This is a genomic window from Photorhabdus sp. RM71S (assembly GCF_042879355.1).
In the GTDB taxonomy this organism is placed as follows: Bacteria; Pseudomonadota; Gammaproteobacteria; order Enterobacterales; family Enterobacteriaceae; genus Photorhabdus; species Photorhabdus kayaii.
Genome location: NZ_JBHFKV010000022.1, coordinates 1 through 57,671, shown reverse-complemented (window position 1 = coordinate 57,671; position 57,671 = coordinate 1). Strand labels below are relative to the sequence as shown.

Genomic DNA, 57,671 nt, shown 5'->3' with positions numbered 1-57,671 from the left:
TTGGTATCGCCAGAGAATATACCTTTGCGTAAAGTAATATTAATCGACTGACGTTGGCCTGGCATTTTATAGTAATTACCGATGCCATCTTTATACTCTATTACATCATGGGAAATATCGAGTCCTGAAACGCTGGTAAAAGGGATTTGCTCATCACCAATCGACACAACAAATCGATAAACAGGAATGGGATAGTCAACAGCAATTTGTTCTGGAGTTATAGCCATGATTTTTTCCTTTGTTTATTATTTACATTTAAAATATTAATAAAGTGTTTTTACTTTGTTTTTATTAGTCATGAATTATGGGTATAGCTACCGCAACAACCTGAAATTAAAAGGTTATTATCCATGATAAATATTTGTTTAGTGATTTATTTAAATCACTTGTAGTTAAATAGTGAAATTATAGGTGATAAGGTATACATATAATTTTTATTTTATGAGTATCATTAATTAATAGGAAGCGCAAGATGAATTTATTAATGATGTTACATATCTACATATTTATATTGTTCTTGTAATTCATGAAGGGTAATTAATAGAGTTATTTTCTATTTATCTGGATTAACGACCTAATTATATATTTTTATCTGATCAACTTATGATCATTATGTGTATTTCGTTCTGTTATTTAAAAGATGAGGTTGGTATTATTTTGCTTTAATTGAGTATTTAATTCCCTATTTCTTTCTCAATAGATAGTTAGCAAAAATTCGCTGTCCATGTTTAAAAAGCCTGAGTCAATGAAAGGTATTTTTCCTTAGCAAAAGACAGTTTTGCATACCCCATTTTTACAAAAATGTGATCTGTGACAGGCTCGGTACAACAGTAAGTCTTAACAACAAATTAATTTAATATATAAAAAATATTTATTTATTGTTACTTGCAGCTAATTGACAGAATAAAATTCATTGATTTTTTAATAGGCTATATTATCAATTTTAATCGATATTCACGATTGAAATTAAAATATTTGATAGTTTTTGACGATCGTTTGTGTGATTTTTGAACGTTTTAAACAATTTTATTTTTAAAATTGTAACTCATAGAATTAATTTCAACACGAAACACTAAAATGTTTTAAATATTTTTATGTATGTTATTATTGCGTTAATATTTTATTTCATTTGGTGAGTATGTGAGTGGTAATGCGTCTCTTATTTTGATTTTGGAGTGATTAGCATGAACAAGAAAGTCAATGTACTGCGTAGCGCCAGGTGTCAATCGGGTTTTACGCTAATTGAAGCATTGGTTGTGATGATTGTTGGCATTGTGATATTGGCCGCAGCCGCAGCCGGGATTGGTAAGTTGTTTCGGGCTTCGGAAATTTCAACCGAATCGTCGAATATTACTCAGATGGCCGCAAATTTGAAGTCAATTAAAAATGGCGCCAAAGGCTATGACAGTTTGGATAACAAGATTGCCATTAATTACAAAGTCGTTCCCGCCAATATGACTCAGGATGGTAAGAGCGGGATTATTTTTAATAGTTGGAATGGCAAGGTAATCATTTCTCCGGGCGATGCCACCGCTCAGACCTTTAAGATTGAGTATCAAAATGTTCCTGATGAGGCTTGCCAGCAACTTTCGCTGAAATTGCGGGTTGCGGGTTGGTCGAAAATGACCGTGGGTGGTGGAAGTGGGAAAGGACAGCAATCTGGCATGGAAATTAAACCAGATTCGACTTTGGCGCAAATTGAATCAGCATGTAATGCCAATGATGCAAATACCGTGACGCTTGTTTCTGCCAGTTAGGGCATTGATTGTTTTGATGTGATATGTGGCTTGGCAGGCTTGGTGAAGGCTTCTCAAGCTGCATTTTTTGGCGAGGGAAGTAGCTGGTTTCGCTGGCTTTGGTTTTGTTGTTGTTTCCCTTATCCAATGCGGTTTGTTGTGTGCTGAATCTGCCGGGAGATCATCATGATGATAGGGTGGTTGCAATCTTCTACCGGATGTCTGGTCTTGGCGGCTGGGTTGCTAGGGTTGTGTGTCGGAAGTTTTCTTAATGTGGTGATCTATCGCCTGCCGATGATGATTTTCTCTGAGATCAATAATGAGGCTGCCGACTTTAATCTCTATTTTCCCCGTTCCCATTGTCCACGTTGCCGTCATGTGTTGGCGGCCCGCGATAACATTCCCCTGTTGAGCTATTTGTACCAGAAAGGGCTCTGTCGGTACTGTAACGGTACGATTTCTATACGCTATCCACTGGTTGAAGGCACGGTAGCGGTACTTTTTTCTTTACTGGCTTTGGCGTTGGGCTGGAGTTACGGGTTGTTAGGGTTATTGGTGCTGAGTTCGATGTTGATCGCACTGGCGATCATTGATTTCGAACATATGCTGCTGCCCGATCAACTGACGCTTTCGTTGCTGTGGCTAGGGTTGCTGTTCAATCTGCATTCTGCTGGATTTGTGGCATTACCTTTGGCCGTCAGTGGTGCGGTTTGTGGATATCTGTTTTTCAGGCTGGTGGCGTGGATTGCCCGGAGATGGGTCCAGCGTGATGCGTTGGGAATGGGAGATGCTAAATTTCTGGCGGCGCTTGGCGCCTGGTTGGGGGTGGAAGCGCTCCCATTCATGATTTTGCTTGCAGCAAGTTTCACACTAATAAGTTATCTGACGATTTGGCGACTATGCAGAATGAGAGCGGCGCCACAGATACCTTTCGGCCCAGGTCTGGCCGTGGCTGGATTTATTATGGCGCTTTTCAATAGGTAGTCAGGCATGAGTGAGCCGCAGTGTAGTTCCCTTGGGCGGGATCGCTTTTGGGGTAAATAGTTTATCGGATGGAGTAAATTTTCTTACTTATTATTAAGAAGGACTATTTATGCATGATGATGAGTCTGTATCTGGATTGATGATAAGCCGCCATGATGCAGGTTTCACTTTGCTGGAAGTGACTGTTGCACTGATAGTACTGGCATCAATGATGGTGGTTGGTGTGGTTTATCTAAACAGACAGAGTGACATGCTGGTGAACCAGGTAGTCGCCGGGCAGATCCAACATCTTGGTGATGCGGTGGTGGATTATGTTAATGACAATTACGTCGCTCTAAGTCGTGGACCCACTCCAGCACCAATTAATTGGGCAGAGGTAACCCCCTATTTACCGCCGGGGCTTGACCAGAATACGGTCAATCCGCTGGGTCAGAAATATGATGGCGTATTACGTGTTGTCATGCTGCCTAATGGCAAAAAACGTATTGATCCGTTGATTTATACCGTTCCGGTAGTGGCTAATGGAAAACAGCCAAATGTTGCTAAACATTCGATGAGGATTGCGCAATTGATTGGGGTTGGTGGCCTGTATCTGGATTACGGAAATCGGGATCATCGTAATCCGGCCACTTATTGGAATAGTTATGGTCAGGTCAATACGCCTGGATCTTTTGCTGGTTTTTTCAATGAACAACCCAAGGAAATTGGCCGTATTTTTTATGCTCCGTTCATGCGGGATGCGTCAATCTATGGCCCAGGGACATTGGCGGGCGACTTGCTTCATCGACAAAAAATAGGCGGGCATCCAGAGTGGAATAGGATGGAGACCAGCATCAATATGGGCGGTAATGGTCTTGAGCAGGTGGGTATGCTGTCGATGCAAGGCCCCGGCATGGTTAATGGTGTGAATAAGATCGCCTTTTCTTCCCGCTCTCAGGGAAAACCCTCCTATATTGAACAAAATAGCGACGGTGAAGTGGTTGTCAATCCAGAGCATGGCACGTTGTTTATTCTTGATGGTAATGCCAATCCCGGTAGTAAAGGTACTTTGGCTGCCGGTGATATTCATGCAGATAAGAACGTCGTTGTTGGCAATAATTTAGTGATAAACACTCAAACTGGAAATCTTGTCGGCGGCAAGTGCCCTGCGTTAGGTAACCTGTCCATGAGCAAGCAGGGGGAACTGCTGGTGTGTCAGGGAATTAATGTTGATAAGTCAGATTTGGAATGGAGAGATGCGAGTGGAAGCAGGCGGTTATTGGCAAATCAAACGGTAATCAGCAGTGGCTATTGGCTTGCATCGGGAATGTCGTCAGGGATAACAAGTAAGACAGGCACCTATTATGTTAGCGGTGGCGGTAAAGCAAACAGTCGGAGTCGGCCTTTTTTTAACAATTCAAATGCCCCTGTGTTAGTCACCGTCTCTACACCTCCGATTTCTAATAACTATCGTATGCGTTGCGTGTTGGCGGTGTATGAAGCGGATAAAAATGGCAACAGCCAGGAATCTGATTTGCCGCTTGTTTTTCAACGATCTGGGCTGGTGGATGATCCAGAAGCAAGTTCCAATGTAAATCTACAGAATACGAGAACTTGCATAGTGACATTCATTGCTGGGCCACATCGCAAATATAATATTGCCAGCGTGTTCCATTCTTCTAAAAACAGGTCCCATATTTTGAGAAGTCATAACTGATGAGCAACAACATCTTGTGTATCTGATGATTTGGCATTAACCAATCTAGAGTAATAGGAGAACATAAATGTGGCCATTAGCGATTGTTGGGATTGCCATCGTATTTATCATGCAACTGATTTTTGGTGAGTTGTTGTATGAAGTGCGTGTGCAGTCAGTGCGCGCCAAGACTGATGTAGCCGCGCTGTTTCGTAGCTATGCTTCAGCCGGTGTGCAATTGCTTAATAATCATTCCGTTGGCGTGATCAAGAGTCGCAAGATGCAGCAGGCATTGACCACTCTACATATGACGTGGGTGAATACCGATGCCTGGTGTGACAACGCTGCCAGTCAGTGTCTCTGGGGGGGATTTATTTCAGGGGCTCATGTCTATATTTTCCGCAAAAATAGCCTCTCCGGCGACAATGGGTTATTGCATGGCACTTTCGGTGAATTGCTTAAATGGAGTGCTGAACCCGATCAGATTGGTTTTAAGTATGGTTCCAGACTTATCGACGGTAGAGGAAAACGGGTAGAGAGTCTGCTTGCCAGACAATTACCGGATGATGTTCGGAAGTTTGTATCTGACGGAGCGCTGGTGGAAATATTGTAGTTGTTGTTTCGCAAGCGGGATTTCTTCGGGTCACTGGGCTTTGTTAATAGGTTGTTTGGCTTACTTTTTTTCTTTTTGGAAAGATCGATGAACAAAATAATCACATATGTTTTTACGGTACTTGTCTGTATGTCAAGTGTCGCCGTTTATGCAACACCGATGCGTACACCCGTTCCTGTGGCAGCGGTATGGACAGCAACTCCGGGACAAACTCTGCGTGATGTTACACAAGAGTGGGCTAGTAGGTCTGGCTACCAGGTGGTATGGGATGCTTCCTATGATTTCCCTATCCGAGCTAGTCTGCGTTTTAATGGCACCTTTATCCATGCGGTAAGCGAGCTGTTCGAAGCCTACGCGATGGCGAATCGGCCTTTCGTTGTCGATATTTATCAGGAACAGCGGCTTGTTCATGTACAGGCTCAGGGGTAATAACATGCATATCCAGTTTTTGACGTTTTCCAGATTGATATTGCTGCCCTATATAGTGACTGGCTTGGCAGGTTGTGCAGCAATCTCTAATGTTGATCGGCAGGCAGATGTTGAGATGGCAAATGCTACCAGTATTATTAAGGAGTTACGCAATACTGCCGCCATGACGGCGGTGCATGTTCACGAGCATGGTTATTGGGTATCAACCAAGGAGATTCCATCAAAGAAGGAGGGTGAAACTGTTTCTTGCATGTTGACTCTGGAGGAAGCTGAGCCGATGACGCTGAGTCAGTTTGCGGAAAAGATCAAGCGTATCTGTGGCGTGCCGGTGTTGATCAGTGCTGATGCACGGTTTGCAGTGTCTTCCAGTTCGGTATCGGATTTGGCATCGGAGGTGAAAGAAAATGGTCAGGAGGTTGTTGTTGCCAATTCGAACGCGCAGTCAGTATCTGAAGGCGGTGAGCCAGAAGAGATGAAAATAAACGTGAATTGGCATGGCTCCTTGGCAGGTTTGCTTGATTCGGCCATTTTGTCGTCAGGATTGCATTGGAAAGTACACAATGGAGCAGTGCATATTTTCAAAACAGAGACGCGAGTGTTTCAAATATATGCATTGCCGGGTACGGATGCATTATCTTCCAGCGTGACAGCGACGACCAATGCAACGTTCGGCGGTGGCTTAAATGGAAGCGATAGCGGTAACGGTAACAGCGGTAGTTCCCAAACTCTCGCGACTTCTTTGACCCGTTCGGTTATGGATGAGATCCAAAAAGCGGTGTCAAATATGCTAACGCCTGGTGAAGGTAAGTTAACTTTGTCTATGGCGACGGCATCATTGGTGGTAACTGACTCACCTGAGGTACTCGATAGAATTAAGGATTATATTGATCAGCAGAACAAATTATTGACAACGCAGGTGGTGCTTAATGTCAAGATCCTTAACCTGACGTTCGATAGGGCTGATCAGTATGGCGTTGATTGGTCACTGGCCTATAAAGACGCTCATATAGGCGTGGGTGGTGCGGGCAGTGGTGTTACTGAGGGGCGTGATATCAGTACTAATATTCATATTCTTAAGGGGCCATTTAGTGACAGTAATTTACTGATCAAGGCGTTATCGACCCAAGGCAAAGTCTCTATAGTGACTCAACCTTCTGTGACTACACTGAATTTGCAGGCGGTACCGATGCAGGTTGCAACGCAGACCGGTTATGTTTCATCAACTTCTAGTACCTCGACGCCACAAGTTGGCATTTCAGTAGGGATCGAGCCTGCGACAGTGACGACGGGTTTTAATATGTTGATGCTGCCTTATGCAATGGCCGACAAGCAAATATTGTTGCAGTACAACATTAGTTTGAGCGATTTAAAGAGGCTGGAGAAATTCGGCGAGAAAGAGACCGGTCAGGTGCAGTTGCCGACAATAGATTTACGCGCATTCAGTCAGAAGGTGAGACTACATTCAGGTGAAACTCTGGTGCTATCAGGGTTCGAGCAGCAGTCAGATGACAGTGATCGTAGTGGTTTGGGTAGCCCGGATAATCAATTCTTGGGTGGGAGCCGTCAGGGCAAAAGAAACCATAATGTGATCGTAGTCATGATTACTCCTATAGTGGTAGATTAAAAAATGACCCAGACTGAAACAGGCGCGGAGCGCACTATGCAAATCAAGCTATATGGTAAGACTTTGGTCGCAGGCATTATCTGGCGACCGCCTGTCACTGTGTTAACACGTTCTCACATACGTAAAAATGGGATTGCCGCAGGGTTTACCTTGGCTGTCCGACATCGTGTTGGACGAAGTATACAGGTCGGGTATGTACCAAAGGAAGCAGGAGTACCGGGGTGTTATTCATTGGCGGCCGTTCTGGCTAAAGCGGTGGATAAACCTAACTGGATAGGTGCGTTTCATTTGCCTGATGGACATTATGCATTGGTAGCGGTACATCGGGGCGCGATAATGGCTGGACGTGATTTGATCGGCACTCGTGAAGAAATCGAAGCGAAATTGCGTGATACGGTGCAGTTGGTCGAGGGCGCCAATGGGATGTGGAATGCGATTTATGCGCCGAAGGAGTTTGAATCGCCGTGGTTGGAGGTACCATTGGCGCAACTGTTACCGCAGTCCGCATTGAAAAAATCGGTTGGTCAGCTTGAGAGTTTAACCGGCGAAATGTCGAAGTACCAGATTAAGGTCTTTGCCATGACCGCAGGTACTGCGTTCTTATTAGCTGGTGGTTGGTGGATGTGGCACATCTATAAGCAGAATACAGAAATAAGGGTACCGGATTTATCCAATGAGGTGGTGGAAATTCCACCGCCGCATCCGTGGCTGGCACAGCCAACAATGGAATGGCAGTTTTCTGCATGGAATAAAGCTTTAGCCAAGGTTCCCTTATCGCTCGCGGGTTGGCAGATTGAAGTCATTATGCTGGATGCTAATGCGGTTTCTGTGAGTTATCAACGTCATGATGGGATGCCGATCAATATCTTCCAGGTTGCTGCTATTAATATTTTCCGGGCTGGCCCGGTGATTTCCAATGGTGGGGAGCAGGCACAGGTATTGATACCGTTTGAGCCGTCTCAGGATCATGATCAGGAAAACAATGACGATGTGTTGCAGTCGTCGGATCAGGCGCTGGTTGAGCTGATGTCTTATTTTCAGGCGCTAGGTTTGCCCCCTCCAACTTTGACTGAGGAAGCTTCCGTTTTACCGCCGCCTCCGCCCCCTTTGCCGGAAGGCGAAACACACGTGTGGGCCAATCCTGACTGGCAGACTTATAACTGGACACTGACTTCTCAATTAGCGCCAGATGCACTGTTTTCAGGTAAGCCGCTCCCCGGATTGAGAGTGACCAGTGCCAGAATTGTGTTATCTGATGGTTTTCCTGAGTGGAAGCTGAGTGGAGTTTTCTATGCAAAAAATTAGCCAGCTTATAATCAGTCTATTTGTGGTGTCGGTATTTTCCCCGACATATGCGCAAACATCACCTACTGAGTTACCGGCAGCTCAGGCGAAGCGCCATGTTGTACAGAAGCCTGCATTGCCAGCGGCAACGACTGACAGCGTTGCTGCGCAACTGGAAAAGTTACAGACGGATTTGATGTTACTTAAAGCTGAAACCGCAAGGGCAAATGCTCAGGCTGAATTCGATAAAATTTCCAGAATGGTGAATAAAAGAGATGCCGTTAATAATGGCCTGCCTTTGGTTAAGTCAATCTTCGGGCGCAATGGGGTTCTGACTGCTACGCTCCGGCTTCGTTCAGGCGGTATCATGGATGTGAAAGCAGGTGAACAGTTGCCGAATGGTTATAAAGTGGTCCGCATTGATACCGGGGTCGTGACTTTCTCCAAACAGGGACGATTTTATGAGGTAGGTCTTACTGCTACCAATGATGCATCGTTGCTGGATGGCCTTGACTTGATGGTTGCGCCGCCGCTGCCGTTAAGCCGTTAATGACTGATGGGTGAAGATATTTATGGAAATAACATGCTCCGATCTGTTGTGTATGGTCAGGCAGGGGGCAAAAGTTTTATCTGCCTTGAGCGGCGCACTTGAAATAGAGTTAGCTAACCGCAGTTTGATATGTCTTGTTGAGTTACCTCAGCAGAAGGGGCAATGCGTACTTGCCGTGTCTGCCTCCCATCGGCTTGATCCCCATGTGCTGGCCTATGAAGAGACGGTTAAAAGGCATGGTCTTATCTATCAGATTGTCACTTGTGGCATGGGGAGCATATTGGAGTTGTACCGTCTCAGTAAGAGCGAGAGCCATGGACTGGGAGGGACTGAATCGGATGTTCAGCGTTATATCATTCACTTAATCGGCGAAGCGACTGAGGAACGTGCGTCAGATTTGCATATCGTTGCTCGCCGTAATTATTGTGAAATCCGTTGCCGTATTAATGGTTATTTGCGGTCTATAGGACAACTGCGGCCAGAAGAAGGGTTACGATTATGCGCGACTATCTATCAAAGTATGTGTGACGTGGCAGAGCCAACTTTTAAACCGATGCAGGCGCAGCGCGCGCGAATGAAAGATGAGTTTCTGGCCGAATGCGGACTTTCCGGGGCGCGTATTAATACTCGTCCACTTGATCGTGGCATGTTGATGGTACTGCGATTGTTGTATGCGGACAGCCCCGGTACGGTGTGCACCTTAAGCGATCTCGGCTATTTGCCGGAACAGTGTCAGATACTGGAAGAGCTTATGGAGCATCGGGCCGGTGTGGTTCTTTTGTCTGGTGCGACCGGTAGCGGAAAGAGCACTACTTTGAAAGTGGTGATGCAGAAGATGATAGCTGAGCAAGCTGGCATCCATCTGCTCACGCTTGAAGATCCACCCGAATATGAAATTGAAGGCGCTAATCAATCCCCTATAACCGGAGATCGAGGTGATAGCATCATTGTCGAACAGGAATGGGCGATGGCAATTGCTGATGCAATGCGACTCGATCCTGATGTGATTATGGTCGGTGAGATACGCGACGCAGTGACTGCAAAGATGGCATTTCGTGCAGCAATGACCGGCCATCTTATTTGGACCACGATACATGCAAACGATGCTTTAGCGATCTTGCCCCGCTTGCAGGATGAGGCTGTGATGGAGTCGCTATTAATAGATTCGCGGCTGGTGATTGGTTTGGTTAGCCAGGCGCTGATTCAGGTGTTATGTCCTCATTGTAAAGTTCCCCTGCGAGGGCATGAGCAAGAAGTCTCCGGGCGTCTGTTGAAACGACTAAATCTTTATTGTCAGCCGGAGTCGGTTTATCTACAGGGGGAAGGTTGTGACCATTGCAAACAGTGCGGCACCTTGGGCCGAACAGTAGTCGCTGAAGTGATACGCACTTCCCCTGGCTTAATGCAAGCTTATCGAATGGGCCACCATCACGAAGCGACTCGATATTGGATCTCGGAGATGGCGGGATTAAGCAAGATCGACGCACTTATTCGCAAAATAAATGACGGAATAATCGATCCCCGTGCCGCAGAACGTGTGATGGGGCCGATTATTCCTGCTATCCATCAAATAGAGTGAAACGCTATGTCCATGACCGATTTTGTTGAAAGACTGAACTATCGATTAGCGAAGATCCAGTTTGGTAAGAAAGCGCGTATTCGTTTTTACGGGCATCTGATCATGATGCTGGAAAATCGTATCATGCTGATTGATGCATTACGTGAAATGTATAATATTGCCAGCAACGAAGGCCATAAACCCAACAATGGTTGTGCATTGGTATTGAGTAGTTGCTATGAATCTGTCAGTCAGGGCAGTACTTTGGCGGAGAGTTTACAGCGATGGATTGGTCCCAATGAAGTCGCGGTGATTGCTGCGGGTGAGCGCTCCGGTGACATACGTAGCGCTTTTATGGATGCGATCGCCATGATCGAGGCGGGCAGCAAGATCCGCAATGCTGTGATTGGTACATCTATTTATCCACTTATACTTATTGGGATGATATGTGTATTGCTGCATATTGTGGCAGGTAGTTTGGTGCCCAAACTGGCCGCTGTTTCTAAGCCGGAAACATGGGATGGGGCGGCTTATACCCTTTATTTGATGGGAACATTTGTCAACGATTATGGATTTTATTCGCTGATATTTTTGATGATATTGATCATTCTATTGTTGTTATCACTGTCTTTTTTGGGGGGGCGACTGCGAACGGTGCTTGACCGGTTTCCGCCGTGGTCACTGTACAGAACCATTCATGGCAGTATGTTCATACTGAATGTGTCGTTACTAATCCGTTCAGGGATGATGTTGCAATCGGCGCTGGAGTTGCTGTTGGAACAGGCGGGGTCCCGTTGGTTGTATGTGCGAATCGCGGCTACGCTCGAACATATTTCAATGGGGGCTGGTTTTGGTGAGGCATTGCGCGATACCGGTTACCGTTTCCCGGATGACGAGGCGATCAGTTATTTGAGGTTATTGTCACGATTGCAGGGTTTTGATCAATCAATGGCGAAGTTTGCACGGCACTGGTTGGATGAAACGATAGTTAAGGTTCAGATAGTGACGCGTGGATTTCTGTTGGCTTCAATTCTTATGATTGGTGGCATGTTGATGCTGGTGGTTACGGCGGTATCGGGCATTGAAAACGCTATTGAACAGTCGTTATCTATGCCATCTGTTTAGCGGTTCCAATAGGCAATACTTAATGTTGGGATTAACGATGAAAATCAGGCAGAACATTGAAGCTGGAATCAGTGAAATTCAAGGAACAGGCAGCGTATGTCGTGATAAAGTGTTGAATGAGCTGAGAAAAGCTTGCGGACCGATTATCCTCCGAGCGCTTGATGACAAAGACGTGGTGGAGATCATGATTAATCCTGATGGAAAACTGTGGATTGAATCGTATAACCAAGGCATGAGTGAAGCACAATCTGATTTTCCGGCAGAGGCGACAGAGCGGATTTTACTGATTTCGGTAGCACTGCAAAAATCGGATATTGGGACTGATATGGGCCTCATTGAAGGGGAATTTCCGTTGGGGAGTGCTCGTATTGCCGGTGTTTTGCCTCCGTTGGCAAATGCTCCGACTATTGCCATTCGTAAACACTCTCCGGTGGTATTATCGCTGTCTGATTACCGCAAAAGCGGCATTATTAAACCGATAGGCTTTACCGCCATGCGGTTGGTATCCGGGATAGCGAGCTATAAACGCAGTTTTGAACATCCCATTGAAGCAATTCGCGAAGCCGTGGTTATGCGTAAGAATATTCTAATCGTTGGGGGGACCGGCAGTGGGAAAACGACGCTGGCTAATACTATTTTGCACGAGATTAGCCTGCAATGCCCGCATGATCGTATCGTGGCGATTGAGGATACGATGGAATTACAGCTTAACAATGCTAACCGAGCGCTGTTACGCACCAGTAAGGATGTGGATATGCGTCGTTTGTTGCGGACTACGATGCGTTTGCGTCCAGATCGTATTGTAGTGGGGGAGATTCGCGGCGGTGAAGCTTATACTTTGCTCAAGAGCTGGAATTCCGGCCACCCTGGAGGGGTAACAACCATGCATGCTAATTCATCTGAAGAGGGGCTACAAAAACTGGCGCATTACATTTATGAAGATGAGACTGCACAGGGTTTTACTCCTGATACTATCGGTTGGATGATCGCCAAAAGTGTGAATTTGGTGGTGGTAATAGAAAAGATCGCAATGGAACCGGGAAGAATGGTGACAGAAATTTGTGAAGTTTCCGGGTTTATGAATGGTCGTTACAATATGAATGTTTTATGTTTACAGAGTAATGGGTATTGTGAATTCAAACCACGTATTTAAAGGTGTGATGTTATAAATAATTCTGGAAATGATGATGAGAATATAATAATGATAACAAATCTATTTATAATTAATTATTTTCTTCTATTAATTGAATATTTGTTATTTTTAAGATGATGATATTCTAGGTTAAATAATTAAATGCTGTTGAATATTGATGTTTGTGGCTAAGGATGATAATTGAATTTTAAGTGTAAAAATACTGTGAATTATGTACAGACTCTCAGAGAATTAAATGTAATGAAATGAAACTAATAAGGGTTTCTGTTTTATTGGTTAAAATAATTTACTTACATTTTATTGTATGATTTTAATTGTTTTTATTAATTGCTAATGAATTATCTAGATATTATAAATGACAGAATTAATAGGTTAAAAAACACATAATTCCCTTAATATTTTGTAGCCCGGATAATACAGAGTTAAGGCTATGTAAATTTGGCAAAAATCTGCCAAATAATCCGGGCATGGATTTTTATTATTTTTTTAGACAAAAATCTTACGGTCGATTCGATAGAAAATAATCGTATCTCCCTGATTAAGTCTTTATTTTTCAAAAAGAAATTCTCACCGGTTTACCAAAACCAGACTCTATTCTTGAGCCGACGCAATATTACCGCAAATTCTTTGCTAATCGTTCATTTAAATTATCTGGAGGTAAAGTGAAAGCCTCTTTATTGCGTACTACTAAGAGAATGTGTAGTACCTAATTTTATTTTTCCCTGGTGTTGCGCAGATTTTGTTATCGGGAATAGCACTCGCTTTATTGGCGGTAAAGTTTGTGCAACCCGAAGTACAGTTCGAAACAGTATTCGCTTGATCATTGAGCGATCGGCTGCATTTAGCGCGGCACGTAACGAAATCTCAACGGCCTCATTAGCATATGTCCGCATTTGTTGTTCATAATCTGAAATCGCCTTGATTAAGTTTTCATGACCAGATGCTACGCGAGTTAGCGTCTGTGTGAGTAAAAGTGCGTCTCGAAGCGCTATGTTTGCTCCCATTCCTACCATTGGCGTCATGTTGTGAATAGCGTCGCCAAGTAGAGTGACAGCACTGGAACGCCAGGGTAAGAGATGCTCCATACTGCGTAACGGAATCACAGAGATGTTTTCCATATCACTCTGCTTAATCAGGGTATGCAGGTTTGGATCCCATGAAGCAATATGGGAGCGGATCAGATTACACAGAGATTCAGCAGGAAAATCAGTAATCGCATTCGGATAGCTATTCGTTGCTGTTGCATAGGCCCACATGACAAAATCACCAATTTCTGTCGATGTGGCCTTTACTTGAGTATTGATCGGAGCACGCCATAGGGAGACAAACAACCCTCCAGGCCTTTTAGGCACGATATTGTTGGGTGATCCATCTAGCAAATATTGCGGCAATGAGGCAGCAAGAGCCGGGGTAAGGCGTACACGGCCAACGATGAGGGTGACACCAATATCAAGCCTTTTTATCGCGGGGAGGTACTGCTTGCGTACTTTTGAATTGCTTCCATCTGCACCAATAAGAACATCAACATCTTCGTGACTTCCATCAGTGAAAAAAAGCCTGACTTTACCGTTTTGCATGTGTTCATAACGCTCGAACGTTTTGTTCCATTGAACGGTATCTGAGAGCCCCTCGTTTAGTACTTCTATAAGTTCAGATCTGCTGATTGACATCCGATCTTCGGTAATGATCTGTCCATCCTCCTGATGAATATCTCTCTGAGCTGAGAGAAGAAGACGTAGATGTTCATCATAGAATCTTGTCTGTCCACCAACAGGCTTTGAAATCTTTTTAAAGGTTAGCCAGTTGGTTTCTGGGAGGCATTCCTGCATTGCTTGCTGGCCGAATGTATCGACGTAAATTCCATAACCGGGAAGTATGGATGATGTAGCAGAACCTCGTTCATAGACTTTCACTTTTATTCCGTTTTTGCGCAAGCCATGTGCCAGGCATGCTCCACCAATCCCTGAACCAATTATTCCAACGTTCATTTCTTTTTTCTCCATAAGTAGTACGATGTGATTCTGAAAGAATCATGGTGACTGTAGCTGGCCAGGACCATTTGATCACAGCCATCGGTTGTGTTACTGCTATAGTCTTAATAATAGTATACCGTACCGTTCGGTACCAATAAAAATTTAGGTTTTTTACATGACAAATACACCTAAAGCCCAAACAGATCACAAAAGAACCCGTTCGTACTCTAGAATTTCAGGAGAACGAGTTAACGAGCTGTTAAAGATTGCTGCTCAGGTATTTGCAGAACGGGGTTTTGATGGTGCCAGTATCAATGAGATGGCGAAACGTGCTAATGCTTCGAAGGGAACCTATTATAGTCGATTTCCTTCTAAAGAAGAGCTGTTAGTCGCTGTTGTTAAGCAGAGAATAGAAGAAGTTGAGGGCGGTCTGGACAAGACCATGAATCCCGAGCCAGATATTGGGAAAGCATTAACCATTTTTGCAGAGGAAATTTTCACGGTAATTCTTTCAGAAACAATGATTGCAAATTACCGGGTGGTCACTCTGGAGGCCCAACGTTTTCCGCAATTAGGTAAAATCTATTATGAAAAGGGTGTCAAAAAGATAGTAGATTTTCTTGTCGAATATCTGGTGCGAAAGATGAAGGAGGGAAAATTGAACATAGTAGACCCGAAAATCTCCGCAGAGGTGTTTATCGATGGCATCATTGGAACGCCAAGGCTTAAGGCTACTTTGGGCATTGGTTTACCTACTCCAGAGGAGCAATCTCAGCGAATTGCCATCGCTGTTCAGTCATTTCTCGCTGCATATGGTACTTCCTCATGTGATAGCACTTCTTCATCATGATAGTCGCGCTGTAGTAAACCAGATGTAGTAAATCAGAAATTATTGTTCAGAAATTATCATAGGAATAGCGTTGAATTAAGGGCCTGCCTGTTATCAGGTAGGTCTTTCTGCTGGATTAAGAAAGCGGTTTGAATGCCTTGGATATAGACGAAATGCTTTGGCGTCTTTTTGGCTTGGTTGGTGATGGCTTATTATATTCCCTTTGTAAGTAAATAGTTTACAATGTAAATAACTTGTTGTTTTTCTTTGATTAGAGTTTGAATTTGTCATAATTAAAATTAACTCATGAGAATGTTATGAAGGTGGGTATGTTGATATGGTAAAAAGAGCGATAAAGCCACTGTGTATTTCGGTTATTTGTAGCACATCGATAATAGCTGGATATGCTTTAGCTAATCATCAGAATAGGCTTATTGAAGGTGATATTCAAAATCTGCCAAAAATGCAGATTGAAAAGATATCTGAGACAACAACACCTGAACAAGTACAAATTCAAACTGCTACAATTTCAGAAACAGAACGCCGTGAGATGCTGCGAAGTTGGATACCAGCACAAATTAAGCCCGTTTTCTTTGATCGATTGGTTAGTTTGTACTCCTCTAACCAGATGCAACCTTTGTGGCAAGATAAACTCGCGGTTCAACGCTTTGAACAACAACTTTCAGAACTGGCTTTGGCTGGGTTTCAGCCGCAATTTGGTCAATGGCTGATTGAACTCAATGATGCTCAATTGAGTCAGATGGGACGTGATCTCATCTTATCGGATGCTATGCTAGGTTATTTACAATTTGTCTCAGATGTCGGCCATCAGGGCCAAAGCTGGCTCTATCGCACTATACCATACAAAATACCATACAAAATTGTATTACCTTCACCAGTCGTTATAGATCAGTGGCAGCAAGCTATTATCGGTCACAATGTGGCCGCTTATGTCGCAGCACTGGCACCACACCATCCTCAATATGAAAATATGCGCAAGGAGATGATGAAACAACTGGCTGATAGTAAACTGTGGCCACAGCTTTCTGACAAAAGTGCGCTAAAACCGGGACAGAGTAGCGCTGATGTCGCTGTGTTGAAGGAAATACTTATTCGTCTTGGTATGTTGAGCGAACTGACAACTCAATCAGATAATATCTATGATCCTGAACTGGTGACTGCGGTAAGAAATTTCCAGCATTGGCAAGGGTTGGTGCCGGATGGTGTAATCGGTAAACGCACAAGAGATTGGCTAAATACTTCGCCTCAAACCAGAGCAGGATTGATGGCGCTTAATATCCAGCGTTTACGTATTATCCCAGGATATGTGTCCACAGGAATTATGGTCAATATTCCCGATTATTCATTGCATTATTATCTTAATGATCAGGAAGTATTGGACTCGAAAGTGATCGTTGGTCGCCCAAGCCGTAAGACACCCATTATGAGTAGTGTGTTGAATAGTGTGGTGATTAATCCTCCCTGGAGTGTGCCAACTAGCCTGGCAAGAAAAGATATCGCACCACGGGCGGTTGATGATCCCGGATATTTTCAACGGCGAGGATACGTTATCTTTTCAAATTGGCGTGCTGATGCCAGTGTCATCGACCCTTACACTATTGATTGGAACGTGATTACGCCTGCTAACTTTCCTTATCGAATATGGCAAGCTCCGGGGCCGACTAATTCATTAGGCCGTTATAAATTTAATATGCCAAATTCTGATGCTATCTATTTGCATGATACGCCGAACCATAACCTGTTTAACAAAGACATTAGAGCGATCAGCTCTGGTTGTGTGCGGGTTAACAAGGCTTCAGAATTAGCAAGTATGTTATTGGAAGATGTAGGTTGGCATCAGAGTAAAGTGAATAATACCCTGAAACAGGGTAATACCGTTTATGTTAACATCCCACAGCGTATTCCAGTTTATTTGCATTATTTAACTGCTTGGGTAGATGAGCAGGGGGTACCTCAGTACCGTACCGATATTTATGACTACGACAATAGTGTGAGACAAGGTACCCAGTTTTTGTCAAAGTTGTTACCTTTACAAAACTAAATGCAACTAATTTTTGTTATTAATTGTCATAGTGACCAGTTGGCCTATTTTTTCTATAATTTGGGTAGATGTTTCTTCATGGATATAATCGATCATAATCGCCGCAAGTGGCTTAGTGTGGGAGCCGCTGCTTTAGGCTTGAGTTTGTTGCCGGGGCATACTTTTGCGACTCTGGCCACTCCACGCCCACGAATTTTACGTTTTGATAACTTACATACGGGTGAAACGATTAAAGCTGAATTTTTTGACGGTTATCGTTACAACAAAGAAGAGCTGGCCCGTTTGGATCATCTGTTTCGAGATTACCGTCAAAATAGAGTTAAGACTATTGATCCTAAATTATTTGATCAGATTTATTTGCTGCAAATGATGATAGGGATTAATAAGCCTGTACAACTCATTTCTGGTTACCGTTCACTGGTAACCAACAATCAGTTGCGCAAGCAAAGTAAAGGCGTGGCTAAACAGAGTTACCATACTCGCGGGCGGGCGATGGATTTTCATATTGAAGGTATTGAGCTTAGTCGTATCTGCAAGGCTGCTCTGAAAATGAAAGCGGGAGGGGTAGGATACTATCCACATAGTAATTTCGTTCATATTGATACAGGTCCCGTCAGGACGTGGTAATCTGGTGAGTAACTATTTTGTTTTGACTATGGAGTAAATGAAATAATGAAATACCAAATTATTCCTGTTACTGCTTTTATGCAGAATTGTACCCTTATTTGGAATGAAGAGAGTAAGGAAGCGGCAATTGTTGATCCGGGTGGTGAAGCAGAAAAACTGATCGCCGAGATAGAACGTCGTGGTCTGAAATTGACTCAGATTTTATTGACTCATGGTCATTTTGACCATGTTGGTGCAACAGCGGAGGTCGCTGAACATTTTAATGTGCCGGTCTACGGGCCACAGCAGGAAGATGCTTTCTGGATCGAAGGCTTGCAAGCTCAAAGCCGGATGTTTGGCATTGAAGAATGTCCATCATTTGAACCTGATCGCTGGTTAAATGAAGGTGATGAGCTGCGGGTGGGGGGCGTTGATTTATCTGTATTGCACTGTCCGGGACATACACCAGGGCATGTTGTGTTTGTGAATCATGTAGATAAGCTGATTTATATGGGAGATGTTCTATTTAAAGGAGGGGTTGGGCGTAGTGACTTTCCACGCGGTAATCACCGGCAGCTAATTAACTCAATTAAAGATAAACTTTTGCCACTTGGTGATGATTATGAATTTATTCCGGGGCACGGACCAATGTCGACGCTAGGTCATGAGCGGCAGACTAATCCATTTTTACAGGATGAAGTACCAGGCTGGTGATGTGGCGTAGCGTTTATATTCAATATAGTGTCAATCTGAGGGCTGGCTGATAGTTGTTTGATGGCAACTATAACTGATTGGAGACTTCAATTAGATTTTGATCCGGATCACGGAAATAAATGGACATAATAGCTCCGTTTACTCCGGTATGTTTAACCGGCCCTTCAAGGATTTCAACTTCATTTTGATGCATCTAATAAGATTAATATCGCAATTGTGTCGGATGTCGAGTCTTTTGAACGATAAAAGCCGCTGAAATTCAGCGACTTTTTCAGAGTAAAGTAAATATAGTAAGGTAAATGTTAACTTAGAGTACTGCAACAATGGCTTCACATAATGGAGCCATGTTTTCCAACGTCAAACCAGCGACGTTAATACGACCGGAACTGACAGCGTATATACCAAATTCCTCACGCAAACGTTCTACTTGTTCTTTTGTCAGCCCACTGAATGAGAACATACCATTTTGGCTAATAATAAAGCTGAAATCCTGTTTTGCCCCTTTTTCCTGCAAGGTATTGACAAACAGTTGACGCATGCGCTGGATACGTTCGCGCATGGTGGTTAGTTCCTGTTCCCAAGCTGCTTTCAGATCTTCATTTGACAAAATGGTAGTGACAACAGATGCACCATGAGCGGGTGGGTTAGAATAGTTCGCACGGATAATCGCTTTTGCCTGGCTGAATGCTTTTTCTGCTGTATCACTGTCACTAGCAACAATAGTACAGGCGCCAACACGTTCATTGTACAGGCCAAAGTTTTTGGAGTAAGAGCTGGCAACGATCAGTTCATTATGATTTTTCGCAAAAATACGTAGGCCTTCTGCATCTTCATTCAGGCCCTTAGCAAACCCTTGATAAGCGAAATCAAAAATAGGCAACCAGCCTTTCTCCGCAGACATTTCTGCCAGCTTAGCCCATTGTGCCGGGGTTGGATCAATGCCCGTCGGATTGTGGCAGCAACCGTGGAACAAAACAACATCACCTGCCTGAGTTTCAGACAAGCTTGCCAGCATGCTTTCGAAATTCAGTGCGTGTTTTTCAGCGTCATAGTATTTATATTCGCAGACTTCCAAGCCGGCGGCGGAAAAAACGTTTTTATGGTTTGGCCAGGTTGGGTTGCTAATCCAAATGCGTTTAGCATTAGTCTGTTTGGCAATGAAATCCGCAGCAATACGTAAAGCACCTGTACCGCCTGGGCTTTGTGCCGTGCGGGCGCGTTTATCTGTGACGACTGGGTGATCTTTGCCAAACAGTAATTCCTGAGTTACGCGGCCAAATTCAGCTAAGCCGCTAATTGGCAGATAATTCTTTGTTGTTTCGTTTTCCAGTAAATATTGTTCAGCTTTTTTAACACTGGTCAGAATAGGGGTTTTTCCTGTTTCATCTTTATAGACACCGATACCAAGGTTAATTTTATTTGTACGAGGATCAGAACGGAAACTATCGGCTAAGCCAAGAATAGGGTCGGCAGGCGCTGCTGTGATTTTCTCAAACATGTTTTTGATTCCAAAGCTCAGAGTTAAGCCCAAAAGGGCAGTCAGGGTAACGTCGCTGAAACAGTTTGCCAACTATTTGTCGTAAAAAGAAGATAATCTTGTGAGGCAGTTTGCGGAGTGAGAAAAAGTTGGAATAGTAGAGAGAAAACACAAGACTAAAAAAGCAGCACCTAAGCGCTGCTTTCTCTTAATGATGCTTAACTTGTTCAGCTAAATCTAATTTACCAACGGTAATTAGAATTGGTAAACCATACCTACGCCAACAACGTTGTCAGTGCTGATACCCGTTGCTTTGGTGAATTCATTGCTATCCAGCAGGTTGATTTTGTAATCAACATAGGTAGTCAAGTTTTTGTTGAAGTAGTAGAAAGTACCGACCGAGATATATTTTACGAGATCGTGATTGTCGGATTCTTTCTCGTCATTACCGAGGTCACCGAACAGATTTTTACCTCTGGACTGAACGTATGCCAGAGACGGACGTAAACCGAAGTCGAACTGATATTGGGCGGTCAATTCGATGTTCTGGGTTTTGTTAGCGATACTTTCCCAGTTTACACCGTCAACATTTCCACCGAAACGAGTCATATTACGGGTTTCACCGTACATGGCAGCCAAGTAGATGTTGTTGGCATCGTATTTGGCGCCAATGTTCCATGACTCAGCGCGATCACCCAAGGCAGTAGAGCCAGTAAGTTTGTCTTTTTTCCCTTTTTCCTCAACAATGCTAAAAGCAGTTTTTTGCGCAGAAGTACGAGCAGAATTAGAGTACGAGCCACCGACGCTAATACCGTAACCTACGTCATAAGTTGCAGAGAGACCGTAACCTTCACCATTATCCTTACGATCAGCACGGCTATTAGCCGTGTTGTTGCTGTTCTCACCCTGATATTGCAGAGCAAAGTTCAGGCCATCAACTAAACCGAAGAAATCGGTATTGCGGTAAGTCAACAGACCAGTAGAACGGCCAGTCATGAAGTTATCAGTCTGCGCCATTGAGTCGCCACCGAATACTGGCAACACATCGGTCCAAGCGTTGACATCATAAACCACACCGTAGTTACGGCCATAGTTCATTGAACCGTAGTCGGACAGTTTCAACCCAGCGAAAGCTAAACGCGTTTTGGTTTCTTCGTCAGTACCTTCTGCGCGGTTACCTTTGATATTGTATTCCCAACGGCCAAAACCGGTCAGTTGGTCATTAACTTGAGTTTCACCTTTGAAACCCAGACGGGCGAAGGAGTTATCGCCATCTTCGCCGCTTTTGTTGTTAGCGAATTTGTGCTGGACTTCAACTTTACCGTATAGGTCCAGTTTGTTGCCGTCTTTGTTATAAATTTCAGCCGCATTTGCTGCGCCAGCAGCTAACAGAGCTGGGATTACTACTGCAAGAACATTGCGTTTCATCATTATTATTACCCTCATTGGTGTTATTCGGACACCTGCCACTGCCAAAAATAATTCTTTAAAAATCTACGGAACTATTTGTGAGAGTTTAGTGTCGTCTGTTTCGCTGTCAAGTGTTTCATTGGTTGTTATTTTTATCCACTCACAAAATGCTATAAAAAAGAAAATTTAGTAAAAATGTGAAACAAAGTGTTTCAAAATGTAAATATGAGATTATTTTTTAATCTCTGGTTGGTCCAGTTGATCAAAAAGTGGAAAATGACTCGTAGTCAGTGGCGAAAGAAAATTACCTGTTGATCTTAATAAAAAGAGTAAAATATGGTGCTTATTTCATCAATTATATTTCTTATATATAACTTACTGATATGCTTGTTGATGTGTTATATACTATTTTTTAATAGATATCTGATAATGATTATTCTTGAAAAAAGTAGTGCTCACTCTAAGTGAGCACCATAACATGTTAGTTAGATTTTCTATTAATCTACCTAATTTATTTCAGACTGTTAGAATTGATATACCAAACCTATACCCACAGCGTTATTCGTATTGACATCGAGATATTTGGTGAAGGGGGTGTCATGTACTAAGTTGATTTTGTAATCAACATAGGCAGACAAATTTTTGTTAAAGTTATAATAAGAACCAATAGAGATATATTTTACCCAGTCTTGATGAGTGAAAAAAGTTGTTCCCCTGGATTGAACATATGCCAGAGATGGGCGCAGACCAGAATCCAACTGATATTGGGCAGTTAATTCGATATTACGAGTTTTTGCAGAGACAACATCTTGGTAGCCGAAAGAGGTCATATTGTGAGTTTCGCCATACATGGCAGCCAGATATAGGTTATTTGCATCATATTTGGCACCAACGTTCCATGCCTCAGCCCTTTCACCACGAGCGACAGAGGTAACGAGCCTTTCATGTGTAATAGGGCGGTCAGCATTGGAGTAGGCTCCTCCTAAGCTGATACCATTACCGATATCATAAGTAACAGAGAGGCCGAAACCGTCACCGTTACTACCACCGTTAGGCTTAATGCGATCTCCGGGTTTATGAAGTGAATTACGGCCGTTTTTGCTGTCTTCGTCGTTCTTACCTTGGTATTGCAGGGCGAAGTTCAGACCATCAACCAGGCCAAAGAAATCCGTATTACGGTAAGTCAGGACACCGGTAGCACGATTAGTCATGTAGGTGTCAGCCTGCGACATGGAGTCAGCACCGAATACTGGCAGTACATCGGTCCAGGCATTGACGTCATAGAGAACACCGTAATTACGACCGTAGTCTAGAGAACCATATTTAGCCAATTTTAGACCAGCGAAGCCCAGACGGGTTTGATTACCTTCGGAATCGTTTGCCTCGGCTTTGTTAGCCTGAATATTGTATTCCCAACGGCCATAACCGGTCAGTTGGTCATTGATTTGGGTTTCACCCCTGAAACCCAGACGAACGTAGCTTGCATCGCCATCTTCACTATATATAGGATATGTATCTGATTTTTGGGTAATTTTAGCGAATTGATGACGTACATCAACTTTGCCATAAAAATCCAGTTTATTACCGTTTTTGTTATAAATTTCAGCGGCATTTGCTACACCAGCAGTCAACAGCACTGGGATGACCACGGAAAAGATACTACCCTTCATTATTGTTACCTTCATTTAATTACTATTGTTAATGACCATCATTGGCGTTATTCGGACATCTGTTACTGACAGAAATAATTCCTTTAAGAAACTCGTTGAAATTATTTATGAAAATATCGTGTTGTCCGAGTTGGGGCACAGTCTTTCATTAGCTGTGGATTTTATCTATCATTTAATTGATACAAAGTGACGATTTTTGTAATAAAGTGAAAATAATATATTGCAAAATGTAAATGAAATAGGATTTTTGATCGTGTCTTGAATTGGAAGCATAAAAAAAGCCAGCTTTTGCTGGCTTTATACATAATGATTTTTTAATGTTTGTTTTACGCAATCATTAGAAGTTTGCGCTTCTTGGTGTCCGTGGGAATGGGATGACATCACGTACATTTGATACACCAGTCACGTAAGCAACCAGGCGTTCAAAGCCCAGCCCGAACCCGGCGTGAGGTACGGTGCCATAACGACGCAGATCACGGTACCACCAGTAATCTTCTTTATTAAGCCCCATCTCTTCCATACGCTTATCCAGTATATCCAGACGCTCTTCACGCTGTGAGCCACCGATAATTTCGCCAATGCCTGGTGCAAGTACATCCATTGCCGCGACAGTTTTACCGTCGTCGTTCATTCGCATATAGAAGGCTTTAATATCTTTTGGATAGTTTTTCACGACGACCGGAGCTTGGAAATGTTTCTCTGCCAGATAACGTTCATGTTCCGAAGAAAGGTCAACTCCCCAGAAGACTGGATTTTCAAATTTCTGGCCGCAGTTTTGCAGAATTTCAATGGCACTGGTGTAATCAATCTGAGCAAAGTCAGAATTGATAAATTTTTCCAGGCGGGTGATAACATCTTTATCTACGCGTTCAGCGAAGAATTGCAGATCATCAGCACGCTCTGCCAATGCGGCTTTGAAAACATATTTCAGCATATTTTCAGCTAATGTGGCGGCATCATTGAGGTTAGCGAAGGCGATTTCTGGTTCAAGCATCCAGAATTCTGCCAGATGGCGGCTGGTATTAGAGTTTTCAGCACGAAAAGTCGGGCCGAATGTGTAAACTTTGCTTAATGCACAAGCGTATGCTTCACCGTTCAATTGTCCGGATACGGTCAGAAAAGCTTCGCGGCCGAAGAAATCTTGGTTGAAATCCACTTCACCTTTGTCAGTTAAAGGCAGATTTTGCAGATCCAGCGTAGAGACGCGGAACATTTCGCCAGCACCTTCTGTATCAGCAGCCGTTATCAATGGGGTGGAAACCCAGAAGTAACCATTTTCATGGAAGAAACGGTGTAGTGCTTGAGCAAGGGTATGGCGCATACGAGCAACGGCACCAATCAGGTTGGTACGTGGACGCAGGTGAGCCACTTCGCGCAGGTATTCAATGCTGTGGCGTTTAGCGGCCATGGGATAGGTGTCAGGATCTTCAACCATACCGATCACGACAATTTTCGTCGCTTGCAGTTCAAAGTTCTGCCCTTGACCAAGGGAAGCAACGACTGTTCCTGTTACTTCGACAGAACAACCGGTAGTTAAATGCAGAACTTCATCCTGATAATTGGGCAAATTATTATTAACGACGGCCTGTAATGGATTAAAGCAGGAACCGTCATAGACGGCGAGGAAAGAGATGCCAGCTTTAGAATCTCTCCTTGTACGTATCCAGCCGCGAACGGTGACTTCACTATCAACCGCAACCCGGCCTTGCAGTACGTCGACTACAGGCGCTACGCTCATAGATTTCTCTCTTCTTTATCAGTTCAAGTTTATGAAAATGAATATCCCCACAAGGGGCAACTTATTCTATGTTACTTGCCCTGTTTCAGGAAACAAGGGGAAATCATCAATTTAAACGGTGAAATAGAGGGGAAAGCGCACTTTTCAGATGTGCTGCTGCCTTATCTGCCAGCAGCACAGTGATATTTTTTAATGAAACTTGAGTTAACAAGCTTGTTTAACCTGGGGTATATCAAAAGCGGCGCGTAGCCTGTTAACAAACTCGTTATCTTCACAAATGGTTTTGCCAGGGCTGTCTGAAAGCTTTGCGACTGGTTTGCCATTACACTCGACAAGTTTGATGACGATGTTCAGTGGCTTAACCCCTGGGATATTGCAGGTAAGCTGTGTACCGATACCGAAAATCAGGTTTATTCTGTTGTGGAAATGACGATAGAGCGCTAGTGCTTTTTGGAAGTCTAGGCTGTCAGAGAACACGAGGGTTTTCGTCATTGGGTCGATACCCAGTTTTTGATAGTGGGCGATCGCTTTTTCACCCCATTGAACAGGATCACCCGAATCATGGCGTAAGCCTTGATAATTTTTGGCAAACTGGGCATCAAAGTCCCGCAGAAACGCGTCCATTGTAATGCAGTCAGTCAAGGCAATACCTAATTGGTTAGGATATTCTTTCAGCCAACTCTGTAATGCTTCTCGTTGACTGCTAGCCAGATCCGGGCTGATTTGCTGATGAGCTTGAAACCACTCATGCGCTTGTGTTCCAACAGGAGGGAGCCCAAGCTGTTGTGCAAGTTGGTAATTGCTAGTGCCAATCAAATAAGGGAAATGCTGTTGCAGCTCACTGACGACAGCGTGTTGAACTCGGTGTGAGAAACGACGACGTGTACCGAAATCCATCAGTTTAAAACTGGAGAGATCGATTCCTTTATTTTCAGCATGTTGATAGAACAGTTTGATCAACTTGCGTAGCTGGTTGACTGCATTTTCCACCGCGTTATCTGGTAAGTGATGACGATGAATTAATTCACTGATTAACGCCAGTAATGGGACTTCCCACATAATCACTTCATGCCATAATCCTGAAATATGAATAGCTAATTGGCCGCCATTTGTAACAGAAATATTGACTTGCTGTGGGTTAAAACGAAAGGTTTTTAACCAGCCCAGATAATCAGCCTTGAAAAAAGGCAGACTGGAAAGGTAATTAAATTCAGCATCGGTTAATGCCAGATCAGCCATCATATTAACTTGATGACGTAATTCTGCGGCATATTCACCTAGCAGTTCGTCGCCGCGGCAGCGAAACTCTGCAACAACAGGAATGTGGCTGTAGCGGTGGTATACTGCTTGTTGCATATGAAGTTTATAAGCGTCAGTATCAAGCAGTGATTTAATAATTGGGGTAGCGTCTAGTGTCATAGCGCGTTATGCATCCTCACGGAGCGTATTCGTATTAGCTAAATCGATAAAGTTGGAAGAGTATACCGGGATTATTTTGTTATTGAAGTCACATAACGTCATATAGTTCACCAAAATATCGAAGCTAAAAAGGGTCTTTGGTTAAATGTTATCATGTTATTTGATCATTAAGTGATAACAAGCACCAAAGAGTAAACATATTCCTTACATAACATCATACTCGTTCTTAATGAATGTTAAACGCCAGAAGATGCGTTATTCACTCTTGAAATTCAACCTCTTTCTATGGCAGCGTAAGGCCTAGTATTGAATTAATTCCATCAGGCATGAAACAAAAAGGTTTCTTATGACACAACAGCGACAAGCTAAGTACCGCCGGGATTATCGCGCTCCCGACTATACGATTTCTGATATTGAACTCGATTTTAATCTTGATACCGATAACACGGAAATCACCGCAATCAGCCAGATAAAACGTCTGAGTCACGAAATAACGCCATTAGTGTTGGATGGTGAAGACTTGATACTGAAAAGTCTTCATGTGAATGGTCAACCGTGGGCGCATTACCGTGAACAGGAGGGGGCGCTAGTCATTGAGCAGTTGCCAGCTCAGTTCACTTTGAAAATTGTCAATGAGATCCATCCATCGAAAAATACGGCGCTGGAAGGCTTGTATGTTTCTGGTGATGCACTTTGTACTCAGTGTGAAGCAGAAGGGTTTCGCCACATTACTTATTATCTCGATCGGCCTGATGTATTGGCTCGTTTTACAACACGTATCACAGCCGATAAAGCCAAGTATCCGTATCTGCTTTCAAACGGTAACCGGGTTGAGCAGGGAGAAACCGATGATGGATGTCATTGGGTGAAATGGCAAGATCCATTCCCAAAACCATGTTATCTGTTTGCTCTGGTCGCAGGTGATTTTGATGTATTGCGCGATATTTTTACGACGCGTAGTGGCCGTGAAGTTGCATTGGAGCTGTTTGTTGATCGTGGCAATCTCGATCGGGCTGATTGGGCAATGACTTCCCTAAAAAATGCTATGAAGTGGGATGAAACCCGTTTTGGCCTTGAGTATGACCTCGATATTTATATGATTGTTGCGGTGGATTTCTTTAATATGGGCGCTATGGAGAATAAAGGGCTGAATGTCTTTAACTCCAAATATGTGCTGGCAAAATCTGAAACTGCGACTGATAAAGATTACCTTAATATAGAAGCTGTGATCGGCCACGAATATTTCCATAACTGGACTGGGAATCGTATTACTTGTCGCGATTGGTTCCAACTGAGTTTAAAAGAGGGATTGACGGTATTCCGTGATCAGGAATTTAGCTCTGATCTTGGCTTTCGTTCTGTTAATCGTATTAATAATGTGCGTGTTATGCGTTCGGCACAGTTTGCGGAAGATGCCAGTCCAATGGCCCATCCAATTCGCCCGGATAAAGTGATTGAGATGAATAATTTCTATACCCTGACTGTGTATGAGAAGGGCGCGGAAGTTATCCGTATGATTCATACCCTGCTAGGTGAAGAGCAATTCCAGGCAGGGATGCAGCTTTATATCCATCGTCATGATGGTAGTGCCGCAACATGTGATGATTTTGTTCAGGCAATGGAAGATGCATCAAATGTGGATTTGTCACTTTTCCGTCGCTGGTATAGCCAGTCTGGTACACCAGTATTAACAGTCCGCGATGAATATGATGCAGAAAAGCAGCAATATAAGTTGCATGTCAGCCAGATGACACCAACTACCGCCGATCAAAAAGAGAAGCAGCCTCTACATATTCCCCTGGATATTGAACTTTATGACAGCAAAGGTCATGTGATTCCGTTACGTTATGATGGTCAACCGGTTCACAATGTATTGAATGTGACTAATGCAGAACAGACGTTTGTATTTGATGATGTGCCATCACTGCCGGTTCCCTCTTTATTACGGGAATTCTCAGCACCAGTGAAACTGGATTACAAATTCAGTGATCAGCAATTGGCATTCTTGATGAAACACGCTCGCAATGCGTTTTCACGTTGGGATGCGGCTCAGTCGTTGATGGCAAACTATATCAAACTGAATATTATCCGTTACCAGCAGAAGCAGCCGATCGAACTGCCAATGCATGTGGTGGATGCTTTCCGCGCGGTGTTATTGGATAAAGAGATTGATCCGGCTCTGGTTGCTCATATTCTGGCTTTACCATCAGAGAGTGAGATAGCAGAACTGTTTACGATTATTGATCCTAAAGCGATTCATGAAGTTTTGGATACCATCACCCGTACTTTGGCTCAGGAAATGGCTGATGAATTTGCGGTGGTTTATAACGCTATCAAGATCGGTGCATATCGCGTCGCTCATCAGGATATTGCTAAGCGCTCTCTGCGTAATATCTGTCTATATTATTTGGCTTTTGGTCATCAAGAGCAGGCTGATAAAGTGGTATCAAATCAATATTATCAATCTGACAATATGACTGATGCACTGGCGGCATTATCTGGCGCGGTGCTGGCAGAGTTGCCTTGCTGTGATCAACTCATGGCGGAATTTGATGGTAGATGGTATCAGGACGGCCTGGTGATGGATAAATGGTTTAGCTTACAGGCAAGTAGCCCGGCGGTAGATGTTTTGGCTAATGTACGCCATCTTCTGAATCATCGTTCATTTAGTATGAGTAACCCAAACCGGGTGCGTGCTCTGATTGGGACATTTGTTAACAATCCGGTTGTATTCCATGCTGAAGATGGCAGTGGTTATCAATTCTTGATGGAAATTTTAACTGATCTTAACAGCCGTAACCCACAGGTTGCTTCCCGTTTAATTGAACCGCTGATTCGTCTGAAACGTTATGATGAAAAACGTCAAAACATGATGCGTAGTGCGTTGGAACAGTTAAAAGGATTGGAAAATCTGTCTGGTGATCTGTTTGAAAAAATTACCAAGGCATTAGAAAGCTGATAACTATTTATTGGGTTATCGAGTTATCGGGCTAATGGTTATTTAGCCCGATATTTTTTCCAATTTATCTTCTGGATAATAAATTTCTTCTTGCAAGCATTGGGTTGGAAGTAAAATGCAGTGGTCAGTATCTTATGGTAAAACTGATATGTGGTTAATTTTTATGTCTCTATGGTATTATCGTTAATTTAAGGGCGGTCAACCAGTAACTTTAGAGGATAAAAGAATGGCTTTACTTACAATGGATACACATACAGCAGTTAAGGCACTCAAAGCGTCTGGTTTTAACGATGAGCAGTCTGAAAAAATCGTTGAAGTTATTACAGAACTGCAAAACATAAGTGTTGTCACCAAAGAAGATCTAACAGTTGCTACTGAGAGCATTAAAACCGATATTGGTACTATAAAAACAGATTTAGATTGGATTAAGAAACTGACATTAGCAGTTGGTATTGCTGTTGTTATTGCGGCATTGAAATACATTTTTATTGGTTGATGCTTGATACCTATAGTATGAAAATTGCTCAAAATATTAAAGAACATCCATTGGTTTGCTCTCCTTTGAGTTGTTCGAGGGAAGCAAAGTATCTTGGGCAAAGACGTCAACGATTGTAGTCACTAGTGTATTCTTGTTATACCAATGCATTTTCCCGATTCTCACGCGCAACATCTGGGAGAGATTTGCTTCTAATTAGCATATTTCTGTAGATTCAGCCCATGTCATTCGGTTACTCTACTTGCCGAAATATTTTTGGGGATTAAAAATGAGTGTTTTTTAGCTCAAAAATCTTCAAATGGTATCTGAGTGTGTATAGAGACATGTGTAGTTTAATGTTTATAAATTAATTAATGGGTTTAGAATTATGTGCTACCCACTAGTCAGGAAAGCGTTGTTCCAGCTTGATCCGGAACGGGCACACGAATTAACCTTCCGCCAGCTCAAGCGTATTACCGGTAGTCCTTTCGAGTTTCTGATCCGCCAGTCAGTTGCGACGAAGCCTGTTACTTGTATGGGCCTGTCATTTAAAAATCCCCTCGGTCTGGCCGCGGGCCTTGATAAAGATGGCGATTGTATTGATGCATTTGGTGCAATGGGATTTGGTTTTATTGAAATTGGCACCGTAACCCCACGCGCTCAGGCAGGAAATGATAAGCCGAGATTATTCCGTATCGTTGAAGCAGAAGGGTTAATTAACCGTATGGGCTTCAATAATCTTGGTGTTGATAACTTGGTAGAGAATGTTAAAAAGGCAAAATATGGCGGAGTTATTGGGATCAATATTGGCAAAAATAAAGATACACCAGTAGAGCATGGAAAAGATGATTATTTAATCTGCATGGATAAAGTCTATCCTCATGCTGGCTATATCACAATTAATATCTCTTCACCTAACACACCTGGCTTAAGAACGCTTCAATACGGCGAAGCGTTGGATGATCTATTATCGGCGATTAAAAATAAACAGAGTGAACTTCAACAAAAATACCAGAAATATGTCCCTGTTGCGGTAAAAATTGCGCCAGATCTTTCTCAAGAAGAGTTGATTCAAATTGCAGATAGTTTAATTCGTCATAATATCGATGGTGCTATTGCAACTAATACAACGTTAGACAAGAGATTAGTTGAAGGGCTTAACTATTGCCAACAAGCTGGTGGGTTAAGTGGTCGGCCGGTCCAGTTGCGTAGTACAGAGATTATTCGTCAGCTCTCTCAGGAATTAAGAGGTAAAATTCCCGTTATCGGTGTTGGTGGAATAGATTCACTTGTCGCCGCCAGAGAAAAAATAGCAGTAGGGGCTTCTTTGATACAGATTTTCTCTGGATTTATCTATCATGGTCCAAAATTAATCAAAGATATCGTCAATCATATCTAGATCTTTCTGTTAATTTATCATTGGGGGTTTATTTTTGCCCCCAACTCGTCTATATTCACTCTGATCGCCTAAATTTTATCTGTATCTTTGCATATCTTTTAATTATGGCAGGATTTATTTTACTGAATAGCGGGCAAGTTATTTACAATCTGTTTGACGATGTAAACTTTCCTGGCATAAAAGGGTAATTCATGAACATTAAACCTGATGATCAATGGCGCTGGTATTTTGATGCTGACCATGACCGTGTAATGCTCGATCTGTCTAATGGTATGGTTTTTCGTTCCTGTTTTCCTGCTAAGATGCTGATACCCTATGCAATGGGAGAAACTTCATTTTCTGTAGAAGATGCGACGCTTTATTATTGTTTTGAAGAGCAGACACGCCGAATTAATATTTCAGATGAATCCAGGGCTGAATTAGTTCTTAATGCATTAGTGGCGTTCCGCTTTATTAAGCCACAAATGCCAAGAAGCTGGTATTTTTCTCGTTTTGCCATGATAGAGAAGCCGATACAAGGAGAGCTGATTCAGGTACGGCTCCAGGATTGCGGGACAGATGCTATATTCTTAGTAGTAGAGGCCGGGGATAGTGCGAGCCTTTGTTTGCTAGCTCAATCGCAATTAAAGTTATCCGATCGGGTAATGAATTTTTGTGATCCAATTAAGATTATGAATGATCGATTGATGCCATTTGTGGAACCTATTTATACGCCAATTTATGGCACTGCGATTTGATTTGGGTTTAAGATCCCATTGTTTTGTGATTTCCAAGAGTAAAGACACTTTTTGAAAATAGAACGACAAGTCAGAAGATAATCACTGTTTTTAATTAAGAAAATTGTTCTTTATCATTTGAGGAAATTTTATCTCATTCACATCTTCCCACCTGATTATGAGTAAGTCACTCTTTTCTTGTCTTGTGTTCTAAAATCTCCTGTTGGCTATTATCACAGAAATTTGCTTATTATATGTAATAGCTACAGCTCACTCATTTGAAGCAGGCATGAAAAATAGATAAGAAGCGCTTTTATAATTTCCTCCCCTCTGGATAACATTAGTTCCGAGATGGGGAGGAGAGATAATGAAGTTAATTAGCACGATTTTCGAAGATTAATTGTTCTGCGTGATGGGATATTGCTGCTAATGCGTCGTGATTGGAGTAATCGTCTTGGACGATTTGTGCGCGTTGTTTAAACAAGTTTGTACGTAGCATATTTTCCACTGTTTGCTTAAGCTGAGATTCAGTAGGTTGTGCTGTATCCAGATTAATACCGCATCCAGCCCATACGACGCGAAACGCTGTTTCCTGCTTACCTTCTCCTGTATCGGCAATGAGCACTGGTGTACCGTGGTTGAGGGCGTAATTAATGGTTCCGTAACCCCCGTTGGATATTAGCAATGAAGCTTTTGGCAGCCAGTGCTCAAATGAGATAAATTCTTCGATACATGCGTTGTCAGGTATGTTCTCTGGCTGTATTTCTACTGAACTACCACCGGTGGTTGCTAATACACGTACAGGTAATGCAGCCAGTGCACGCAATGTGGGGAAAATTAACTGGTTTAGATCGGTATTAGACATAGTACCTTGAGTGACTATAACCAATGGGCGTGGATCACCTTCTTCCCATAATTGAGGTGATTCTGTTATCGGAGCAGGGTTGGTAAGGGGGCCAATAAAATGGACTGTATCAGGCAATTCTTCTCGTGGGTACTCAAATGCCAGGGTTGAAAGTTGCAAAAATCGATCAGAACCCAAAATGACTTCATCATTGAAAAATCTAGTTAACGTAGCGCATCCTGACTGAGCTAATGCGTTATTGAAGCTGTCCTGAACTTCGGTTATTAGTTGTCGTGTTTCCTCATCTACGAGTTGTTCATGTGTCAACTCTGATGGTAGTAATGCGGGGGGAATACGTGGCCCCCAGAAAATTGAATCTTTCGAAGAGTAAGCCAGAGGCGTTATACCAATGATGATCACGGGAAGGCGATGAGCTTTTTCTTTTTGCAGTAGTGGCAATATGCCATAAAAGCAATTCTCGGCTATCAGTAATTCTGCTTGCTGCTCATGGATGATTTGTTGTAGTTGGCGGTCAAGGAATGGGATTGGAGTACAGAAGAAATCTTTAAACGCTAGCGCCATTTGCAGATTTCCCGGAGGAAGATGCGCTCGGTCAGGAAAACGTTGTTTTAAGTGGCGGTAATCAAAGTCTATCTGCTCATCAAAAGGGATAAATTGTGCATTTAAAGCCTCTACTTGTTGGCGAAACAACGCGCCAGTGAAGACAGTTACCTGATGTCCTTGTGCTATCAGTGATTGAGTTACCTTTAACATCGGATAGACATGCCCTGGTGTTGCAACTGCGGCAATGACAATTCGTGCCATAATTTGCTCCTTTGTACTGTTTTGATTTAATTACGCTAGTTAGCTCCTGACTCAGGGGTGATTATTTTATGACTACTATTATAAAATAATTACAGAAATAATAATTAATTATTACAATAATCACTTTGATTTATTTTTTATGATGTAATGAAATATGCCGATTTCCTCTCCCTGTCGGTCTGTGTTAGCACCAAAACGGAGAGGAAAGAAGAAGGTATTTAGGGTTTAGTTAATGTGGTTTTGTTCGAGAATTAATTGTTCTACGTGACGGGATATTGCCGCTAATGCATCATGTTTTGCGTAATCTTTTTGGACAATTTGCGCACGTTGTTTAAACAAGTCTGTACTCAGCATATTTTCCACTGTTTGCTTTAGTTGAGATTCAGTGGGATGTGCTGTATCCAGATTAGTACCGCATCCAGCCCATACAACACGAAACGCTGCTTCCTGCTTGCCTTCTCCTGCATCGGCAATAAGTAATGGTGTTCCGTGGCTGAGAGCATAATTGATGGTTCCGTAGCCCCCGTTGGATATCAGCAATGAAGCTTTCGGCAGCCAGTGCTCAAATGAAATAAATTCTTCGACGCGCACGTTTTCAGGTAGATCTTTACTCAGTGTTTCTACCGATCTGCCACCGGTGGTTGCCAATATACGTACCGATAATGTAGTCAGTGCACGCAATGTGGGGAGAATCAACTGATTTAAATCGGTATTGGAAATAGTACCCTGAGTAACTATAACCAATGGACGTGGATCATCTTCTTCCCATAATTGAGGTGATGTTGTGGTCAGTGCAGGGTTAGGAAGTGGCCCAATAAAATGGACTGTATCAGGCAATCCTTCTCGTGGATATTCAAATGCCAGAGTTGAGAGTTGCAAAAAGCGATCAGCACCAAAGATGACTTCATCGTTAAAAAGTCTGGTTAATGCAGAGCCTCCTGACTGGACTAATGAATTATTGAAACTATCCTGCACTTCGGCTATGAGTTGTTGGTTGGCTTTATCGACGAGCTGTTCATGTGTCAATTCTGGTGGTAATACCGCAGGTGGGATACGTGGCCCCCAGAAAATTGAATCTTTCGAAGAGTAAGCCAGAGGTGTTATGCCAATGACTATCACTGGAAGACGATGGGTTTTTTCTTCTTGCAGCAGGGGTAATATGCCATAAAAGCAGTTCTCGGCTATAAGCAGATCTGCTTGTTGTTCACGGATAATTTGCCGTAATTGGCGGTCAAGTATTGGGATTGGCGCTGAGAAGAAATTCTTGAATGCCAGTGCCATTTGTACATTTCCCGGAGGAAGTTGAGCACGGTCAGGGAAATGCTGTTCTAAATGACGATAGTCAAAGTCTATCTGTTGATCAAAAGGGATAAATTGCGCGCTTAAAGCTTCTATCTGTTGGCGAAATAATGCACCGGTAAACACGGTTACCTGATGTCCTTGTGCTATTAGTGATTGAGCGATCTTTAACATTGGATAGACATGTCCAGGGGTTGCGAGCGCTGCAATGATGATACGTGCCATGACTTTACTCCTTTGGTGTTTTGTCTGAGTGACTTAAGCTCCTGATTAGAGTGTAATCATTTTATGACAGTAGTTATAAATTCATTATGGTAATAATTAATTCAGTATTGCAATAATCATTATGCTCGATTTTTTCAGAGAATTGTGCAATGACAAATAGTTTAAGGCATGTAGTTCAGTCATGTTTTGTCGAGTCAGCCCGCGTGCCAATTTACGGCACTGCGGTTTGATTTGAATTTAAGATCTATTCTGCGCTATTACTTTTAAGAATAAGATTATTCTTTGGAATACAACAACAGGCCAGAATATGGCCATTATTTTTAATTGCCGTGGCTTTTAAAGGAAAAACATCCCCTTTAATTAAAGAAATTTTACAGCATCCACATAGGCCCGCCCGACATGAGTAGGGGACTCTTATTCCTTGTTGTTCCAGTTGCTCTAAAATAATTTGTTGATTATTACCTGTGAAAGTTTGCCCATTATATTCGATAATGGCAGATTGCTCATTTGTTTTTGGTGCAGTAATATCTTCAGCTTTTTCACCACTGCCATATTTACAAGGATCTTTCTTAGCTAATATAGTGATATTATCCCCGATTCGAATAATACCACTTGAACGAGCAATTAAATTCTGACCAAAATCGACATCACCATTCTCTGCTGTACGGAATGATTGCAATGTCGCTAACGGCTCTCCATTTGGATTTTTAATGCCTTTATCAATGCTGACGGTGGTCAGAATACAGCGGCTGCATGGTTTAGGTAAATCAAAAATAACATCTCCAATCTGAATTGATTGCCAGCTATCTTCCGCAAATGCTTCTGCGCCAGTAATGACGATATTTGGGCGAAATTGCTCTAGTTTAATACTGGCCGGGCAACGTTGTTGTAATAAATGAAATGAGGCTTCATTAATCAGCAGAAATGGATAACCGTCCGCAAATGATAATGGAATTTCAGGGTGTTTTTTTACTTTGCGGGTTAATTCATGGCTTAACCAGCGTAATTGTACCGGAATGTCAAAGAAACTACTTAGCCATTGGTTAACGGTTTCTGGTGCAATGAGAGCCGTAAAATGGTTGCCCCATACTTCCGTGGGTTGCTGTTCAGGCAGGAAATCACGGTAAAGTACTGTGGCGTTTTCTCCGTTGGGTGCGCGCAAATAAATACCATTATTTAACATAGCCGGAGTAAATAACAGCATCTGAGGGTATTTACGGGCAGTGATAAAAGTCCCATCTGTTGTTGTGACCATAAAATTGCGATCAAATATGAGGCCGCTTTCACTGACTAATGCATGGGAAAGTTGCAAGCCACGCATAGATTTCACTGGGTGGGTATACAGGCGAGACAGAGTGATCATCCATTAATCTCCACAAAATATTTTTCTGACATGAGCAACTTTATGACATGTCACTCGGATTGGCTATAATGCGTAACAATTTTCTTTTTGGTGATATGTCATATGAACTCTCTGTTTGCCAGCACGGCGCGTGGATTAGAAGAATTATTGAAGAACGAACTGGAAATGCTGGGTGCGCAATCATGCAAAATTGTGCAAGGCGGAGTTCATTTTCAAGGTGATGGCAAAGTGATGTATAAAAGTCTGATGTGGAGCAGGCTGGCATCACGTATTTTGCTACCGCTAAACGAATTTAATGTTTATAGCGATTTAGATCTCTATCTTGGAGTTCAGTCTATTGATTGGAGCCAGATTTTTTCTGTAGACAGTACTTTCTCTGTGCATTTCAGTGGCACAAATGAAGAAATACGTAACACGCAATATGGTGCGCTAAAAGTTAAAGATGCCATTGTCGATAGTTTTACTCGTAAGTTGGATCAACGCCCCAATGTGGCAAAGCAACAGCCGGATGTTCGCATTAATGTTTTTTTGAATAAAGAGAAAGCCAGTGTTGCATTGGATTTGAGTGGTGATGGTTTGCATATCCGAGGTTATCGCGATCTTGCTGGTCAAGCCCCACTGAAAGAAAATCTGGCTGCTGCGATTATTCTACGTTCAGGCTGGCAGATTGGTACTCCGATGGTCGATCCTATGTGTGGTTCCGGCACATTATTGATTGAAGCTGCAATGATGGCGGCTGATCGTGCTCCTGGGCTTCATCGTAACCACTGGGGCTTTATTGCTTGGTTGCAACATGATGAAGAAATTTGGCGTGAGGTGACCACAGAAGCGCAGATCCGCTTTTGTAAAGGTCTTCAGGAGACAGCTTCCCGTTTTGTTGGTTCTGATATTGATCGCAGAGTGCTGGATATGGCTCGGTCAAATGCTCGTAGAGCCGGGGTTGCGCAGTTGATAACTTTCCAGCAAGGTGATGCCAGTCGTCTGGAAAATCCGTTACCAGAAGGCCCTGCTGGAACAGTATTAAGTAATCCACCTTATGGTGAGCGTTTGGAAAGTGAGCCGGCATTGATTGCACTACACAGTTTGTTTGGGCGGATAATGAAAAGCCGTTTCCCTAGCTGGCGTCTGTCTCTATTTAGTGCGTCACCTGAATTGTTGAGCTGCTTGCAATTACGGGCTGAACGTGAGTTTAAAGCTAAAAATGGTCCATTGGATTGCGTACAGAAAAATTATCAGTTGTCAGATAAACCGCATTCATCAGAGGTGAATGTGGCGGAAGATTATGCCAATCGTCTGCGCAAAAATGAAAAGAAATTAACTCACTGGGCAAAACAGCAAGGGATTAATTGTTATCGTCTGTATGATGCTGATTTGCCAGAATACAATGTGGCTGTTGACCGTTATGCGGATAAAGTAGTGATTCAGGAATATGCTCCGCCAAAAAGTGTTGATGCTAATAAAGCGCGTCAGCGTTTATTTGATGTTATCAGTGCAACGATGCAAATTCTTGGACTTTCATCAAATCAATTAGTACTTAAAACTCGTCAGCGTCAGAAAGGCAAAAGCCAGTATGAAAGAATGGCAGAAAAACAGGAATTCTTTCTGGTAAATGAGTATGACGCAAAATTCTGGGTCAATTTAACTGACTATTTGGACACTGGCTTGTTCCTTGATCATCGTATTGCCCGAAAAATGCTAGGTGAAATGAGTGAAGGAAAAGATTTTCTGAATCTGTTTGCCTATACCGGAGCAGCGACGGTACATGCTGGATTAGGAGGCGCACGTTCAACAACGACGGTTGATATGTCTCGCACTTATCTTGAATGGGCTGAACGGAACTTACAGGCTAATGAATTAACCGGGCGTCAGCATCGGTTGATTCAGGCAGATTGTCTCACTTGGTTGGCACGGGCCAATGAACAGTTTGATTTGATTTTTATTGATCCGCCGACTTTTTCCAATTCTAAACGGATGGAAGATACATTTGATGTACAACGCGACCATATCATGTTGATGAGACAGCTTAAGCGCTTGTTGCGTCGTGGAGGAACGCTGATGTTCTCTAATAATAAACGTGGTTTTAAAATGGATTTTGCTGAGCTGGAAAAAGCAGGCTTGGTGGCAGAAGAAATCACCAGTAAAACCCAGTCGCAGGATTTTGCCCGCAATCGTCAGATTCACAACTGCTGGCTATTACGTCATGCTGGTGAGGAAAAATAATTACTATGTCATTGATAAATTTATCTGGTGCGTGGTTGTCGTTCAGTGATGCACCATTACTTGATAATGCAGAATTGCATATAGAAGAAAATGAAAGGGTTTGTCTGGTTGGCCGTAACGGTGCTGGAAAATCTACTTTGTTACGGGTATTAGCAAAAGAGCAGCCGTTGGATGATGGTCAGGTTATTTACGAACAGGATCTGGTTGTCGCCCGCTTACAGCAGGATCCCCCCCGTAATATAGAAGGGACGGTTTTTGATTTTGTTGCCGAAGGCGTTCAGGAGCAGGCCGAATATATTAAATCTTTTCATCTGGTCTCCCGCTTGGTGGAGCAGGATCCAAATGAGAAAAACCTTAACCGCCTGGCAGAATTGCAGGAGGTGCTGGATATTCGTGGGTTATGGTCACTGGATAGCCGCATTAATGACGTATTGAAACAGCTCTCTTTACCTGCGGAAGCGAAGCTCTCTTCTCTTTCAGGTGGTTGGTTGCGTAAGGCAGCATTGGGAAGGGCGTTGGTTAGTTTGCCAAAAGTCTTGCTTCTTGATGAACCAACTAACCACTTGGATATTGATACGATTGAATGGCTAGAGAATTTCCTGAAAGATTTTCAGGGTAGTCTTGTTTTCATTTCTCATGACCGTTCATTTATTCGCAATATGGCAACCCGTATCGTCGATTTGGATCGGGGTAAGTTAGTATCGTGGCCGGGTAATTACGATAAGTTTCTTGAAGGCAAAGAAGACGCGTTGCGTGTGGAAGAGATGCAAAATGCTGAGTTTGATCGTAAGTTGGCTCAGGAAGAAGTGTGGATACGTCAGGGGATTAAAGCGCGTCGTACTCGTAATGAAGGGCGTGTCAGGGCATTGAAGGCATTACGTATTGAGCGTTCACAACGCCGTGAAGTAATGGGAACCGCTAAAATACAGATGGGAGAAGCGAGTCGTTCCGGCAAAATTGTCTTTGAACTGGAAAATGTTAATTATCAAATTGGTGAAAGGAAACTGGTCAATAATTTCAGTGTGCAAATTCAGCGTGGGGATAAGATTGCACTGGTAGGACCAAATGGTTGTGGCAAAACAACTTTACTGAAACTGATGTTAGGTGAGCTGCAATCTGATAGTGGCCGTGTTCATTGTGGTACTAAACTAGAAATTGCTTATTTTGATCAGCATCGGATAGCACTTGATCCGGAAAGAACCGTAATGGATAACCTAGCTGAAGGTAAACAGGAAGTGATGGTGAATGGTCGTCCTCGTCATGTACTGGGTTATTTGCAGGATTTTCTGTTTCATCCCAAACGGGCAATGACACCGGTTAAAGCGCTTTCTGGTGGTGAAAGGAACCGATTGTTACTAGCGCGTCTATTCCTGAAACCCAGTAATTTGTTGGTACTTGATGAGCCAACCAACGATCTAGATGTGGAAACATTAGAGTTGCTGGAGGAGCTGGTAGACAATTATACAGGTACTGTATTGCTGGTGAGTCATGATCGTCAATTTGTTGATAACTCCGTGACAGAATGTTGGATTTTTGAAGGTAATGGTGCGATCAATAATTATGTTGGTGGTTATTACGATGCTCAGCAACAGCGCGAACAGGTTGTATCGTTGCGCCAGCAAAATAAGAAAAAACTTCAAACGGAAGTTAAAGTAGAAAAGATTAAGGAACCGCCAAAAAATTCTCGTAACAAAATGAGTTACCATTTATTACGAGAGTTAGAGCAATTACCATCATTGTTGGAGAAACTGGAAGAAGAGCTTGATCAGTTACAATCTCAAGTGAGTGATCCTGACTTTTTTAATCAGCCTCATGTAATAACCCAAAAAATATTGACTGAACTGTCTCAAAAAGAGCAAGCATTAGACGCGGCTTTTGATCGCTGGCAGGAATTGGAAACATTGAAAACAGTTAATAGTTAACATAATTAGCAGAATCATACTGCGAAATTCTTCTGAGTATGATTCTGTGGATATTCCCGATTTCCTTAACAGGGAGAAAGATCTTGTGTTCCGGTAACCATCATCATGAAATGGTATTGTGCCCTCAATGTGATTTGCTGGTGACATTGCCAGAATGGGTTCAGGGAACGAAGGCAGTTTGTCCTCGTTGTAAGACGACATTAGTCACATGGTGGAAAGAACCTAAACATCAGCCAACAGGTTATGCAGTCAGTGCATTATTTATGCTGTTAATGGCTTGCCTGTTTCCGTTTGTCAGCATGAGTGTGGCGGGAATTGGCAGTGAAATTACCTTATCTCAAATCCCTCAGGTGATGTTTAATGAAAATTACGTCAGTGTGGGAACATTCTTTTTGCTCTGTGTTCAACTGGTGCCTACGTTTTGTATGGTAGCGGTTATTCTCTTGTGCCAGGGTGTTGTTACTTCTCAGAAGATAAGAGTCTGGTTGGCCAGGGTTTTATTCCAGATGAAAAGCTGGTGTATGGTTGAAATCTTTCTGGCAGGGGTGTTAGTCAGCTTCGTTAAGTTAATGGCTTATGGTGATATTGGGTTAGGTTTAAGTTTTTTGCCATATTGTCTGTTCTGTCTTCTCCAGGTGAGAGCATTTCAATGTCTGGATCGCCACTGGTTATGGAATCAGATAACCCTCGCACCTAGGGTGAATATACCGTTACAGGCAGGAAGATCGGGGTTAGTGCAGGGTGTTCGATTATGCCAGTGTTGTACGGCTATTTTACCGGCAGACCAATTGGTATGTACACGTTGTTATACTCGTGGGCATGCCCGTCGTCGCAACAGTCTACAATGGACAATGGCACTGATAGTGACAGCTTTAATGCTGTATATTCCTGCTAATATTATGCCAATGATGGTGACAGAATCGTTAGGTAATCGGAGTGACTCCACTATTATGGCTGGAGTGATATTACTATGGAGTGTAGGTTCGTACCCGGTCGCTTTAGTCATTTTTATTGCTAGTATTATGGTGCCATCCTTGAAAATGCTGGCAATTAGCTGGTTGTGTTGGGATGCCAAAGGTCACGGTAAACGGGATTCCGCCCGAATGCATTTTATTTATGAAGTTGTCGAATTTGTTGGCCGTTGGTCAATGATTGATGTATTTGTTATCGCAATATTGTCATCACTGGTACGTATGGGGAAATTGATGAGTGTCTACCCTGCTATGGGGGCAGTTATTTTTACTTTAGTTGTGATCCTGACTATGTTTGCGGCAATGACATTTGATCCGCGTTTAATTTGGGATAGGGCCAACGTTAAACATTCGTTATAAGGCAATGAAGGGGTGTCAAGGTGACGGATAAAGTTGAAGACCAGAGTCAGGCTAAAATCGATAAAATTAAAAGTTGGTCGCCAGTCTGGATTGTACCGATTGTGACAGTGCTTATAGGTGCTTGGATATTGTTTTACCATTTCAACCACCAAGGGCCGGAAGTGACGTTGATTACCTTCAACGCGGAGGGCATTGAAGCCGGAAAAACTAAAATTAAAAGCCGTAGTGTGGATGTCGGCGTGGTTGAGAGGGTCATGCTGAGTGATGATCTTAGTCAAGTTATTATTAAGGCTCGGCTGAATGATGGCATGGAAAATCTATTGTGTAGTGACAGCGCTTTCTGGGTAGTGAAACCGCAGATTGGCCGTGATGGAATATCTGGTCTTGGTACTCTTCTGTCCGGGGCTTTTATTGAGCTTCAACCGGGAACGAATGGTGATGAAGAAGATGAATTTAATTTGTTGGATTCACCACCATTGGCTTCACCTGATGCAAAAGGTATTCGTGTCATCTTGGTCAGTGATAAAGCGGGTCAGCTCAATCCGGGTGATCCGGTGTTGTTTCGTGGTTATCGGGTTGGTTCTGTTGAAACCAGCGAGTTTGAACCGAAATCTCATCTGATGAGATATCAGCTATTTATTAATGCACCTTATGATGGTTTGTTGACAACCAATGTCCGCTTTTGGAAAGAGAGTGGTATTACCTTTGATATGTCTTCTCAGGGGGTACGTGTTGAAATGGCTTCGTTATCAACGTTGTTTGGTGGTGGTGTCAGTTTTGATGTGCCTAAGGGTTGGGAATTGGGTGAGCCAATTAAAGAAAAAGCCACTTACAAACTTTTTGACAACCAAAGAAGCATTCAGGACTCTTTATATACTGAACATAAAGATTATCTGTTGCTCTTCTCTGATTCTGTTCGAGGGCTACAGCCGGGTGCGCCAGTAGAGTTCCGTGGTATCCGTATGGGGACTGTGGCAAAAGTACCATTCTATTCAGAGGGAATGAGACAGCGGTTAGATAACGATTTTCGTATCCCAGTACTTATCTCCATTGAACCGGAGCGCTTTCAGAAGGAGCTGGGAGAAGGGTTTGATGTTGAGAAAGAGTTGAATAGCATAACTAAACGTGGTCTGCGGGCGTCCCTCAAGTCAGGTAACTTGCTGACAGGGGCACTGTTTATTGATTTGGATTTCTATCCAAATGAAAAAGGGTGGTCCGGTCCGTATGAAATTGCAGGTTATCCGCTATTGCCGACAATCAGTGGTGGCCTTGCTCAAATTCAACATAAGGTTATTGCAGCGTTAGACAAAATTAATAATATGCCGGTTGAGCCAATGTTTAATCAGGCTATCCGCACTTTGGAAGAGAGTCAGAAAGCGATCAGAAAAGCACAACAGACCCTTGATGAATTGAATAAGGTGCTGGCGAATCCTGAAACCAAAGATCTGCCAAAAGATATACAGAAAACATTGCAGGAGTTTAGCCGCAGTATGCAAGGTTTCCAGCCTGGTTCACCGGCTTATAACAAGATGTTGGATAATATGCAGCGATTAGATCAAGTGTTGAGTGAACTGCGACCTGTTCTGAGGACGTTGAATAATAAGAGCAATGCGTTAGTTTTTGAGTCTAAGCCAATTAAAGATCCAGAACCGAAAAAGGCTAAAAAATGATGAGAAGATTGGCATTAATTTTAGTGATTTTTATTTCTGCTTGTAGCCGTCAGCCAGAAAAAACTTACTATCAATTGCCGGTAGTAGCAATAGCATCACAAAAGAGTGCTATTGTGCAGCATGATCGCCAATTATGGGTACAACGGGTTATGTTGTCCGATTATCTGTCCTCCTCCGGTGTGGTGTATCAAAGTAGTGATGTTAGTTATGTCAGTGCGGCGAATCACTTGTGGGCAAGTCCACTTGAACAACAGTTACAGCAAGTGCTGGTAGCTGAGTTAACTATGGCATTGCCTCAGCGTTTAGTTTCTGCTCAACCATTGGTTAATAAGCCAGATACACTAGACGTGACAGTCACCAGTTTTCATGGTCGTTATGATGGTAAGGTGATTTTGCAAGGTTACTGGACATTAACGCATCAGGAGAATGTCGTTAAACAGTCCTTTAATCTGGCGCTAAAACAGCAAGAAGATGGTTACGATGATTTAGTCCGCACATTGGCAAAAGGATGGAGTCAGTTGGCGCAAGCTATTGCCAGTCAATTAATTTCCCAATCGTAACCCTCTGTCATTCTCCGAGTGTAAAACTTTTGCACTCGGAGAAAATTGGTATTATCAGTAGGATAAAAATTTCTCTTTATTATTAATACGTTATTGTTTTTTTTGTACTGATATAACAAATATTACATTAATATGAATTTCTTGACTTGATTTTCAAAATTTATAGGGGTATTTCTAAATTGTGGTTGGATGAATGATGACCACTGTTTTCTTTCTACTGATCTAGCTTATGAGGTAAATAAAAGCATGAAGAGACAGAAACGAGATCGTTTAGCACGAGCATTGTCGAGAGGGTACCATGCAGGTATTTTGGGGCGTCCAAGGGAGCATTGTCCCTATTATTCATTAGATGCCCGTTCTCATTGGTTAGGTGGATGGCGTCAGGCGATGGAAGACAGGTCGATGATGGCTTAGTCTGCCAAACTGATGGTATAGGTTAGGTGAGAAAAAACCTCCATTTCTTATCAGTGATATATATCCCAAATTTAATCTGACAGTGACTGATTGTTTATACAGATATCTGTCAGATTGAATCCTGTAAGTTTTCTCTGTCCAAATTTTCCTTTGACTGTGACTACCTTTGGTTGTGACGAAAGTAAAAATGCCCATACCATATAAAATAAGTTTTTTCCGGTGTTAATGGTTTATCAACTATTTAGTTATTTAGTGACTTATTCCCTCAGCTAAATCACCAGTGATATGTGAATGAATGGCCGCTAGGTAACATATCCTATTTAACCTATTCAATATGACGACTAATATTGCGGCCATTAAGTAATCTACTTGCTAATGCGAAGGATGATGGTAATTCAATAATTGCAGTGAGATGAGTCTGATAAACATTTATGATGTAATTCAACCCAAAAGAGACGGCTATATTCTTCAATCCCATCGACTGATATGGTTATAGTTTCATGACTTGTATAGGCTGTTTGAAGCAATGATAATAGCGTCGATCCGCCATTAATAGTACATACCCACCTAAATCCTTGGATACGGGTAGGCGTCGCTATTTTTCCATAGCAATCTCCATTTGTATTAGGCGCTTTTAGCATTTCGACGGTACCGTCAATTCTATCGAGTTTTGCAATGGCAGTTGGTGTAAGAGTTAATGCTATGATTATGAGCAGTATTTTTCTGATGTTCATATAATATTACCTCGGTGTGTTTGTTAATATTAATCATCAATATTAATCATTATTAATGTTTTCACCTGTTATCAGTATGCTCTGGTGAGCTTGTTTGATATATCAGGTCAATTTGATCATAGCACAATTTGCCAATTGTATACGGATTGGTCAGCGACAATTGGATGTTTATAATGCAGGTATCCAGGTGTGGATTTGTGTTATTTCTAGTCAAGGTAGGTCAAAGTTAGAACTTGATTTGATTTTTTTCTGTATGGATATTGAACCTCATACTCTGAGATATAACCGGAATTGCCTTGGAGGGAACAAAAATAGCACCAGGTATTTTTTTAATTGGTGGTGTGTTTTTAGTGAAAAAGGTGAAAAGCAATTAGCCAGCCAGTCACCTTCCTTTTCGATATGTTACTGATTATTTATTAGAAAGAGCTGGTATCTTTAAACAAGCCTACTTTCAAATCTGTTGCCGTATAGATGATTTTACCATCTACTAACACTTCACCATCAGCCAGTCCCATAATCAATTTACGGTTAATGACACGTTTAAAGTTGATACGGTAAGTGACTTTTTTAGCCGTTGGTAATACCTGGCCGGTGAACTTAACTTCACCAACGCCAAGGGCACGGCCTTTGCCTTCACCACCTAGCCAGCCAAGGAAGAATCCAACCAATTGCCACATGGCATCAAGGCCAAGGCAGCCGGGCATTACTGGGTCATTAATAAAATGACAGTCGAAAAACCATAAATCAGGGGTAATGTCCAGCTCTGCTTCTATATAGCCTTTATCGTAGGTACCGCCGTTTTCTGTCATTTCAATGATGCGATCCATCATTAGCATGTTACCAGATGGTAATGGCGGCCCATTTTCTCCGAACAGCTCACTGCGTCCAGATGCGATAAGATCTTCTTTTGTGTAGGATTTACGTTTATCAACCATATTATCAGATAGCCTTATATTTAATGTAGGGTAAATAATAGAGTACACTTGTACGCTGAACAACTCCGATCAGACATTCTGAATTAACCCAACCAGCGAAGAAACCACGGGAATTTAGGTCGTTCCTGATTATTCGCCTGTGTTATACGTTCTTGTATCATAGCTAACAAGTGTGTTTCTTGTTGATCATAATAAGGGATACCTGTCAATAAAGGCAGCGCTTCAGAAACATGTTTTACTGACCATAAATGAAATTTCTGCGCTTTTACTGCATCTACAACGGCTTGATTAAGACATAAATGATGGACGTTCGCCGCTGGTAGAATAACCCCCTGTTGACCAGTTAGTCCTCTGCGATAGCATATTTCAAAGAAACCTTCGATTTTTTCGTTAATACCACCGATTGGTTGAACATAACCAAATTGATCTACTGCACCTGTGACGGCCAGTTGTTGATCAATGGGTTGCAGGGAAAGAGCGCTTATCAGTGCGCATAATTCGGCAAGAGAGGCGCTGTCGCCGTCAACTTCACTATAGGACTGTTCAAATACAATAGATGCAGAGAAAGGTTGTGGCTGATCTAATTTTAGCTCGGAAATTAAAAATGCTTGCATAATCATCATGCCTTTCGCATGGATATTGCCGCCTAACTCAACTTTGCGTTCAACATCAACAAATTCCCCATCTCCCATATGGGCCACGCAAGTGATACGGGATGGTTCTCCTACTGGATCAGGATGGCCGGGATACTCTAGCACAGATAATCCATTAATTTGACCAATGACCATGCTTTGGGTACGGATAAGAATCTGGCCTGTGTGAATTTCCTCTAAACCACGTTCAGGCAGATAATTGTGACGCCAGCGGCGATTTTCCTCTGCTTGTTTAATTGATTGAGCTGTAATCTGATTTTCTTGCTGATAGAGTGACGCAGTAGTCAGTTGCCGTTGTAGCCAGAGAATATCTAAAGGCAGGTGGTGTTGATCTTCTACATGGCGGATTGCTTGTTGGACAAGCTCAGGCCAAGCATTATGACTCAATGGAGGTAATTGCCATTGTTGAATAAGCCCATTGATATAATTGCACCACAGGCTTAAATCCTGCTCATTATGAAATGGCATATCCAGCTCAAATTCGCCATATAGAGCGCTTTTTGCTAATTCAGGTTCTGTAGCCTGAAACTCTTCAAGGCTTAGACGATCTCCAACCAGGATCAGACGTAGCTTTAATGGCATAGAAGGGATAGGTAATGGTAACGGTTTGCTGCCATCCGGAGACAACCATTCAAAGCGTTGCTGAATAATCATCTGCTTCAGACGAACCCACATTAAGGGCTGAGACAGTAGGGTACGTAACGGTAGAATAAGTACACCGCCATTTACCTGATGAATCAGACCGGGTTGTAAGTGAATTTCTCCGTTGTGAGAATGGAAGCAGCCAAATAGTTGCTCTGCTTCTATCCATTCACGATAGGCGACGCGTAACTCAGGTGTGAAATAGCCTGCTGTTGATGGTTGCCAGCTAATTTTCTGTTGCTGTATGTGATAATTGCCACCAATTTGGGGAAGTTCTTTCGTGAGTAATGGACGGATAGACTCAGCTAACGCTGACAAATAAATATCACATTCTTCGGCTTTCAATAGCATAAAAGGCTGGCGGGAATCCATCCGGCAAAAAAGCTGTAAACCACTATGTAGCCGTGATTGAACGGCTTCCATGCTGGCAGACGCCTGTTGGGAAGCAGAATGAAAAAGTGCATCATAAGGAACGCAATTCGGCAGTAATGCCTGCCAGTCTAGTTTGTTAGTGGTCAAAGTGATCGCTGTATGTTGTAAAGTAGGAAAGCGTCGATTATACAAGATTAAGATATAAACCAACATGCTTGAATGTTTGCTATTGTAGGCACTTCATGTAAAAAATAATTTTTTCAAAAAACAGATATTAATCAATTTGGCTATAAGCAATTTACTAAAATAGTTGTTATGCTTATTTTTAGTTACGCTGTCACTGAGAAAGTAAGATGAAATATCAACAACTGGAAAATTTGGAATGTGGCTGGAAGTGGGCTTATCTGATGAAAAAACATCAAGAAGGCGAGCCAATTACTAAATATATTGAAAACAGCGCAGCTCATGCAGCCGTTGATAAACTCATTGAACTTGAGAGTGAACCGGTAAGGGTACTGAAATGGATTGAGCAGCATATGAATCCTGATTTATCCAACCGGATGAAACAAACTATCCGCGCTCGGCGTAAACGGCATTTTAATGCGGAACATCAGCATACTCGCAAGAAATCCATCGACTTAGATTTTCCTGTGTGGCATCGCTTATCTGCACTTTCTCAGCGACGGGGTAATACACTGTCTGAAACTATTATCCAGTTAATTGAAGATGCTGAGCGGAAAGAAAAGTATGCCAATCAGATGTCCAGCTTGAAACACGACTTGGAAGCTATTCTGGGTAAGAAAGAGTAATTTCAGTTGTGATAGGCTGGTATAGGCTGGTATAGGCTGGTATAGGCTGGTATAGGCTGGTATAGGTTGGTATCGCAACCAGCTCCTTAATAAGTTTGATATAAAATTTCACTATCGGTAAAAGAAAACCCCATCTGACAATGGGGCTTTCTGAGCTTTTGATGATTAATTACAACCAAGAAAGGCTATTATTGAGCAGATTGTGCTTGAGTAACAACCTCTTTAGTACCTTGAATTTCGATCTCTACACGACGATCTGGTGCCAGGCAGTTGATTAGGTTAGGTTTGCGAACCTTATCACAAGTAGAACCAGTGACTGGGTTTGCTTTACCGTGACCTTCCGCGCTGATGCTGCCGGCAGGGATACCTTTAGATACCAGATAGTCAACTACGCTTTGAGCGCGTTTCTGAGACAGTTTCTGATTGTAAACATCTTTACCGATACGGTCAGTGTAGCCTAAAACCAGTACTTTGCCCTGATTTGGGTCGATATTTGCTAACTCAGTATAGAGTTGATCCAGATTGTGCTTACCTTCGGCTTTCAGCTCAGAACTTGCAAATTCGAACAGCACATCAGAACGCAGGGTAAAACGTTTATTTTCAACAACGGGTGCTGGAGCTGGCGTTGGAGCAACAATCGGAGCTGGAGCAACAATCGGGGCTGCTGCTTCATCTTGGCCGAAGCGATAAGAAACACCTACGCTCAACAGACCGTTATCAGGACGTGCGCCTACTGAACCTGCATCTCCGACATTGTTAACCCACTGGTAATCCAGACGAGTAGCCCAGTCTTTAGTTATCGCATACTCAACGCCGATAGCTGCCAGTGGAGAAACACCGGTGTCGTGATTTTTCAGATGTCTGTTGGTTGCGCCGTAAGTTGCTTTGGAATCTGCCCGCCAAACCATACCACCCAGACGGGTATAGATATCCAAGTCATCCATAATTGGATAACTGAGTTTGGTTGCCAATTGGAAACCGTGAGCTTTGAAGGCACCATTATTGACGCTGCCTTTGTAAGACATACGACCTAACCAGTCATAACCTATTTCAAAACCTAGGTACGGATTGGCTTGATAACCTAAGAAAGCACCCGCACCCAGTTGGTTTTTGTGAGTAGGGCCATTACCGATTGCATTGGTATAATCGTTGCCGTAGAAATTTACGTCATGGTATTGGGACCAACCCAACTTACCACCGGTATACCAAGTGTTGTCTTTTGGAGCTGCTTGCGTTGCAGTTGTGAAAGCGGCCACTGCCACTGCTACCGCGATAGCTGTCTTTTTCATTTTAACGCCTCGTTATTATCATCACCCAATAGGCAAGTGGCTTTGGGAGCCTTTTTACTTACTGCCTACCCCATTAGGCTATTTCATTTGCCATCTTCGTAATAAAAGCAAACGCTGAGTTGGGCTCAAATTCTTCGGTACCCTTATTGTGTGTACGTTTTGAATTTTACGCATTTTCGTGTTCACTATTTATCCATAAGAATGGCCTGCACTAAATTTAATATCTACTAAGATAGGTTGTTGAGCCATATTGATTAAAAAACTCAGTTAGGAATACTGCACTATCATAAAACCGATAGACCAAACAATACCGCAGTACTAAGTGCAGTAACCTTTAATGGTGTAAAGTCTACAACGAAGTTAAAAAGTTACAAGTGCCCCTTGATTAATAGAGTAAAAAATTTAAAAGATAATGTATGATTTCAAAAAAACTTTACTATTCTTTACAACTAATCTTACCTTAATTAATTGATTTTAATTGTGATTAGTGGTTCTTGGCCTGAATTGGTTATTTTGTGTTATGAATATTGCAATAATTTCTAGCTTTGGTCAATGATAGTGAATGGAATGGATTTTTAGTAAATCTGATCGCGATTCAGCACGGTTAGTTTCTTTATTTGTATCTTGTGGGCGCATAATAAAGCCCAGTGCATTACCTTTTTGTGCCGCAGCCCGTAATCTTACGGTATCTTTTTCTGATAACTTTGGTAGCCAGCCAAGTACCACGCTGTAATTACCACTCGCCAATGCTCTTTCCATTGCCTCTACCGTTGTAATGGAGCTAATGCGATTTAATTGGATAACCTTATCTAAAGGTAATCCGGAGTTAATTAACCATTGGCGGCTCAGTTTCTTATGTGGACTAACCCATAGCAACCAGCGGGCTTCATTTCCTGATTGGCGTAACAACGGTAGTAATATACGATTAATGACCGCTTGGTTATCGCTATATTGGTTATCACTATAAATCAATTCACTCACTATGCCTTCTTTACCTTCTTTACCCGCTTTCACTACCCCATCTCTTTTGGCTGAATCATCTTGTACAGGTGAAGAGAGTGATAGCCGCTTTTTGGTTGACTGGTGTTTAGAAGGGTAAACCCAGGATGATTGAACGCCCATAATGAACCTCGCCACAATTAACTGTATTAATATACAGTATCTTCATGTCAGGCTAAGATCAAGTCTATTTTTTCAAAGAGCTTCGCAAATATTGATTGTAAATGGCTGTAAACTCATTTAACCATTGGCAGATAAAATTGGATTGCGTATGTTTTTAATTGCTTGTTCCTGTTATTTATTTTACTAGTAATTGGGACAAATCTATGGATAAGAGATTTATTTGCACAAAACTCATGGAGTGATCTGTATGTTTTTGTCTGAGGTACGTTTTACTCAACTCAAAAATGGTTTTTCTTCGTTTGGGGCATTGACAAGGAAGCCACAGTTTGGTGGTTACAGCCTGTTAGCTGATGGGATTATGTTCGCTATTATTGCTGATGGAGAATTATATTTAAGAGGAAATGGCCATGCTGAAGTATTATTTAAAGCCAGAGGAATGAAAAACTATATTTACTCGAAAAAAGGAGTGCCTGTAACTTTGCGTTATTATCAAGTTGTTGAGTCACTTTGGCAAGATCAAGAGTTGTTATCTCAATATGCGTATTTGGCTTATCATTACTCATTTATTGAAATGGCGGGTAAAAAGAAGATGCCAGAGCGTTTGAAGGATTTGCCTAATCTTGGAATGTCTTTGGAACGTCAGTTATGGAAAGTCGGAATATGTAAAGTTGAAGATTTGCGGTTGTTAGGTGCGAAAGCCAGTTATTTAAAACTGCATCAATATAAAAGAAATTCTAATGTTAGTTTATTACTTGCTTTGGCTGGTGCAATTGAAGGATGTCATTCAGCCGTTTTACCGGTACAGATCCGTAATGATTTATTACGCTGGCACAAAGAATTGGCTTGTTAGATCTTTATCGTGAACAGCTAAAGGAAGGGGCAGTCAACTGCCCCAGTATGTCAATCTGGTTATAATTGATTAATTCGTTTAATGATATTGGCGATTTTAGGTAGCAATTCTATTAATAAACTGATTTGTTGCAATACCAGTTGTTCTTTACTATTTCTTTCTACCGGCGCTTGCTCAATTCTTTTCACTATGTTGACAGGTATTTGCTTAATTCTATCATCGTCTATTAATATCGATTTTAATGCTGTATCGACATAACAAACAGCATCATTAAGAATATCCAAAATAGCTTTATTATCCAATTTATCTCGATGTGCTCCCAGCGCAGAGATGTAACTTAGCATAGTGTGATTTAGGCACAATAGCCGGAATGCTTTTTCTTGAGAAGTCTGGTCACTTTTCGGCTCGGCAGACATGTTTGAAATAACGGATACCAGTTCTGCATCACTATTATGGGCATCACGGCGGGCAATTCGATAGGTCAATCCATTATCTTTTCCCTGATGATATTGAACAAAAATGGCATCAAGATAGCGACAATTGGTGTTCATCGTCCGGTTTATCACTTGTGATAACTGGCGGAATTTCCAGTCTGGCCAAATGAAATTTACCGCTAACCAGGCGCTACCACAACCGATTAATGTGTCAATAATTCTTGGTAATGCGACTTCAAAGCCTTCATCTAACAAATTGAAGCATAATAATACCAGTAATGTGATAAACAGGGTTGCATGTGCATATTGGGTATTACGGAAGACGAAGAACAATACGCCAGAAATGACAATTAACACCAGTTGCCCCTCAATAGATGGCACAAAGTAAAGGATTGGCAAGCCGATCAATACGCCAGCAACAGTTCCTATGATTCTCAGTATCAAACGGCGGCGGGTAGCGCTGTAGTTGGGTTGGCAAACAAATAGACTGGTTAGTAAAATCCAATATCCATGTTGTAAATCTAGCAACTGGATCATGGTGTAACCACTACATAGCAGAACAGACATACGGATTGCATGACGGAACAGGGCTGATTGTGGGGTTAGGTGATGGTTGAGCCTTAAACAGATATCACGCCAGCCAGTCAACGTTTCGTCAGATAGTTGAGTCTCATCTTTTCTATCTCTGGAAAGATTGTATCGTCCAGAACTCATGCTTGCTAATTGTGCATCAATTGCGCGCAGGTTTTTCAGCAAGTTATATAAGGCGTTAATCTTGAGGTTGTGTTTCTGTTGTTTACTGAGTTGTTGTAGGGAACTTTCCAAATAGTTAAATGCACGTTCGACATGCGGATTGTGTTGGTATGGTTTGTGCCAAAGTATCGATTGAGCAATTTGTTCACATACACGGGCTTGCATAGAGAGAAGACGTTGAAAGCGAAACAGAATATCGCTGTAACGAAAAGTATGTAGTAAGCTCTGATATTGCACATGGGATGAACTTGCATGTTCGTGAATATCTTGTGCAACGAAGTAATAGTGCAGAGTGTGGTCGGTTCCTCGTTGGCTGCTATCGCCTTTCAGACGGGTCAGTAGGGAGGCTTTGGCTTGATTTAGCGTGTTAACTAAGACACTGTTGGCCATTGCCACATTAACGACGGATTGCTGGTATCCTTCTTCTATTATATCGGGATCAAACAGATTAGCTTTAGCATCAAGGTAAATTGCAAGTTGTTGGTAACAACGCGCTAGATTGTCTTGTAACGGACGGATGGGGAACAGCAAATGACCGGTTAGGGTTAGCAGGTTATACCAGATTGCACCTGTCAGCAGTAATAGAGGTTGTTGATACCATAGAGGGAAAATAGACGAACCAAGCATGGTATAAATCGCGATCAACAACGCACCAAATGCAATAGTGGCATAACGTTGTCCGAGGGCTCCCAGTAAGATAAAACTGCAAGTGGATAACGCCAGTCCAATGGTAAAAAGCCAAGGATAAGGGAACAGTAATTCAATAGAGGCTGAAGCGATAAAGAAAGAAATCAGCGTGATCACTAGGTTACGTAAACGGCCAGTCAGACGATCATCAAGATCAGCGAGTGCTGCGGCAACAACGCCCAAGGTCAATGAGATAGTTATTTTAGGCTCTTTATTCAGAAGCCAAGGCACTAGTGTTGTTCCAGCCAAGGCGATTAGGATACGGTTATAATAGAGAAAATGACTGTTATAAAGAAAACGGCGCAGACCGGAGAAAACAGTTAGCACAAGATACCTCTGAGGTAATAATAACGGCCATAAATAACTATTATGATAAAAGGTTTATTGGTGATAAAAAACTCTTATAAGACATAATTCAACTATTTTTTAGGTACGGCGCTCGATAATGGAACTTAAAGCAACACAAATTGGCCAACGCCTTGCTCAGCATCCTTATAATCGGGTGCGCTTGCTGAATGCAGGTATTGAAGTCAGTGGTGAAAAGCATCAATACCTGATCCCATTTAACCAGTTAACTAATATTCAGTGTAAACGGGGTATCATCTGGGGTGAGTTAGAGTTTGAACTATCCGATAGACAAACGGTTCGTCTTCATGGCACTGAATGGCAGCAAACTCAGCGTTTTTACCATTATCTGCTTAGTGAATGGCAGAAATGGAGCCAGGAAATGAGTGATATTAGTGCTAATGTACTGGCAACTCAGGTTAGTGAAATCAACAGCATTGACCAACAGAATCGCTGGCTTAAAAAAACGGATTTGTTCCATTTGCAACAGCGGATTCAGGCAGCGTTGCAGGCTTTACCATTGCCGTTACAACGTCTGGAACAATTTGATAGTTGCCGGGATGGGTATCAAACGTGTTTGCGCTGGCTTGAGAATGGTGAAAAGCTTGTTGAAAAGATGAACCTGCAATGGACAGAACGTATGTTGGAGCAACATCGTGACTTTTTTCAGCGGGTAGAAACATCTCCGTTAAATCTTTCTCAGAGTTTGGCTGTTGTTAATGGTGAAAATTCAGTTCTGGTTCTTGCTGGTGCGGGGAGTGGAAAAACATCTGTGTTAGTTGCGAGAGCGGGCTGGTTATTACTTCGTCAACAGGTAATTCCCGAACAGATATTGCTGTTGGTGTTTGATAATCAGGCTGTAAGTGAGGTGAATGAACGGATTCATACCCGTCTTGGTGTGAATGATATTAAAGTAAAAACGTTTCATGCTCTGGCGCTGCATATCATTCAGCAAGGAAATAATAAAGTACCAAAAATCAGCGAACTGGAAACTGACGAGCAAAAAAGAAGAGATTTTTTGGTTAAACACTGGCAACAACAATGCAGTGAGAAGAAAGCACAGGCCAAAGGTTGGCGGGAATATCTGACGGAAGAGTTGCAATGGGAAGTGCCGGAAGGTGAATTTTGGCATGATGAACAGCTTGCTAATCGCTTGTCAGACCGGCTTGAGCGTTGGTTGGGTTTGATGCGTATACATGGTGGTAGTCAGAAGGCGATGATAGAGCAAGCTCAGGAAGAGTATCTGAATCGGTTTCAAAAATGTATTCGCCTGATGGGGCCTTTATTAAAAGCATGGAAATCTGAATTAAAAACAGAAGGTGCTGTTGATTACTCAGGGTTAATCCATCAGGCCGTGAATATTCTGGATAAAGGGCGGTTTATCAGCCCTTGGAAGCATATTCTGGTCGATGAGTTTCAGGATATTTCACCATTAGGGGCCAAATTGCTCACTGCATTGCGAGCACAAAACAGCCAAAGCTGTCTGTTTGCAGTAGGGGATGATTGGCAAGCAATATATTGTTTCAATGGTGTGGAGCCGATGTTGACTACCGTATTTGCTGATTATTTTGGTAAAGATGCTGAATATGTATTGGATATCTCTTATCGATTTAATGAAAGGATTGGTGAAGTTGCTAATGCGTTTGTGCAGCAAAACCCAAATCAATTAAGGAAGCCATTAAATAGCTTGATTAAGGGTAATAAAAAATCAATTGTTATCCTGCCAGAAGATCAGCTTGAATCTTTATTGAATAAAATGAGTGGTTATATCACTGAGCAGGAAACGATTTTATTACTGGCACGTTATCACTATTTGAAACCTGAATTACTGAGAAAAGCAGGAACTCGCTGGCCTAAACTGAAAATAGAGTTTATGACTATCCATGCTTCCAAAGGGCGACAAGCGGATTATGTAATTATTCTTGGTTTGCATCAGGGGCAAGATGGTTTTCCTACACCAGCAAGGGAATCTGTGATGGAGCGGGTTTTATTGCCGCCGCCGGAAGATTTTCCGGATGCGGAGGAGCGTCGCCTTTTGTATGTTGCATTAACACGGGCGAAGAAGCAGGTGAGGTTGATGCAGAATAACAAGAATCCATCGGTGTTTGTGCGTCAATTAGAGCGGTTAAATGTGCCTGTTCAACGTAAACCTTGAGGTTTTGCTTTGGCTGAAATATTCAGGGCTATCATGGGATATCTTTGCTGGAGATCCTACTTTGTTTTTTCTTGGTATCTGACTTGGAGAAAGCACGTAGTTATAGGTATATACCCGTTATCTTTCAAGTTGCCTCTTTGTTGGCTGCACTCGCTCACCCCGGTCACATAGTTTGCTATGCTCCCGGGGATTCACTCCCTTGCCGTCGCTATGCATCTTGAAATCCATAGGGTATATATATGTTGTAAAGACTTATTTCAGACGGTCATTCAAATAGTGTTGATAATCAGGTATTTGAATATTTACTGATTCAGAAAACAGAGGGGAACCAACAATAAAATCCGCAGACGCCAGATTGGTTGCAACTGGGATATTCCATACTGTAGCAAGGCGCAGCAGTGCTTTTACATCAGGATCATGAGGCACGGAATTAAGTGGATCCCAGAAAAATATCAACACATCAATTTTCCCTTCTGAGATTAGAGAACCAATTTGTTGATCTCCCCCCATTGGGCCACTAAGCATATTGGTAACGGGTAATCCGGTTTCGTTCTGAATCAGATTACCTGTTGTGCCGGTAGCGTATAAATGATGTTTCTTGAGTAAATTCTTATGTTTTTTGGACCAGGTTAATAGCGAAGTTTTACAGTGGTCATGCGCAATAAGCGCTATATTTTTAGCGGTTGCCATTGTGCGGGTTGTCAATTCCATGAGGATACCTTAGTGATCATTATTATGTTTTCGAATGCAGTGAGCTCAATTGATAACAATATTTATCATATACATTGTAATAAATAAACAAAGTAAAAATATCGAATTTAAGGAGGAGTAAATGAGTGACCGGAAAATTGCAGACATCTTAAAACGAGTAAAAACAATCGCTCTGGTCGGCGCGAGTGAAAAAACGACTCGTCCAAGTTATAAAGTTACCTGATTACCATCGAATCTCAGCTAGCTTGAGTAAATACTCAGGCATAGGTGCTGCTCGAATACATGAATAAATAAGCTGTTCGAATGTTCTTTTAAGGTTAAAGCGCCAA

The 57,671-nt window shown here is 42.4% G+C and carries 45 protein-coding genes and 3 pseudogenes (1 of these 48 running past the window's edge); 29 read left to right on the top strand and 19 right to left on the bottom strand.

Annotated elements, in window-relative coordinates:
* On the bottom strand, positions 1-227 hold the 5' portion of the coding sequence (locus ACGF5R_RS13135) for a phage tail protein (RefSeq protein WP_112876555.1). 223 nt of this gene lie to the left of the window's left edge; only the first 227 of its 450 coding nucleotides appear in the window; the start codon lies at positions 225-227; its stop codon lies beyond the left edge, outside the window.
* Between the two features lie 957 nt (positions 228-1,184).
* Between ACGF5R_RS13135 and ACGF5R_RS13130 the strand changes: the two genes are divergently transcribed.
* The 11 genes from ACGF5R_RS13130 to trbB all read left to right on the top strand — a co-directional run bounded on the left by ACGF5R_RS13130 (position 1,185) and on the right by trbB (position 12,731).
* Positions 1,185-1,757, top strand: coding sequence for a type 4 pilus major pilin (locus ACGF5R_RS13130; protein ID WP_112876554.1), 573 nt, complete (start codon positions 1,185-1,187; stop codon positions 1,755-1,757).
* A 165-nt stretch (positions 1,758-1,922) separates the two neighbouring features.
* On the top strand, positions 1,923-2,720 hold the full coding sequence (locus tag ACGF5R_RS13125; RefSeq protein ID WP_387691192.1) for a prepilin peptidase: 798 nt from the start codon (positions 1,923-1,925) through the stop codon (positions 2,718-2,720).
* A 109-nt stretch (positions 2,721-2,829) separates the two neighbouring features.
* Complete coding sequence (gene pilV, locus ACGF5R_RS13120) at positions 2,830-4,416, top strand: shufflon system plasmid conjugative transfer pilus tip adhesin PilV (RefSeq protein WP_387691190.1); 1,587 nt, start codon at positions 2,830-2,832, stop codon at positions 4,414-4,416.
* 67 nt (positions 4,417-4,483) lie between these two features.
* Positions 4,484-5,008, top strand: a complete 525-nt coding sequence (locus tag ACGF5R_RS13115) for a hypothetical protein (protein ID WP_112876551.1) — start codon at positions 4,484-4,486, stop codon at positions 5,006-5,008.
* Positions 5,009-5,095: 87 nt separating this feature from the next.
* Complete coding sequence (locus tag ACGF5R_RS13110; RefSeq protein ID WP_112876550.1) at positions 5,096-5,437, top strand: toxin co-regulated pilus biosynthesis Q family protein; 342 nt, start codon at positions 5,096-5,098, stop codon at positions 5,435-5,437.
* 4 nt (positions 5,438-5,441) lie between these two features.
* On the top strand, positions 5,442-7,061 hold the full coding sequence (locus ACGF5R_RS13105) for a PilN family type IVB pilus formation outer membrane protein (RefSeq protein ID WP_112876549.1): 1,620 nt from the start codon (positions 5,442-5,444) through the stop codon (positions 7,059-7,061).
* A gap of 3 nt (positions 7,062-7,064) precedes the next feature.
* Positions 7,065-8,366, top strand: a complete 1,302-nt coding sequence (pilO2, locus tag ACGF5R_RS13100; RefSeq protein ID WP_387691188.1) for a type 4b pilus protein PilO2 — start codon at positions 7,065-7,067, stop codon at positions 8,364-8,366.
* Entirely contained in the window at positions 8,353-8,895 is a 543-nt protein-coding gene (gene pilP / locus ACGF5R_RS13095; protein ID WP_387691186.1) for a type IV pilus biogenesis protein PilP, read from the top strand. Before pilO2 ends, pilP begins: the two co-directional genes overlap by 14 nt.
* Positions 8,896-8,917: 22 nt before the next feature.
* On the top strand, positions 8,918-10,474 hold the full coding sequence (locus ACGF5R_RS13090; RefSeq protein ID WP_387691184.1) for a GspE/PulE family protein: 1,557 nt from the start codon (positions 8,918-8,920) through the stop codon (positions 10,472-10,474).
* A 6-nt stretch (positions 10,475-10,480) separates the two neighbouring features.
* The gene (locus tag ACGF5R_RS13085; protein WP_112876545.1) at positions 10,481-11,578 is read left to right on the top strand and encodes a type II secretion system F family protein; all 1,098 of its coding nucleotides are present in this window, start codon (positions 10,481-10,483) and stop codon (positions 11,576-11,578) included.
* A 37-nt stretch (positions 11,579-11,615) separates the two neighbouring features.
* Positions 11,616-12,731 (top strand): P-type conjugative transfer ATPase TrbB, encoded by a 1,116-nt coding sequence (trbB, locus tag ACGF5R_RS13080; protein WP_205072933.1) that lies wholly within the window; start codon positions 11,616-11,618, stop codon positions 12,729-12,731.
* 674 nt (positions 12,732-13,405) lie between these two features.
* Here trbB and ACGF5R_RS13075 read toward each other — a convergent pair.
* Positions 13,406-14,719: an NAD(P)/FAD-dependent oxidoreductase gene (locus ACGF5R_RS13075; RefSeq protein ID WP_112876543.1), complete on the bottom strand. Its 1,314-nt coding sequence runs from the start codon at positions 14,717-14,719 to the stop codon at positions 13,406-13,408.
* 160 nt (positions 14,720-14,879) lie between these two features.
* Here ACGF5R_RS13075 and ACGF5R_RS13070 point away from each other — a divergent pair, with 160 nt between their 5' ends.
* The 4 genes from ACGF5R_RS13070 to ACGF5R_RS13055 all read left to right on the top strand — a co-directional run bounded on the left by ACGF5R_RS13070 (position 14,880) and on the right by ACGF5R_RS13055 (position 18,915).
* Positions 14,880-15,554 carry a TetR/AcrR family transcriptional regulator gene (locus tag ACGF5R_RS13070; protein ID WP_112876542.1) on the top strand — a complete coding sequence of 225 codons (675 nt, stop codon included), beginning with the start codon at positions 14,880-14,882 and terminating at the stop codon, positions 15,552-15,554.
* A gap of 316 nt (positions 15,555-15,870) precedes the next feature.
* A complete protein-coding gene (ldtD, locus tag ACGF5R_RS13065; protein ID WP_387691182.1) occupies positions 15,871-17,595 on the top strand; it encodes a L,D-transpeptidase in 1,725 nt (574 codons plus the stop codon).
* A 78-nt stretch (positions 17,596-17,673) separates the two neighbouring features.
* A complete protein-coding gene (locus ACGF5R_RS13060) occupies positions 17,674-18,222 on the top strand; it encodes a DUF882 domain-containing protein (protein ID WP_387691180.1) in 549 nt (182 codons plus the stop codon).
* Between the two features lie 45 nt (positions 18,223-18,267).
* Complete coding sequence (locus ACGF5R_RS13055) at positions 18,268-18,915, top strand: MBL fold metallo-hydrolase (protein WP_112876539.1); 648 nt, start codon at positions 18,268-18,270, stop codon at positions 18,913-18,915.
* A gap of 67 nt (positions 18,916-18,982) precedes the next feature.
* Here the strand turns inward: ACGF5R_RS13055 and ACGF5R_RS13050 are convergent.
* The 6 genes and pseudogenes from ACGF5R_RS13050 to pncB form a co-directional block, all read right to left on the bottom strand.
* Positions 18,983-19,087, bottom strand: a pseudogene (locus ACGF5R_RS13050) (VOC family protein); the annotation flags it as partial.
* A gap of 135 nt (positions 19,088-19,222) precedes the next feature.
* The gene (locus tag ACGF5R_RS13045; RefSeq protein WP_112876538.1) at positions 19,223-20,413 is read right to left on the bottom strand and encodes an amino acid aminotransferase; all 1,191 of its coding nucleotides are present in this window, start codon (positions 20,411-20,413) and stop codon (positions 19,223-19,225) included.
* A gap of 234 nt (positions 20,414-20,647) precedes the next feature.
* The gene (gene ompC, locus ACGF5R_RS13040) at positions 20,648-21,823 is read right to left on the bottom strand and encodes a porin OmpC (RefSeq protein WP_387691178.1); all 1,176 of its coding nucleotides are present in this window, start codon (positions 21,821-21,823) and stop codon (positions 20,648-20,650) included.
* A 503-nt stretch (positions 21,824-22,326) separates the two neighbouring features.
* Positions 22,327-23,472: a porin gene (locus tag ACGF5R_RS13035; RefSeq protein ID WP_112876537.1), complete on the bottom strand. Its 1,146-nt coding sequence runs from the start codon at positions 23,470-23,472 to the stop codon at positions 22,327-22,329.
* A gap of 337 nt (positions 23,473-23,809) precedes the next feature.
* A complete protein-coding gene (asnS, locus tag ACGF5R_RS13030) occupies positions 23,810-25,210 on the bottom strand; it encodes an asparagine--tRNA ligase (protein ID WP_262980749.1) in 1,401 nt (466 codons plus the stop codon).
* Between the two features lie 204 nt (positions 25,211-25,414).
* The gene (gene pncB / locus ACGF5R_RS13025; RefSeq protein WP_387691176.1) at positions 25,415-26,629 is read right to left on the bottom strand and encodes a nicotinate phosphoribosyltransferase; all 1,215 of its coding nucleotides are present in this window, start codon (positions 26,627-26,629) and stop codon (positions 25,415-25,417) included.
* A gap of 346 nt (positions 26,630-26,975) precedes the next feature.
* Here pncB and pepN point away from each other — a divergent pair, with 346 nt between their 5' ends.
* The 4 genes from pepN (at position 26,976) to ACGF5R_RS13005 (ending at position 32,199) form a co-directional block, all read left to right on the top strand.
* Positions 26,976-29,588, top strand: a complete 2,613-nt coding sequence (gene pepN / locus ACGF5R_RS13020; RefSeq protein ID WP_262980747.1) for an aminopeptidase N — start codon at positions 26,976-26,978, stop codon at positions 29,586-29,588.
* Positions 29,589-29,814: 226 nt separating this feature from the next.
* Positions 29,815-30,084, top strand: a complete 270-nt coding sequence (locus tag ACGF5R_RS13015; RefSeq protein WP_112876533.1) for a DUF1640 domain-containing protein — start codon at positions 29,815-29,817, stop codon at positions 30,082-30,084.
* A gap of 367 nt (positions 30,085-30,451) precedes the next feature.
* Positions 30,452-31,462, top strand: a complete 1,011-nt coding sequence (gene pyrD, locus ACGF5R_RS13010) for a quinone-dependent dihydroorotate dehydrogenase (protein ID WP_262980746.1) — start codon at positions 30,452-30,454, stop codon at positions 31,460-31,462.
* 191 nt (positions 31,463-31,653) lie between these two features.
* Positions 31,654-32,199, top strand: a complete 546-nt coding sequence (locus ACGF5R_RS13005; protein ID WP_112876531.1) for a cell division protein ZapC — start codon at positions 31,654-31,656, stop codon at positions 32,197-32,199.
* 352 nt (positions 32,200-32,551) lie between these two features.
* Here ACGF5R_RS13005 and ACGF5R_RS13000 read toward each other — a convergent pair whose 3' ends face one another.
* The 3 genes from ACGF5R_RS13000 to ACGF5R_RS12990 all read right to left on the bottom strand — a co-directional run bounded on the left by ACGF5R_RS13000 (position 32,552) and on the right by ACGF5R_RS12990 (position 36,734).
* On the bottom strand, positions 32,552-33,847 hold the full coding sequence (locus tag ACGF5R_RS13000) for a glycosyltransferase (protein ID WP_387691173.1): 1,296 nt from the start codon (positions 33,845-33,847) through the stop codon (positions 32,552-32,554).
* A 225-nt stretch (positions 33,848-34,072) separates the two neighbouring features.
* On the bottom strand, positions 34,073-35,371 hold the full coding sequence (locus tag ACGF5R_RS12995) for a glycosyltransferase (RefSeq protein WP_387691171.1): 1,299 nt from the start codon (positions 35,369-35,371) through the stop codon (positions 34,073-34,075).
* A 244-nt stretch (positions 35,372-35,615) separates the two neighbouring features.
* Positions 35,616-36,734 (bottom strand): YcbX family protein, encoded by a 1,119-nt coding sequence (locus tag ACGF5R_RS12990; RefSeq protein WP_387691169.1) that lies wholly within the window; start codon positions 36,732-36,734, stop codon positions 35,616-35,618.
* A gap of 102 nt (positions 36,735-36,836) precedes the next feature.
* Here ACGF5R_RS12990 and rlmKL point away from each other — a divergent pair, with 102 nt between their 5' ends.
* The 6 genes from rlmKL (at position 36,837) to rmf (ending at position 44,851) form a co-directional block, all read left to right on the top strand.
* Positions 36,837-38,954: a bifunctional 23S rRNA (guanine(2069)-N(7))-methyltransferase RlmK/23S rRNA (guanine(2445)-N(2))-methyltransferase RlmL gene (rlmKL, locus tag ACGF5R_RS12985; RefSeq protein ID WP_112876527.1), complete on the top strand. Its 2,118-nt coding sequence runs from the start codon at positions 36,837-36,839 to the stop codon at positions 38,952-38,954.
* Between the two features lie 5 nt (positions 38,955-38,959).
* On the top strand, positions 38,960-40,876 hold the full coding sequence (locus tag ACGF5R_RS12980) for an ABC transporter ATP-binding protein (protein ID WP_387691167.1): 1,917 nt from the start codon (positions 38,960-38,962) through the stop codon (positions 40,874-40,876).
* A gap of 83 nt (positions 40,877-40,959) precedes the next feature.
* Positions 40,960-42,207, top strand: coding sequence for a membrane integrity-associated transporter subunit PqiA (gene pqiA / locus ACGF5R_RS12975; RefSeq protein WP_262980741.1), 1,248 nt, complete (start codon positions 40,960-40,962; stop codon positions 42,205-42,207).
* A gap of 20 nt (positions 42,208-42,227) precedes the next feature.
* Positions 42,228-43,877 carry an intermembrane transport protein PqiB gene (gene pqiB / locus ACGF5R_RS12970; protein ID WP_112876524.1) on the top strand — a complete coding sequence of 550 codons (1,650 nt, stop codon included), beginning with the start codon at positions 42,228-42,230 and terminating at the stop codon, positions 43,875-43,877.
* The gene (pqiC, locus tag ACGF5R_RS12965) at positions 43,874-44,437 is read left to right on the top strand and encodes a membrane integrity-associated transporter subunit PqiC (protein WP_262980740.1); all 564 of its coding nucleotides are present in this window, start codon (positions 43,874-43,876) and stop codon (positions 44,435-44,437) included. Before pqiB ends, pqiC begins: the two co-directional genes overlap by 4 nt.
* A gap of 246 nt (positions 44,438-44,683) precedes the next feature.
* The gene (gene rmf, locus ACGF5R_RS12960; RefSeq protein ID WP_112876661.1) at positions 44,684-44,851 is read left to right on the top strand and encodes a ribosome modulation factor; all 168 of its coding nucleotides are present in this window, start codon (positions 44,684-44,686) and stop codon (positions 44,849-44,851) included.
* 395 nt (positions 44,852-45,246) lie between these two features.
* On the opposite strand, the gene ACGF5R_RS12955 is transcribed toward rmf, so the two are convergent.
* The 3 genes from ACGF5R_RS12955 to ACGF5R_RS12945 all read right to left on the bottom strand — a co-directional run bounded on the left by ACGF5R_RS12955 (position 45,247) and on the right by ACGF5R_RS12945 (position 48,334).
* Positions 45,247-45,585 (bottom strand): hypothetical protein, encoded by a 339-nt coding sequence (locus ACGF5R_RS12955; protein ID WP_112876523.1) that lies wholly within the window; start codon positions 45,583-45,585, stop codon positions 45,247-45,249.
* A 416-nt stretch (positions 45,586-46,001) separates the two neighbouring features.
* A complete protein-coding gene (gene fabA / locus ACGF5R_RS12950) occupies positions 46,002-46,520 on the bottom strand; it encodes a bifunctional 3-hydroxydecanoyl-ACP dehydratase/trans-2-decenoyl-ACP isomerase (RefSeq protein ID WP_036768799.1) in 519 nt (172 codons plus the stop codon).
* 83 nt (positions 46,521-46,603) lie between these two features.
* Positions 46,604-48,334, bottom strand: coding sequence for an AAA family ATPase (locus tag ACGF5R_RS12945; RefSeq protein ID WP_387691212.1), 1,731 nt, complete (start codon positions 48,332-48,334; stop codon positions 46,604-46,606).
* A gap of 206 nt (positions 48,335-48,540) precedes the next feature.
* Between ACGF5R_RS12945 and matP the strand changes: the two genes are divergently transcribed.
* Positions 48,541-48,996: a macrodomain Ter protein MatP gene (gene matP / locus ACGF5R_RS12940; protein ID WP_112876522.1), complete on the top strand. Its 456-nt coding sequence runs from the start codon at positions 48,541-48,543 to the stop codon at positions 48,994-48,996.
* A gap of 188 nt (positions 48,997-49,184) precedes the next feature.
* Here matP and ompA read toward each other — a convergent pair whose 3' ends face one another.
* Positions 49,185-50,285: a porin OmpA gene (ompA, locus tag ACGF5R_RS12935; RefSeq protein ID WP_262981613.1), complete on the bottom strand. Its 1,101-nt coding sequence runs from the start codon at positions 50,283-50,285 to the stop codon at positions 49,185-49,187.
* A gap of 549 nt (positions 50,286-50,834) precedes the next feature.
* A complete protein-coding gene (gene sulA, locus ACGF5R_RS12930; RefSeq protein ID WP_112877855.1) occupies positions 50,835-51,407 on the bottom strand; it encodes an SOS-induced cell division inhibitor SulA in 573 nt (190 codons plus the stop codon).
* A 247-nt stretch (positions 51,408-51,654) separates the two neighbouring features.
* Between sulA and ACGF5R_RS12925 the strand changes: the two genes are divergently transcribed.
* Positions 51,655-52,257 carry a TfoX/Sxy family DNA transformation protein gene (locus tag ACGF5R_RS12925; RefSeq protein WP_112877856.1) on the top strand — a complete coding sequence of 201 codons (603 nt, stop codon included), beginning with the start codon at positions 51,655-51,657 and terminating at the stop codon, positions 52,255-52,257.
* Positions 52,258-52,316: 59 nt separating this feature from the next.
* Here ACGF5R_RS12925 and yccS read toward each other — a convergent pair whose 3' ends face one another.
* Positions 52,317-54,458 (bottom strand): YccS family putative transporter, encoded by a 2,142-nt coding sequence (yccS, locus tag ACGF5R_RS12920; RefSeq protein ID WP_387691164.1) that lies wholly within the window; start codon positions 54,456-54,458, stop codon positions 52,317-52,319.
* Between the two features lie 118 nt (positions 54,459-54,576).
* Here yccS and helD point away from each other — a divergent pair, with 118 nt between their 5' ends.
* Positions 54,577-56,631: a DNA helicase IV gene (gene helD / locus ACGF5R_RS12915; RefSeq protein ID WP_262981615.1), complete on the top strand. Its 2,055-nt coding sequence runs from the start codon at positions 54,577-54,579 to the stop codon at positions 56,629-56,631.
* A 252-nt stretch (positions 56,632-56,883) separates the two neighbouring features.
* Here helD and mgsA read toward each other — a convergent pair whose 3' ends face one another.
* The gene (gene mgsA, locus ACGF5R_RS12910) at positions 56,884-57,342 is read right to left on the bottom strand and encodes a methylglyoxal synthase (protein WP_387691161.1); all 459 of its coding nucleotides are present in this window, start codon (positions 57,340-57,342) and stop codon (positions 56,884-56,886) included.
* 121 nt (positions 57,343-57,463) lie between these two features.
* Here mgsA and ACGF5R_RS12905 point away from each other — a divergent pair.
* Positions 57,464-57,559, top strand: a pseudogene (locus ACGF5R_RS12905) (CoA-binding protein); the annotation flags it as partial.
* A gap of 6 nt (positions 57,560-57,565) precedes the next feature.
* Here ACGF5R_RS12905 and ACGF5R_RS12900 read toward each other — a convergent pair.
* Positions 57,566-57,671, bottom strand: a pseudogene (locus tag ACGF5R_RS12900) (IS1595 family transposase); the annotation flags it as partial.

Coding starts and splice junctions, on each gene's coding strand:
- ACGF5R_RS13115 (WP_112876551.1), top strand. CDS start 4,484: ATGTGGCCATTAGCGATTGTTGGGATTGCCATCGTATTTATCATGCAA.
- ACGF5R_RS12955 (WP_112876523.1), bottom strand. CDS start 45,585: ATGAACATCAGAAAAATACTGCTCATAATCATAGCATTAACTCTTACA.
- ompC (WP_387691178.1), bottom strand. CDS start 21,823: ATGATGAAACGCAATGTTCTTGCAGTAGTAATCCCAGCTCTGTTAGCT.
- ACGF5R_RS12990 (WP_387691169.1), bottom strand. CDS start 36,734: ATGATCACTCTGTCTCGCCTGTATACCCACCCAGTGAAATCTATGCGT.
- pncB (WP_387691176.1), bottom strand. CDS start 26,629: ATGACACTAGACGCTACCCCAATTATTAAATCACTGCTTGATACTGAC.
- rmf (WP_112876661.1), top strand. CDS start 44,684: ATGAAGAGACAGAAACGAGATCGTTTAGCACGAGCATTGTCGAGAGGG.
- ACGF5R_RS13130 (WP_112876554.1), top strand. CDS start 1,185: ATGAACAAGAAAGTCAATGTACTGCGTAGCGCCAGGTGTCAATCGGGT.
- ACGF5R_RS13015 (WP_112876533.1), top strand. CDS start 29,815: ATGGCTTTACTTACAATGGATACACATACAGCAGTTAAGGCACTCAAA.
- ACGF5R_RS12925 (WP_112877856.1), top strand. CDS start 51,655: ATGTTTTTGTCTGAGGTACGTTTTACTCAACTCAAAAATGGTTTTTCT.
- pqiC (WP_262980740.1), top strand. CDS start 43,874: ATGATGAGAAGATTGGCATTAATTTTAGTGATTTTTATTTCTGCTTGT.
- mgsA (WP_387691161.1), bottom strand. CDS start 57,342: ATGGAATTGACAACCCGCACAATGGCAACCGCTAAAAATATAGCGCTT.
- pilP (WP_387691186.1), top strand. CDS start 8,353: ATGCAAAAAATTAGCCAGCTTATAATCAGTCTATTTGTGGTGTCGGTA.
- pilV (WP_387691190.1), top strand. CDS start 2,830: ATGCATGATGATGAGTCTGTATCTGGATTGATGATAAGCCGCCATGAT.
- ACGF5R_RS13000 (WP_387691173.1), bottom strand. CDS start 33,847: ATGGCACGAATTGTCATTGCCGCAGTTGCAACACCAGGGCATGTCTAT.
- ompA (WP_262981613.1), bottom strand. CDS start 50,285: ATGAAAAAGACAGCTATCGCGGTAGCAGTGGCAGTGGCCGCTTTCACA.
- pyrD (WP_262980746.1), top strand. CDS start 30,452: ATGTGCTACCCACTAGTCAGGAAAGCGTTGTTCCAGCTTGATCCGGAA.
- ACGF5R_RS13070 (WP_112876542.1), top strand. CDS start 14,880: ATGACAAATACACCTAAAGCCCAAACAGATCACAAAAGAACCCGTTCG.
- matP (WP_112876522.1), top strand. CDS start 48,541: ATGAAATATCAACAACTGGAAAATTTGGAATGTGGCTGGAAGTGGGCT.
- helD (WP_262981615.1), top strand. CDS start 54,577: ATGGAACTTAAAGCAACACAAATTGGCCAACGCCTTGCTCAGCATCCT.
- ACGF5R_RS13060 (WP_387691180.1), top strand. CDS start 17,674: ATGGATATAATCGATCATAATCGCCGCAAGTGGCTTAGTGTGGGAGCC.
- ACGF5R_RS13125 (WP_387691192.1), top strand. CDS start 1,923: ATGATGATAGGGTGGTTGCAATCTTCTACCGGATGTCTGGTCTTGGCG.
- ACGF5R_RS13045 (WP_112876538.1), bottom strand. CDS start 20,413: ATGTTTGAGAAAATCACAGCAGCGCCTGCCGACCCTATTCTTGGCTTA.
- ACGF5R_RS13035 (WP_112876537.1), bottom strand. CDS start 23,472: ATGAAGGGTAGTATCTTTTCCGTGGTCATCCCAGTGCTGTTGACTGCT.
- ACGF5R_RS12995 (WP_387691171.1), bottom strand. CDS start 35,371: ATGGCACGTATCATCATTGCAGCGCTCGCAACCCCTGGACATGTCTAT.
- ACGF5R_RS13090 (WP_387691184.1), top strand. CDS start 8,918: ATGGAAATAACATGCTCCGATCTGTTGTGTATGGTCAGGCAGGGGGCA.
- asnS (WP_262980749.1), bottom strand. CDS start 25,210: ATGAGCGTAGCGCCTGTAGTCGACGTACTGCAAGGCCGGGTTGCGGTT.
- ldtD (WP_387691182.1), top strand. CDS start 15,871: ATGGTAAAAAGAGCGATAAAGCCACTGTGTATTTCGGTTATTTGTAGC.
- pepN (WP_262980747.1), top strand. CDS start 26,976: ATGACACAACAGCGACAAGCTAAGTACCGCCGGGATTATCGCGCTCCC.
- ACGF5R_RS13055 (WP_112876539.1), top strand. CDS start 18,268: ATGAAATACCAAATTATTCCTGTTACTGCTTTTATGCAGAATTGTACC.
- ACGF5R_RS13075 (WP_112876543.1), bottom strand. CDS start 14,719: ATGAACGTTGGAATAATTGGTTCAGGGATTGGTGGAGCATGCCTGGCA.
- ACGF5R_RS13005 (WP_112876531.1), top strand. CDS start 31,654: ATGAACATTAAACCTGATGATCAATGGCGCTGGTATTTTGATGCTGAC.
- ACGF5R_RS13105 (WP_112876549.1), top strand. CDS start 5,442: ATGCATATCCAGTTTTTGACGTTTTCCAGATTGATATTGCTGCCCTAT.
- pilO2 (WP_387691188.1), top strand. CDS start 7,065: ATGACCCAGACTGAAACAGGCGCGGAGCGCACTATGCAAATCAAGCTA.
- trbB (WP_205072933.1), top strand. CDS start 11,616: ATGAAAATCAGGCAGAACATTGAAGCTGGAATCAGTGAAATTCAAGGA.
- ACGF5R_RS13085 (WP_112876545.1), top strand. CDS start 10,481: ATGTCCATGACCGATTTTGTTGAAAGACTGAACTATCGATTAGCGAAG.
- ACGF5R_RS13110 (WP_112876550.1), top strand. CDS start 5,096: ATGAACAAAATAATCACATATGTTTTTACGGTACTTGTCTGTATGTCA.
- sulA (WP_112877855.1), bottom strand. CDS start 51,407: ATGGGCGTTCAATCATCCTGGGTTTACCCTTCTAAACACCAGTCAACC.
- fabA (WP_036768799.1), bottom strand. CDS start 46,520: ATGGTTGATAAACGTAAATCCTACACAAAAGAAGATCTTATCGCATCT.
- ACGF5R_RS12980 (WP_387691167.1), top strand. CDS start 38,960: ATGTCATTGATAAATTTATCTGGTGCGTGGTTGTCGTTCAGTGATGCA.
- rlmKL (WP_112876527.1), top strand. CDS start 36,837: ATGAACTCTCTGTTTGCCAGCACGGCGCGTGGATTAGAAGAATTATTG.